This is a genomic window from Gemmatimonadaceae bacterium (assembly GCA_020851035.1).
GTDB lineage: Bacteria > Gemmatimonadota > Gemmatimonadetes > Gemmatimonadales > Gemmatimonadaceae > JACMLX01.
In genome coordinates this window covers 57,672-115,342 of sequence record JADZDM010000002.1, presented here as the reverse complement: position 1 = coordinate 115,342, position 57,671 = coordinate 57,672, and the positions used below count along the sequence as shown (strand labels likewise).

Sequence of the window (57,671 nt, the reverse complement as noted above, 5' to 3'; positions counted from 1 at the left end):
GGGTACCGCTGACGAGTGGAATCCGGTGACAGTGGAATCCGGTGACAGTGCAGTCATTCGCGCGCGGGATTCGAGTGCACTGTCACCGGATTGAGAGATCGAGTGCACTGTCACCGAATTTTCGAGTGCACTGTCACCGAATTTCCCGGAGCCGCGCTGGGAACGCGCGGCAACGGCACACGGGTCACTCCCCCGAACGTTCCTTGAAGCGCATCCAGAGCACGGTCAGCGGCCGGTCGTTCACGCGCAGGTGACTGATCCCCAGCGAGTCGAGGTAGGAGGCGGGCTCGTTGGCGATGAGTTCCATCTTCGCCGCGTAGATCGCCTCGCTGACCGCGTCCACCGCGAGGCGGGCCTGCGCCACGGCCGCCGCGATGCGGGCATCGGCGTGCAGGGTGTCGGCGTGCAGGGTGTCGAGCATGCGCGGCGGCGCGCCGGCCCGGATCGACTGCGACACCACCTCGTTCCGCGGCGTCAGCGCCACCGCCACATACGGCGTCGCGGTCGCCGCCAGCCGCAGCAGCTCCGGGCGCGTGCGCGCGATGGCGTCCATCACCAGTGAGTCGTTGCGCGCGAAGTACACCGAGTCGTCACCGAGGAGCGGGCGGCAGTCGGCACAGCGGCGGCGGGCCCAGGCCTCGTCACGCGACAGCGCATTCGCCTGCATCAGCACATCGAAACGCGGCGCCGCCGGCACCGGCGACACCAGCTGCGGCACCGGCACCGTGCCGGCCACGACCCCGAGCAGCGCCGCGGCGAGCAGGCCGCTGCTGGCGTGGGCACGGCTCCGCCACGTCACCGGGGCCTGCACCATGCCGCGGATCCGCGACTCGAGCATGGCCTCGGCGGGACACAACGACGTCATCGTCGCCACGGAGGTGCCGGTCCGTGACAGCGCCCGCTGCGACCAGCCAGGCGCCCCGATGCCTCGCTCCGCGACATGCAGCAGCAACTCGGCATACCGTCGTGCCAGCTGCGGCCGCCGCAGCACGCGGCGGTCGCAGTCCTGCTCGATCGCACGCTGCAGGCGCCGGAAGGCCCAGCGCAGCGGCACCAGCCACGGGACGACGATCACGAGGGCGAGGCCGATCGCGAGCAGCCGCGGGTCCTGCGCTTCCACATGGGAACGCTCGTGCAGGAGCAGGAGCCGGCGATCGATCGGCGGAAGCGACAGGGCCCACCGCGGAATCACGATCTCGGCGCGGCCGGTGCCGAAGGCGGCCGGCCCCATTTCGTCGTCGGACACCCACACGGCGGACGACGCGAAGCTCTCCCGCTGGTGGAGCTGCCAGCGGCGGCGCGCGCTGGCCAGCCCCCGCGCGCCGTGGGCGGTGATGGCGAGCAGCAGGAAGCTGGTCAGGCCCCACGCCGCCATCAACGCCCCGTCCAGCGGACGCAGCCGCGCGACGACCCTCGCGAAGCCGCTCCCCTGACGGAGCACTGCCGAGCTGCCGGCGCGCGCGTCGGCGGGCCCGTCCGAGCCGGTCGCCACGCTCGCATCGGCCGGCCCCGCACGCAGGCCGCCGGAGCCGCCGGCGTTCGACGGCACGGTCATGACCGGGATCCGCCGCACCACGCCGTCGGGCAGCAGCGGCGCCGCGCACATCGCCAGCATCGCCAGCAGCCAGGTCCAGCGCCGCGGCAGGCCCAGGTGCCGGCACGCCCGGTCAGCCATCCACGCGGCCCCGGCAATCAGCGCCCCGATCACCGTCAGCGAGACCATCGACACGGCGATCATGCGTCACCCCGGTCGTCCGCCGACTCCGTCGCCGACAGCTCCGAGTCCAGCAGCGCCCGCAGCCGCTCCAGCGCCGCTCGGTCCAGCCCCTCGTCGCGCACGAGGTGGGTCAGCAACGCCTCCGGCGACCGGTCGAACAGGCCGTCGAGCAGGCGCCGCACCGCCGTCCGCGACGCCGCGTCGCGCGCCACGAGGGAACGGAACCGATGGGCCCGCCCTTCCGCCTCGTGTCCCACATGCCCCTTCTCCTGCAGGATCCGGAGGATCGTCAGCACGGTGTTGTACGCCAGCTCGATCCCCTCCGCCGCCAGTGCGTCCCGCACCTCCGCCGCCGTGGAGGCCCCCCGCTGCCACAACACCGTCATGATGTCCAGCTCGCGACTCGTGAACGTCGGCACAGGCGCCTCCCGCGGTCAGAAGTGTGGGGTTCGGACACCACAGTGGCGGTTCTCCCGTCTTTTGTCAACTATGACCTTAAGAGATCGTCCGGGCCGTACGCCGGCGCTCCGCACGGCGGGGGTGGCCAGTGCCACGGGACAGGATGTCGTGGCGAATCACCGCCGAAATTCCGGGGATTTCGCACTCTGGGAAACGGATGATCGGCACCGTAACGTGAGCAGAGTAAAGGGTTCTAATCGTTCATCTGACGAGTGCGCTTCGCGGTTCTCCTGACTGTACCCAGCATGACGATGATTCCCCTCGGGAGCCGCGAGTCCGGCCTCGCAGACAACTGTACGGTGTTTCAGGTGCTGGGAGGCGAGATCGCCGCCGTCGATCCGTGGACCCGGGTGGACTTCAGCGTCCTCCCCGACGGCGCCGCATCCGAGGAGCGCGACCTCATCGGGTATCGTGGCCTCACGATGCCGTACCGCGTGGCAGGACTGACACTCGGCGATGCCGATGCAGCGCCCGTCTGTGACGGCTTCGAGATCGCCATCGCCAGCGACCGCCTCACGGCCCGTTTCTGCTGCGCGTCCAGTCGTGTCAGCGATCGCGACGAGACGGACATGACCGCCCTCTCCCGCTGGGCCGCCGGCAGCCTGTCGAAGCACCTGCGTGTCGTGCAGTTCGATGACGGCGACCTCGGGCTGGAGGCAGAACTTCATCTCGCCCCATGCACGCCGGCCGCCGCGCTGCGCGAGTTCGTCACGGCGTTCTCGTGGGATGTCGCCGCGCTCCAGGCGAGCACCACGGGCGGCGAACTGCGCACCACCGAGGAGTGGGTGCGCCGTGCCACACTCTCGATCTCTCGTGCCACGCCGCAGATCCCGCTTCGCGAGCAGCATGGCTCGGCCGACTGGCCGTCCAGCGGGAGTCCGCGCGGCGTGTTCTGCCACCTGCAGCCTGCCGGCGGCCTGGCCGAGAGCGACAACGTGCTGTACGTCGTGCGCGGTGACGCCGCCGTGATGGAGCCGGTGGCGACCATGCCCGGGCATCGCGCGGACTGGGACGTCGCGCGCCTGACCGACGTCTGGCTGTCGCGCGCGGGCACCGAACTCATCGCGCGATCGCTGCTCTGCGAGGGCGTGCGGCGCACCGATGCTGGCGCCTGGGAGCCGATCGCCTGCGGCGCCGTGACCGCCATCGCACCGCACGGCGCACACGGCTTCCTGCTGGGCCTGCACGATGGGCGGGTGGCCCTGCTGAACCAGTCGCAGGCCGTCGCCTCGCAGCACCGCATCGCGCACTGCGCGGGCCGCTTCTCGCACCTCGTGTCGAGTGGCACGCATGTGATGGGCCTGATCGGCGACACCGTCGTCGGGGCGCGGCTGCCGTCGTCGCACGGCGCGCGCATCAGCGCCACTGCACGCTGGAGCACGCCGCTCGGCAGTCGCCTCTCGTTCGAGGGGGTCACCGATCTCGACGTGGATCCGTGGTCGGTGCGACCGGCGCTCGCCGTCCTCGGCGATGCGGGGCTGGTGCTGCTGGACGCGGCGACCGGTGCCGTGCACGCGGAGTTCCAGTCCGTGCAGGGACGGATCGCGCGCTGGATCGGGCCGGGATGGCTGCTCGTCGTCTCGACCCGGGAGCGTCCGCACGGGGCGCACTCGCTGCTGCGCGTGCTGGACGTGAACGCATCACGATGGACCGAACCGCTCGAGATGCACGGCGAGATCGCGGTCCTGGCGGTGCGCGACGACGAGATCCACGTCGGCTGGGCGAACCAGTCGATCGCCGTCTGGAATCGCGCGGCGGTCTGCCGCGGCACGGGAATCACGGACTTCGCCACCCCCTGGCCGCCGCCGGCGCCACCGGCCGTCGGCTGACCACCGGCACAGGTGCGGTCAGGGCGTCGTCGCGCTCCGGCGGTTCTTGCGGGGCAGCGGCGTCGTGACCATCGCCGGATAGGTCGTGGTGTCCACCGCGCCAAGGTGCTTGCCCGGCACGGCGCTGCGCGCACCGGCGGTGGCGGAGTATCCCGCCGGCTTTGCCTTCGGATGACGGAGCCGCTGCACGGTCAGTGAGTCCGCCACGCGGCGCGTCTCAGCGCTGCGTGACGGCGTGTCGCCCTGGGCGCGCGCTGCGGCCTGGGCGCGGGACACGCCAGGCACGAGCACCGCGAGCAGGATGACCAGGATGGGCAGCGGGAACCGCGTGCCGGCCGGGCGGGTTGCGCCGGGGATACGGGGGAAAGGCATCGGGTGCGTCATCGGGTGATCCACCTCGAGGCGCCGGCGACGGAATCGACCATCGCGGCGAGGGAGTCGAGCCAGAGGGGGTGATCCATGCATCCGCCGTCGAAGCGCACGCGATGTGTCGCGTCGGCCTGCCGGACGGTGAGTTGCACGGTGGGAAGGTCGGTGGCGTACGGGCCGCAGCGCGGCGTGCCGCGGGCGATCACGCCCGGTAGCGTCGTGAATCCGCGTTCGCGGAACTGGCGCTGCAGCCCCGCCACGGCGTCGCGCGAGACGTGTGCCGAGTCGGTCCCCATCACGCGCACGAAACGCTCGCCGTTGAAGACCGCGCGGCCATCCTCGAAGAGCTGCAGCACGTAGATGGGGCAGGTGCCGTGGCACGCGCCACGCTCCAGCGCGATCGCCGCGATGGTGTCGGCCGGCATCGCGGCGGGTGCCACGCGTGGCGGGGTGCAGCCGGCGGCGAGCAGCACCGCCGTTGCGAGGCAGGCGAGGTGCGCGCGGATCACGGTGCCGCGCCGGTGGAGAGCTGGCGCGTGGTGCTCGACACGCCGTCGGAGAGCAGCAGGTCCACGTCGGCCAGCGAACCGGCTCCGAAGGAGATGGCGCCACGTGCGCCGATCGCGAGCACCTCGCCGGTGCGCCGGCTGCGCACGATGACCGCGGGATAGCGCGCGACGTTCCAGGTCAGTTCGAAGCGGCCGGCACCGCTGCTGCGTGTGGCGAGTTGCGGATCGGAATCCACGCGCAGGCTCACGCCGGGTGTCGGGCCCGTGGTCCAGCTGCCGGCGCGGAGCAGCACGCCGGCGCGGGCGGAACCACCGTCGTCACGCACCCGGATGCTGGCGACGGTGCCGTTGCGCGCGGCATCCCAGGCCACGCGCTCACTGAACACCTGCATCGACGGGTCGGCGTCGGCCACGGCGCGACCGGTGAACCGGTGCGTGAAGAGCACGCGTCCGTCGCTCGCCAGTCCCTCGGCCACGAACCGGCCGGCGCGGCTGGGCGTGGGCCTGCCCGTGGTGGTGAACACGGGGTCGAGGTCGATCACGCCGCCCTGCAGCGACCCGTTGATCAGCAGCGTCTGCGACGGCACCGCGATCGTGCCGCTGAGCGGCAGCACGCCGCTGCGCAGGTAGGCCAGGATGCCGAGGTAGGTGTAGGCGCTGGCCCAGGTGTCGTCGCAGTAGCCCATGATGTCGTAGCGCGACGACGGGTAGGTCTGGCTGGTGCCGAGGTCGTAGCCGGTGTTGCCGAGGGTGCCGTCGGGCCGCGGATAGTTCTCGTCCACGTCGGCCGGCGTGCCGCAGGCGGACGGCGTGGGCGAGTGGTTCCGCCCGAAGCTGTGCCCGAACTCGTGTGCGAGCGTCTCCTGCGCCTCGCCGATCGGCGTGCTGATGCCCACGCCGGCGAAGCCGGTGAGCGTGGCGATGCCGATCACGCCCGGGGCCGCCCCCTGGTGCATGACAGCGAAGTAGTACGCCGTGCCATTCTCGACGCTGCGCAGGATGTCCATCTGGCGGAGCATCACGATCCACGAGTTGCCGTCCGTGAGCGCCGGGCTGTCGGTGGTGTACTCGGCGTGCACCGCCACGTTCACGGTGGACACCGGGTACATGCGCGGCATCAGCTCCGCGATGGTGGTGGTGCTCGGGCCCACCAGCCCGGAGCCGCGGTGCCGCACCGGGACGAGCTGGATGCTGATCGGCTGCACGCTCACCAGGCGGATCGCCTTGGAGCTGCCCGCGAGCGGCCACGCGTTGTCGCCCTCGTTCGACTCGGCGACGGCGTTCGCGGGATCCACGTCCGCCACCATCGTGGCGCCGTCACGGAGGTACGCGGCCGGCACCGGGATGTCGGCGGCGCAGCAGGCCTCGTCGAGCGCCGTGGCAACCGGCGCGGTGCCGGTCACGGTGCCGAGCAGCGCGGCGCCATCGTAGAAGCGGACTCGTACCGCCGCGGTGCCGAGCCCGGAGCGGCTGCCGCGCACGAACACGCGCGCGATCGTGGCACGCCCCGAGACCAGCGGCACCTTCCCGTCCGGCGTCTGCATGGACTGGGTGACGTACACGAGCGGGATGTCCAGGTTGGCGCTGCCACCGTCGGTGACGGTCACCTCGCTGCGCGCCGACTTCGAAGGATCCGCCGCCGAGGTGGCGGTGATGGTGGCGGTGCCGGCGGTGATCGCGCGGACCGTGCCGGCGGCACTCACCGTGGCGATGCCCGGCGCGCTGCTGGTCCAGAGCACGGCGGTGTTGCTCACACCGGTGACGGTGCTGGTGAGGAGTTGCTCCTGGCCGGGGGTGAGCGCGAGCGTGGCCGGTGTGACCGCCACCGCGGCGGTGCCCGATGCCGCGCCCGCGATTGCCAGCGTGAACGTGCCCACCTCGGACGACGTTGCGGACGTGACCGTGACGACGTAGCTGCCGGCCGGGAGCACCTGCAGGAGCTGGGCGTTGGTCCCCGGGCCGCTGTCGTCGTCCTCCGCCAGGGTCGCGGACACCCCCGCCTGCTGGAGGATCAGGTACGGGTCGAACTGCGTGCTGGTGGCGTCGAGGCGCACCGGTGTCGATGCCGCGAGTGTCAGCAGGTATCGTCGCACGTAACTGCCGTCGGTGAGGCGGCAGCCGGTGGTGCTCAGGGTGTCGGTGACCGTGCTGCCGATTGTGATGGCGCGGGTCGCGTCACACTGGTCCTCCTCGACCGCCAGTGTGTACTCGCCGGTGGCGCGGGGCCGCGCACTGTTGGCATTGATCGTGTACGTGCCGGCCGGCAGCAGCACCGAGATGCGCGCGTCGCGGCCGAGCGCGCCGCCACCGCCGTCGTCGTTGCGGCCAACCATCTCGCCCGAGGCCGTGTTCTCCATCCACATGAAGGCGTCGAACGCCGCGCTGCGCATGGTGACCGTGTAGGTGCGGCCGATGGGGACGGTCAGTGAGTACCGGTCCACGTAGCTCGTGTCGGACAGCACGCAGCTGGCCGCGGTCAGGGTGTCGGTGACCGTGCCCGGCGAGTTGAAGACCCGCGCGTCGATGCAGGCCTGCGAGCCGGGTGTGACACTCAGTTCGTAGGCGCCGAAGCCGTCGTCCTCGAAGGTCGTGGCGGTGATCACGTAGCGGCCCGCCGTGAGCAGCAGCTCGATGCGGGACCCCTCGTACGGTGGCCCGTTGCCGTCGTCGTTCTCGGCGATCACCGTGCCGGTGGCCGCATTCTGCAGCGTGAGGAAGGCGTCGAGCGTGGCGGCGGCCATGTTGATGCGGACGGCACGCGCCTCGGTCAGCGTGAGGATGTACTTGTCGGCGTGGCTGCCGTCGGCGAGCACGCAGTCGGTGCTGCCGATCGCGCCGGTGATCACCTGGCCGACCGTGATCGAGTCCCGCGCGTCGCAGCGGGCCGAGGGGGGCAGCGTGACTGCGACGGTGGCGGTGCCGGTCTTCCCGTCGGCGGTGGCGGCGATGGTGGCCGTGCCCACGGCCACCCCTGTCACGACGCCGTCAGCGCTGACGGTGGCGAGGGCAGGGGTCTGCGACGCCCAGGTGACCGTCCGCCCCGGCACCACGAGGCCTGACCCGTTCAGGGCGAGCGCGGAGAGCTGGGTCGTCGCCCCCACATCCACCGTGGCGGTGGCTGGATTCACGCGCACCGAGGTCACGGTCGCCGTCTGGCCCGGCGTGGGCGTGTCCGGATCACCGCCACACGCGGCGAGCGTGAGCGCCCCCGCGAGCGTGGCGCGCAGGAGACCGCGTTGCAGCGCTCCCGGGCGGCGGCGCGCCGGGCGTGACGACTGGGGGCGAGCAGGGCGGGCTGGCGCGACCGGCATCTCGGGAACGGGCAATGGGGCGTACGGGGGCGCCCGGCCCGGCTGGGGTCGGCGCAGAGGGTCCATCACTATCCTAATGCTCAGACGGGGAACGCGGGCACACCCCCCATCCGGCCCGGGTCAGCCGCTGTTCCGCAGGCCCGCCGCGATCCCGTTCAGCGTGAGCTGGATGATGCGGACCAGCCGCTGGTCGTCGGTGGCCGCCTGCAACCGGCGCACCTGCCGCAGCAGGCTCACCTGCAGCGAGTGCAGGGGGTCGAGATAGGGGAAGCGGTTCTCGATGCTGCGCGCCAGGGACGGGTTGTCGCCCAGCAGCGGGGCGCCGGTGATGCGCTGCACCCAGGCGGTCGCCCGCCCATGCTCGTGCGTGATCCGCGCGAACGTCGCTGCCGCGAAGGCCGCGTCCGGTGCCAGCGTGAGGTAGCGGGCCGCGATGTGGAGGTCACTCTTCGCCAGCACCATGCCCATGTTCGACAGCACCGTGCGGAAGAAGGGCCATTCGCGGTGCATCCGCTGCAGCAGCGCCACCCGCTCGTCGGTCGTCGCCCACCGGTCGAACGCCGTCGCCGCGCCGTACCAGCCGGGGAGCAGGATGCGGCACTGGCTCCAGCTGAACACCCACGGAATGGCGCGCAGGTCCTCGATCCGGTCCGACTGCGTGCGCGAGGCCGGCCGGCTGCCGATGTTGAGCGTGCTGATCTCGCGGATCGGCGTGATGGCCCTGAACAGCGGCACGAAGCCGGGGGTGCCGTACACCAGCTCGCGGTAGGCGTCGAACGAGAGCGCCGAGAGTGCGTCCATCGCGGCGGCGAAGGCGGGGTCGGGCTCATGCGCCGCGGTGCCGGCGGCGGTGGTGATCGCGGTGGCCGACACCATCGCCTCGAGGCTGCGGCGTGCCTGGTCGCGATCGGCGTACCGGGCCGCGATCACCTCGCCCTGTTCCGTGACGCGCAGCGATCCGTTCACCGCGCCCGGTGGCTGGGCCAGCACGGCATCGTAGCTCGGCCCGCCGCCGCGGCCCACCGTCCCGCCGCGCCCGTGAAAGAAACGCAGCCGCACGCCCGCGTCGCGCGCCACCGCCACCAGCTCGGCCTGCGCGCGGTAGATCGCCCAGTTGGCCGTGAGGTAGCCGCCATCCTTGTTGCTGTCCGAGTAGCCGAGCATCACCTCCTGCAGGTTGCCGCGCGCGTGCCGCAGCCAGTGCCGGTACGTCGGGATCGCGAGCAGCGTGCGCAGCGTGTGGGCCGCGCGCTCCAGGTCCTCGATCGTCTCGAAGAGCGGCACGATGTCCATTGCCAGCACCGGGGTCGCCCCCGGCACGAACAGCCCCGCTTCGCGCAGCAGGATCGCCACCTCGAGCAGGTCGCTCACCGACTGGCACTTGGAGATCACGTAGTGCCCGACGATCTGCGGCCCGAAGCGTGCGATCGCCGCGGCGGCCTTCTGCACGATCGCCAGCTCGCTGCGTGCCAGGTCGCTGTAGACGATCGCCGGGCTCACCAGCGGGCGCGGCGTGGCCAGTTCCCCCAGCAGCATGGCGCACTGCGCGTCGGCATCGAGGCCGGCGTAGTCCGCATGCACGCCGGCGGCCGCGAGCAGCTCGCCCACCACCTGCACGTGCACGTCGCTGTTCTGGCGGAGGTCCAGCGTGCAGAGGTGGAAGCCGAACAGCTCGACGGCGGTGCGCACCGGCTCCACGCGCGCCTCGGCCAGCTCGCCGGCGCCGTGGGTGTGCAGCGACGCCTCGATCACGGCCAGGTCGGCCGCCAGCTCCTGCGGGTCGTCGTACGGCGTGAGCAGGTGCTGCGGCTGGATGCCCGGCACCATGCCGAGGGTGGCCTGCGCGGTGGCAGCGAGACGGCCGTGCATGCCGCGCAGGGCGCGTCGGTACGGCTCGTCGGCGCGGAACACCGAGTCGTCACGCGAGGCATCGGCCAGCGCCAGCAGTGCCGGCGTGGGCGTGATGAGGCGCGACGACATGGACAGCTCGAGCGAGAGCTGGAAGATGGCCGCCAGGTGCCGGGTGAGTGCGGTGGCTGCCTGTCGCTCCACCGCCATGTTCAGCACGTCCGCCGTGACGAAGGGGTTGCCGTCGCGGTCGCCGCCGATCCACGAGCCCATGCGGACCACGGGGCCAAGGCGCGGTGCGGTGCCGGGCGCGAGGGCGTCGATGCGGCGCTGCACCGAGCGTTGCAGTGCCGGCAGCTCGTCGAACAGCGTCAGGTCGTAGTAGCGCAGCGCCTCGGCGATCTCGTCGCGGGTGCGCAGCTTCGCCAGCCGCAGCAGCGACGTCTGCCAGAGCGTGAGCACCTGCAGGCGCAGGCGCGCCTCCCACTGCGTCGCCTCCTCCGGCGTCATCCGCAGCCGGTCGCGCTCGATCAGCAGGTCGGCGATGCGGCGCTGCGTGTCGAGGATCGTCTTGCGGCGGACCTCGGTGGGATGTGCCGTGAGCACCGGGCTCACCTGCACCTCGGCGAAGGTGGCGACGATCGCGTCGGCGCGGAGTCCGGCGTCGCGGAGGGTGGCGACGGTGTGGTCGAGGGTGCCCGGGCGCGGCGGCGAGCCCGAGGCACGGTGGAAGCGGCGCCGGCGGCTGTGGTGGACGTCCTCCGCGATGTTGGCGAGGAGCGAGAACCAGGTGAACGCGCGGATGAGGATGATCGCATCCTCCTGGCTCACGTCCGCCACCAGGGCGTCGATCGCACGCGAGGCGGTGTCTGCCGTGCGGCGTTCGTGGATGGCGAGGCGACGCAGCGTCTCGACCCGATCGAACATCGCCGGCCCCCCCTGTTCCGCGATCAGGTCACCGAGGATCCGTCCGAGCAGCCGGATGTCATGGTCGAGGGCGTCGTCCGGGTGTTCGGTCACAGGTGCGCGGTTGGGCTGAGTGGGGCAGGGGGCACGACCGTCGAATCCTAGTGGCGTATAGTCGAAGTTCGGATAGCACAAAGCCGGATGGGGCGCCTGGATGGCCAGGCGAACACCGCAGCAATACCAGCGGTATTGCGAGGATTTTCAACGCCGCCAGCCGGGATGCCCCGACCGGCGACTGCGTCCGGAACTTCGATTGCACGCCACTAGTGGACCGGAAATGGAGTCGGGTGGCACGACGGGCGACGGCACACCGAACGTCGTTTCCCGTCCACTGGTCAGCCCCTGCGAATCAGCCTCGGTGCGGCCCCGTCATCCCGGCACCGTCGCCGGCGCGCCGGCGGCGGCGACGCCGAGCCGCTGGCGGATCATGGCGGCCACCTGCCGGCCGGTGAACGGCTTCGCGATGAAGCCGGCGCGCAGTCGCTCCAGGTCGCGGGCCGTGCCGGCATCGGGCGAGAACCCGGACATGACCAGGGCGGGCAGCTCCGGCCACCGCTCCCGGACCCGCTCCAACAACTGGCCACCGGTCATCAGCGGCATCATGAAGTCGGTGAGGAGCAGCCGGATCTCCGTGCCCCGCTCGTCCAGCATCAGGAGCGCCTCCGGACCGGACGCCACCGCCAGGACCTCGAAGCCCTCGTGCGTCAGCACCCGGCGCAGCGTCTCGCGCGGCCCGCCATCGTCGTCGACGAGCAGGATGATGGGGTGCACGCCCCGCACGGATGGTGTCGTGAGCGGCGTGTCGGTCGTGACGCCGTCGGCGTGCACCAGCGGCAGCAGGATCGTGAACACGGCGCCCGCGCCTGGCGTGCTCTCGCAGCGCACGCCACCCCCGGCGCGCTGCGCGATCGCGAGCACCGTCGCGAGGCCCAGCCCCGTGCCCTGGCCCGACGGCTTGGTGGTGAAGAACGGCTCGAACATGCGCCGCCGCGTCTCCTCGTCGAAGCCGGTGCCGGTGTCGCGCACGGTGAGTGCCACGTGTGCGCCCGTGAGCGCCGAGGTGGCACCGCTGCGCAGCTCGCCGTCGAGCTGCTCCACGCTGGTCGAGAGCGTGACCACGCCGCCGTCGGGCATCGCGTCGCGGGCGTTGGCGAGCAGGTTGAGCAGCGCCAGCTCGAGCTGGTTCGGGTCGGCGAACACCTGCGCCCGCGAGGCGTTGAGCGTGAGCACGAGCCGGCTGGGCGCCAGCACCTTCCCGAGCAGGGATGCCGTGCCGCGCAACCGGTCGTCCACCAGGAACTGCTCGCTATGCTCCACCTGCTGCCGGGTGAAGGTGAGGAGCTGCCGCGTGAGGCGCCGCGCGCGGTCGGTGGCGCTGCCGATGTTGTCGAGGTCCGAGCGGCGGTCCGGGTCCAGGTGCAGGTCGCCGAGCATCTCGGCGCTGCCGCCGATGATGGTCAGCAGGTTGTTGAAGTCGTGGGCCACGCTGGCAGCGAGCCGGCCCACCATCTCCAGCTTCTGCACCTGTCGCAGCTTCTCCTCGATGGTGCGCTGGTGCGAGATCTGGCGCAGGAGCTCCCGCTCGTGCGAGACGTCATCGAACGCCCAGAGGCGCCCGCTGCCGTTCTGGTCGGTGATCGGCACCGATGAGACGCGGAGCGTCGTGCCACCGGCGCCGTCCAGCTCCCAGGTCCAGTCGGCGACGCGCTCGGCGTCGTTGCGCGAGAGGCGGATGACCTCGTGCCGCACGAACTCCGGGTGCCGGGCGCGCATCGCCACGCGATCGAGGGCGGCATCGAGTTCCTCGCGCGACGCCACTCCCGACGGGATGCGCAACCACCGCGCGGCCGCCGCGTTCACCATCGCCTCGTTGCGCTCGCCGTCGACGAAGATGATGCCCTGCGGCACCTGCGCCATGATGGCGTCGAGCAGCGACTGCGGCACGGCCATCGTGCGGCGTGCCAGCTGCGTGCCGCCGACCAGCAGGTGGCGCAGGCAGAGCGGGTCCCGGCGGATGACCGGTGGCACGTCGGCGGCGTCGTACCAGGCGAGGACCAGCGAGGCCGCCGGCGTGCCGCGGTGCGCGAGCGGTCCGTGTACGACGCAGCAGGCAGCCGGGGGCCGCGGCAGGGCGAGCAGGAGGACACTCGGCAGCAGTCGCCGCGGGCGCAGGTCGTCGAACACGTACGGCACCTCGAGGGCCCGCCACGACTGCGGGGCACGCAGCACGTGCGTCGCGACGATGGCGGGATCGCAGTCGGTGAACTCGACGATGTCATCATCGACCCAGGTCAACAGTGCGATGGCATCGGCGGAGGCCAGCTGTCGGACGGCGCTCAGCATGTGGCGGCGGTGCGGTGGTGGCGCCGGGTCATGGCCAGCGGTCCAGCACGTGCTCCAGCGCCCGGATCACGTCCCGCGGCGCCGTGAGATGCGGCAGGTGGCCGCGCGAGGGGAGCGGCACGAGCGTGGCACTCGGCAGCCGCTGCACGAGGTACTCGCCTGCGGCCATGGGGAACGCCGTGTCGCACACGGTGTGCAGCACGGTGACCGGCTGTGTCACGCGGGGGAGAATCGGCCGGTTGTCGCCGAGGAAGACCGTCTTCAGCGTCCGGATCGCGATGTCGGGCCGCATGGCGCTGAGCAGCGTGGCGAACTCGCTGCGTTCCGCTTCGCTCGCGTCGGGCCCGATCGCGACGGTGGCGAAGCGCTGCGCCCAGTTGGCGAAGTCGCTCTGGGCGTCGGCCAGCAGCGACTCGACGTCCTCGCGCGGCATGCCGGCGTGGTACCCCACGTCCTCGAGGAAGCAGGGGCTGGAGCAGATCGTGACCACCTGTGCGATGCGCTCGGGCGCGGCGATGGCCGCCATCAGCCCGATGATGCCGGAGATCGAGTGCCCCACGAACAGGGCATCGGTCACCTCGAGTTCATCGAGCAGGCCGACGACATCGTCCACGTAGTCGTGCAGCGACGTGTACGCCTCGGCGCGATAGCCACCCGACGGCGCCGCCGGCGAGCAGACGTTGTCGAACCGCACCAGCCGCGCCCGCGAGTGGAGGGCTGCCGCGACGTGACGCCAGGTGGCCTGCGAGGTGCCGAGTCCGTTCCCGAACACGATCACGCGCTCCCCATATCCGGTGACCGTGGCACCGAGCCGACGTTGTATCGTGGGGACGTTCACGGGCCTGTAGGTGGAGCGGAAGGCTGGGCGATGGCAGTGGAGGGGGGCGCACGGACACGCGCTGTGCCTTCGCTATATAACGCGCGGCGCCGGTGGTGGCCGCATGGGTACGGCATGATTCGTGACATATCAAGTGCAATCAGACCCGGCGATGAACCCCCGCGGGTGCATCATTTGACGGTTCAAATCAGCACCACGTTGCACCGGCACGCCGCGCGTTCGCGTGGCGCGTGCTCCCTCGCCCACATTGCGCCATGCCCGAGACCTCGCAACGCATCATCGTCGTCCTGAACCCCGGCTCGGGTGGGGGGACCGCCAGTTCGGCGCAGGCCGAGCTGCAGCCGATCCTCGCGGGTGGCGGCTTCTCCCCTGAGTTCGTCCTGCTCGACGGGGCGCGCGACCTGCGGGAGCAGCTCGACCCCGTGCTGCGCACACCGGCGGCGGCGATCCTCGTCGGCGGCGGTGACGGCACCATCAGCAGCGTCGCCGACGTGATCCACGGACGCGGGCTCCGGCTCGGCGTGCTCCCGCTGGGCACGCTGAACCATTTCGCGCGAGACCTCGGCATCCCCCAGGACCTGGCCTCGGCCGCCGCCCTCGTCGTGGCGGGCCACACGATGCCGGTGGACGCGGCGAGCGTGAACGATCGTGTCTTCCTCAACAACTCCAGCGTCGGCCTCTACGCGCGCATCGTCGCGCTGCGGGAGCGTTACGGCGCACGCGGCCCGAGGAAGTGGCTGGTGGCGACGTGGGCCACCTTCAACGTCATGCGGCGCAGCCACACGCTGCTGGCACGGATGGAGGTCGATGGGCGCGCGGTGCTCCGCGAGACCTCGCTCATCTTCATCGGCAACAACGAGTATCGTATGGCCGGGCTCGATGCCGGCACACGCGCGTCACTCGCGACGGGCACGCTCGCGCTGTACGTGGTGAAGGCGGCGGGGGAGTGGAACCTGCTGAAGCTCGTGTGGCACATCGTGTCGGGCAGCGCCCGACAGTCCGACGACCTCGAGATGCTGACGGCGACCAGCACGCGCATCGATGCGCCGGCCGGCCATCACCGCCACCACGTGTCGGTGGCCATCGACGGCGAGCTCGTGCCGATGTCGTTGCCGCTCGAGTATCGCATCCTGCCGGCGGCGTTCGAGGTCTTCGTGCCGCGCTGACGACGCGCGCAGCGTGCACGAGTGTTATACTGCCGGGTGCGGCACCGTGTGCGGAGACAGCTCGAGCAAGGCGCTCCGCCGCCCGCGACATTTCGGTCAATCCAATGCCTGCTGCAGTGAGCCGCCAGGTCGCAGCAACCCTCGCGAGGCGCGTGGGTCGCGACGCGTGTGCCGCGGACATTGCCGACGTGGTGGTGGCACTCTGGCGGGAGATCGAGACCCTGCTGGCGCCGCTGGTGGGGAGGAAGGGCGTCGCCGCGCTGCATTTCCGCAGCCTCTTCCTCGTGGCACCGGCGCACCCGCAGCTCGCGCGGCCGGCGTCGGACGTCCTCGACTCCATCGACTTCGACTGGCTCCATCGCAGCACGGCCGCCACCCCGGCCGCTGACGCGCTCGCAGGCGCCGGCGCGCAGTTCACGGCGTTCGACGCCCTGCTCTCCAGCATGATCGGCCCGGCGCTGAGCGCGCGACTCCTCCACTCGGTGTGGGAGCATCCCTCCAGCGGCGACGCCGCGCAGGACAAGACGACATGAAGCCGAGTGTGACGATCAACCGACTCAGCACCGGTGTGCCCGGGCTCGACGCCGTGCTTGGCGGTGGACTGCCGGAGTTCTCCTTCAACCTGATCGCCGGTCCGCCGGGGTGTGGCAAGACCACGCTGGCACACCAGATCATGTTCGCCCTCGCCACCCCGGAACGCCCCGCGCTCTACTTCACCGTGCTGGGCGAGCCACCGCTGAAGATGATGCGCTACCAGCAGCAGTTCGGGTTCTTCGACGACGAGGCCATCGGCAAGGCGATCCGGTTCATCAACCTGTCGGACGATGCCAGCCAGGGGGACCTGGACCTGGTCCTGCGGCGCATCGTCGCGGAAGTCCAGGCCTGCGGTCCGGGCCTCGTCTTCGTCGACTCGTTCCGGTCGGTGGTGCTCGCCGGCAGCGTCGGCGGCAACCCCGTCTCCGACCTGCAGCAGTTCGTGCAGCAACTCGGCGTGCAGATGACGAGCTGGCAGGCCACCACCTTCCTCATCGGTGAGTACTTCGTCGAGTCCGACGCCAACCCGGTCTTCACCGTGGCGGATGGCCTGATCTGGCTGCGCCAGAGCGTCCAGCGCAATTCCATGGTGCGCAAGCTGCAGATCATGAAGATGCGCGGCCAGCCCACCCAGCCCGGCCTGCACACCTTCCGCATCGGGTCCGAGGGCATCACGGTGTTCGCGCCGATGAACGCGGCCGCCGGTGAGGCGGCGCAGGGCATGTCCGCGTCGGCGCCGGCGCGCCTCTCGCTCGGCGTGCCGGGCCTCGACGAGATGTTCGGCGGTGGACTTCCCAGGGGCTACTCGCTGCTGGTGGCCGGCCCATCGGGGTCGGGGAAGACCATCGCGGCGGCCGCCTTCCTCGCCGCCGGCGCGGCGCGTGGCGAGCACGGTGTGATCGCCTCCTTCGAGCAGCATCCGAGCCCCAGCCGGAACCGCATCCTCTCCGGCCTGATCGAGGCGGGCCAGGTGACGCTGCTCGACTCCCGCGCGCCCGACCTCTCGCTGGACGAGCTCCTCCGCGCACTCACGGACGTGATCCGGCGCACCGGCGCGACACGGGTGGTGATCGACTCCCTCTCGGGACTGGAGCTCGGCCTGGCCCCCACCTTCCGCGACGACTTCCGCGAATCGCTGGCGAGCCTGGTCATGGCACTCTCGGCGGAGGGCGTGTCGGTGCTCATGACATCGGAACTCGAGGATCGCTACACCGACCTGCGTTTCAGCCCCTATGGCACCGCGTTCATGACCGATGCGATCGTCGTGCACCGGTACATCGAGGTCGGGAGCCGGCTGCGCCGCGTGATGGCGGTGGTGAAGGTGCGCGGAAGCGCACACTCCGACGAGTTGCGCGAGTACACGATCAGTGACGCCGGCCTCGTGATCGGCCAGCGCCTCATCGAGCAGGAGGGATTGCTGGGCGGGCGGCCCACGCGGGCGCGGAAGGTCGCGGCGCCGGACGGACCGGTGCCATGACGGCAGCGTCGAACGCCGGGGGGGACGCCAGCGACGGCCACCCCACCGACGCACACATGGCGCGGCGCTTCCTCGCGCTGCGTGACATGAACGAGCGGCTCGTCCTCGCCGTGATCGAGGCGCAGGGCATTGCCGACGCGTCCTCGCGCGCCAGTGACGAGGCGGCACGCGCGGCGGAGCTCGATGCTCTCACGGGGTTGCCCGCCCGGACGCTGATGCTCGACCGCTTCGCGCAGGCCGCCGCGGCGGCGCACCGGCACGGCACCCATCTCGCGGTGCTGTTCATCGACCTCGACAACTTCAAGCAGGTGAACGACACGCTCGGCCACGCGGCGGGGGATGACGTGCTGCGCACGGCCGCCACCGCGCTGGTGGGGGCCGTGCGCACCGGCGACACGGTGAGCCGGCATGGCGGCGACGAGTTCGTGCTCCTGCTCCCGGACCTGGCCTCACCCGGTGACGTCCTGCCGATCGCCGAGAAGGTGATGGCGGCGCTGGGCGTGCCGTCGCCGCACGGTGACTGCGTCGTCCGCCTCACCTGCAGCATCGGCATCAGCCTCTTTCCCGATGACGGCGAGGATCCGCGTGAGCTGATCGCGATGGCGGATGCCGCGATGTACCGCGCCAAGCGGCTGCACCCCGGCGGGTTCGCATTCCACCAGGCGGCCGGCGAGGCCCCAGCGCCCCTGCCGGTGCGCATGCCGGTGCTGCGGGTCGATGCCGCCACCGCCGAGCACGAGTGGCGCACGGCACAGCTCCGCGAGGCGAACGAACAGCTCGTGCTGGCGGCGCTCAGCGCGCAGGCGATGCAGGCCCACGCCGAGGCGACCCGCCTGCGGCAGTCGGAGTTCATGGCCATGCTCGCCCACGAGCTCCGCAATCCGCTGGCGCCGATGCGCACCGTCTCGATGCTGCTCGGCGCCTCCCGCAGCGAGGACGTGAACCTCCCGCGCCTCCAGGCCATCATCGAGCGGCAGGTGACTCACATGTCGCGCATGGTGGACGACCTGCTCGACCTCACCCGCATCTCCACCGGCAAGCTGCGGCTCAACGTCGAACGGCTCGACCTGTCCGACGTGCTCACCGACGCGATGGCCGCCTGCCGGCCGGCGATGGACCTCCGCCTGCAGCAGTTCACCGCACTCCTGCCGGCCGAGCCGCTGTGGCTGAGCGCCGATCGCACGCGGCTCACGCAGGTGGTCACCAACCTGCTCGACAACGCCTCCAAGTACACCCCGCACGGTGGGGCCATCGCGCTGTCGTGCACCGTCACACCGGCCAGCGTCGTCGTGCTGGTCACCGACACCGGGTCCGGCATCGAGCCCGACGTGCTGCCGCGCATCTTCGACCTCTTCTCGCAGGATCCGCACGCGGCCGCCGCGGGCAGTGGCCTGGGCATCGGCCTGACCGTGGTCCGCGAACTCGTCACGGCGCACGGCGGCACCGTCACGGCGCGCAACCGCGTGCCGGCCCCGGGAAGCGAGTTCGAGGTGACGCTGCCGCGGATCGTGCCAGCCGCCGGCGGGCCGACGCCCTAGCGCAGCAGGGCCGTGGCGCTGTCCACCAGCACCCCGGGCCAGAGCCCGAGCAGCACCAGCCAGGTGACCAGCAGCGCGAGCACGATCCGCTCGGCCCCGTCGAGATCCGGCGCCAGCAGCCGCACCGGCGTGCCGAGGAACGAGAGCGAGAAGGTGCGCAGCGTGGCCACCGCCAGCAGCGCGCTGGCGATGATCATGATGATCGCGCTCGGTGCATTCACGCCCCAGAGCGCATGCAGCAGCAGGTCGTCGGCGATGAAGCCGGACGTGCCCGGCATCCCGACGGCCGCACCGCCGAAGAGCGCGACCCCCGCCGCCAGGCGCGGGAAGGCGCGCGCCCGGCCGCCCGGTGCCAGGTCATCCAGCGGTCCCACGCGCGCCTGCAGTGAGGCCAGCATGATCCCCAGCCCGCTGATCGCGAGGCCGAGGGTGATGGAGACGAGCAGCGCGGCGGCGTGATTGCCGCGGCCCGCCGCGCCCACCGCCGCGAACAACATCCCGCCGTGCATCAGCACCGAGGCGCGCAGCAGGCCGCGCAGCGACGTCTGGGCCAGCGCCACCAGCCCGAAACAGAGCGCCGACGCGGTGCCGATGGCCACCAGCCACGGCGCCGTGGCCCAGGCGATGGGTTCGTGATCCACGAACCGCAGGTGCACGAAGACGGACGTCGGCAGGGTGGCGAGCTGCTGGAGCTGCAGCGTGAGGCTCCGGTGCGTGAGGCTGCCCACGCCGCCGTGCAGCGGGAACACCCCCACCCGCAGGCCGAACGACAGCATCGAGGCCGCGAACGCGAGCCCGCCGTGGCCCGAGGCCATCGCCACCGCACCGAGGATCAGCGACACGCCGCTCAGGCCGAAGGTCAGCGCGGCCCCCATCGAGCGGCGGCGCGCCTCGAAGGCGATCACCAGCGCCGTCGCTGCCGTCGCACCGAAGCTGAGCGCGCCGTTGCTGGTGGCCAGAGACGCGATCATCAGCAGCGCGAGCGCGATCTCGCCCGGCCAGCCGCTGCGCTTCCGCAAGGCGACGTGCGGCGCGAACAGGAGGGTCATGGCGCACGCGATGATCAGCACGGGCGCGGCCACGGTGCCCGGCGCCAGCAACGCCGGTGCGTCGATGGCCGCGGTCACCCTGGCCTCGGCCCGTGGTCGGTGATGCCGCTCACCCGGTCATCCAGGCGCGCCAATGCGCGCGACAGGCGGAGCACGGGCCGGATGGCCGCGTCGATCCGCTCGTCCAGGCGCAGCCGGTGCACCGCCGCGCTGTAGGTGCGCGCCGCGAAACGGGGCGCGACACCGGCCAGCGGCATCCGGCCATGCTCGAAGTGCCCATGCTGATGCACGTCGTGCAGCATGTTCGGCGCGCGCAGGTACTGGTAGGCGCGCAGCAGCGCATGGCAGACGAGGTGCACCACCGCGAGCGTCGTCAGGCCGAGGCAGATCTCGGCCAGGATGAGCCCGATCTGCGAGAGCGTCGCGTGGGCCAGGGCACCCTTCGCGTCGGTGTGCACGCGCGCCACCGCGGCGGCGTAGAGCGCCGTCGCGACTCCGACCACCACGCCGGCGCCCGCCGCCACCGGCGCGACGTCGATCACCGCGCTCACCCGCAGCATCAGGTACAGGCCGGCGTGGATCGAGATCGCGCCGTAGAACAGCGCACTCGACGGCGTCGGGCCCTCCATCGCGCGCGGCAGCCAGCCCGAGAACGGCAGCTGGGCGGACTTCCCCATCGCCGCCACGAGGAAGAGCAGCGCCAGCGTCTCCGCCTCGGGGAAGGGCAGCGCGCCGGCGCCGCCCAGCGCGGACAGGCGCGTGGACCCCAGCACCTCGTGCGCACTCACGATCGCGATCAGCAGGCCGACATCGCAGAGGCGATACGTCGCGAAGGCGCGGAGCGAGGAGCGCACGGGCTCCTCGCGTTCATGGAAGAAGCCGATGAACAGCGCCGAGGCGATGCCGATCAGTTCCCACCCCGCGAACAGCACGTCGAGTGCACCGGCGAACGCCACCAGCTGTGCCCCGCCGGCGAACATGCCGAGCAGCACGTAGAAGCGCGCGAACCCGGCCTCACGGTGCAGGTACGTCTGGGAGAAGCGCGCGACCAGCGCCGTCAGCGTGGCAGCCAGCAGCGAGAACGCCAGCGCCAGGCCATCCACCAGCGCCACGATCGGCACTGAGTAGCTGCCCACCGCCAGCCAGTCGCCGTAGTCGATGTTGCCCCCCGGTACGGCCCCTGGAAAGGCGACGTGCAGGATCGCGGCACATGCCGCCGCCAGCGCGGACAGGACCAACCCGGCCGTGACGAGCCGCGACACCACCGCCTCCGGCAGCCAGCGGGGCCCCGCCAGGAGCAGCAGCCCGACCACCAGCGCCATCGCGAGCGGGGCGGCCACGGCGACGGTGACGGCGTGCCGGAGCGCCTCCGCGGCGGCGAGTGCGGCCGTCATCGCGCGCCACCACGACGGAGTGCATCGTTCACGATCGCCGGCGGGAGCATGTCGCGATGTTGCATGTGCCAGTCACGTGACCGGGCCACACGCGGCACCGCGTCGGTGCCGGGCGTGTACGGCACGAAACGACCGTCCTCGAAGATCGCGAGGGCACCGCCCTGCGGATCGCACGAGACGAGTTGCACCCACTCGTTCACCACCAGCTCGGCCACCTCCGGCACCCGCGAGGCCACGGTCAGCAGCGCCTCGGGGGTGGCGTCCACGATCAGCAGCAGGCGCACGGGCTCGTGGATCTCCACCATCTGGCGCGGCAGGCCGGTGCGAAGGTCACCCTGGTGGCCTGACATCACGCCCACGAGGCCGGTCACGTTGTGCGGCAGCTTGGTGCCGCAGCCGTACCGTTCGTTGTCCACCGACGAGAAGTAGTACTCGAGGTTGATGCCGGCACCCACCGGCCCGACGGCCGCCAGGATGCGCGTCAGGATCGCCGCATCCTCGTCCGCGAGCGGATCGTAGCTCACCAGGAACGCGCGGCGGTCGAGGTGCAGCCCGCGCGAGATCGTCCGCCGGCCGACGATGGCGATGGAGTTCGTGCAGTGTCCGTATTCGGGCCGCGGCTGCGCCAGGTGCGACGCCCGTCCCTCGACGTGACGCAGCGCGGCATCGGGCGTGATGCCGAGCGGGGCGTTCTCGAATCGCCGGCACCGCTCGGCCGCGCTCTCGCGCCGCGCGGCGTCGAGGGCGTCGTGGGCACGCTGGAATGCGGCGGCGTGGCCCACCGGCATGTACTCCAGGTCGTACAGCGTCACGTCGTCGCTCGCGGTGTCGTGCAGGCCACCGATGAACCAGGTGGTGTCGGGGATGGCCAGCCCCTGCGCCGCGAGGGACCGGCGCACCCCCGCCTGGTTCGCCATCTCCGCGAACAGGCGCGCATTGCCGCCGCCGCGACGGCCACCGCAGGCACCGCAGTCGTGCGCCGACTCGTGTGGATTGTTCAGGCTCGTCGAGCCGTGGCCAAGCACCACCACCACCGGTGCGAACCGCTCGGTCATGCCCAGCGCGCGCAGCACGCTGCCGACACGATCCACCGCCTCGTCCAGCGAGAAGCCCACCAGCTTGCCACGTTCCGACCGGCCCGGCACGTCACCGCTCTCGTCGCGCAGCGCGCTCAGGCGTGTGCTGGGACGCGGCGCGAACCGCTCCCGCGCGCTGTCGGCCATGGCCAGCGTCGTCCGTGGAGCCACCACCCGTGACAGCGCCAGCGCTGCCGCGATGGGCCCCAGCAGAAGCGAGAGCCCCGCGCCCCCGCTCAGCGTGCGCGATTGCCGGTGCACCATGCGCGATGCCGCACGCCAGCGGTCGCGCAGGCCGGAGCGCCGCAGGTGCCAGTGCTGCTCGGTGTCCACCGCCGACTCGTGCACCTCATGCGCCGGCGTGATCACCACCGGGCAGTGTGCGGCTGGCTCGTCGTCGTACAGGCCGCGGTAGTCGATCGCCACCCCGAAGAACCCCGCCACGCCGAACGTCTCGAAGTCGGGGCTCTGCTCCTCGATCGCGCGGCGAAGCGACTCCTCGCGCTCGTCGATGCAGAACACGAACTGCGCCGCCGGGTGTGCCGGCTCGCCGAGTGTCACGTGCGGACGGAGTGCGTGGAGCCCGTCCAGGACCTGGCGCCGGTAGCGCCGTTCGTACGCCTCCTGCAGGAGCCGGCGACGCTGCAGACGGGGGAGGGCATCGACCTCCGCGCGGAACGCCATGATCTCGTCGTCACGGAGCGCCTGGATCTCCGTCGCGCCGGCGCCCGCGGATGCGGCGATGCCGGCCAGGATCCACGCATCGTGGTGCGCGGCGCGTGCCGGTTGCGTGGGGGCGTGCCCGCGCAGTTCGCGCCACGCCAGCGGCAGTCCCGCCGCCGCGCAGGACGCCGCGATCGCACGCCGCTCGTGCAGCAGCCGCACGGCAAGCATGTCGGCCAGGTGCACCGGCGCCGGGATCTCGCTCTCCTCCGGATGGCGCTCGAGTCGCGCGAACATGCCGGCCCACCCCGGCAGCGCGAGCGCGGTGGCCAGCAGGAAACCCTCGGCGTCGGCCTCGTCCACACCAAGCGCCTCGAGTGACGCGGCGATCACCGACTCCGCGTCGCGCCTTGCCGCCAGCACGTCGAGCATGTCGGCGCGCACGCCGGGACAGCCCGCGGGTTCGCGCGCCCCCTCGGCGAACAGCCCGCACGCGGCGCGCAGGAATCCCGCCTCACGGTTCGGCATCTCGGCCATCGCCTGCCCGTGGTCGAGGAAGACGGCGCATGTGCGCGCGAGTTCCGCATGGACCGCTGCGTCGGGGTCGACGGCGCCGCGGGCCACCAGCACGTCGCGATGGCGGCGTGCCGGCATCGGCACCGGCTCCGACCCGTCCGGCACGCGCGCCAGCCGCACCAGCGCGGGCGCGACGAGCGACGCCCCGTGCAGGGTCCCGGGCCCACGGGCATGCAGGAACGCGAGGCCGGCATCGTCGTCCTCGTCCACCACGTCACGCAGCAGTGCCATGCTGAACTGCTCGCGCGTCAGGCCGAAGGTCACGCGCTCGTGACAGCGGCTGCCCAGTGCCCGCGCCAGGGTCGCCGCCACATCCACGTCCGCGATGCGGCCCCGGGCCCACGCCGCGCGGAACTCGTGTTGGTCCAGGTACGGCCGCGCACCGAGCAGCGCCGCACCTTCCTGCACGCCCTGGTGGAACGGCAGGTGCTGGAAGGCGTGCAGCGTGTTGTGGTGCACGAACACGCCGATCGGTCCCTGGTCGGGGAGCACGTCGTGCGCGCGCCGGATCGCCCGCTGCAGCCCCGTCTCGCCCGCGGGCGGTGCCGCATGCTGGTGCACTAGTGCCCGCCGCCCGGCGTGGCCCCCGCGAGGTCGATCCCCACCAGCTCCACGCGGATGTTGCGGTCGTGGGCGCGCTCCACGAACTCCGCCAGCACCTCCTTCACGTCGTGGTCGACGAACTCGCCGGTGCCGTCGATCACCACGCGCTCGCCATCCTTCACCGTCTCCAGCATGCCCACCAGCACCGGCTTCGAGATGAACGTCCCGTCGCGGCGGAAGCGCACCCGGTTGGTGCCGTCGGCATCCGGTGCCGCCACGATCGCCCCCCGCGAGTTCTGGCGCAGCACGAAGAAGATCCCGAACACGATGCCGGCGATCACCCCCTTCAGCAGGTCGGTGGCGAGGATCGCCACGATCGTGAGCACGTACGGCGCGAACTGGTTCATGCCCAGCCGGTACTGCGAGCGGAACAGCGCCGGTGCGCAGAGCTTGAGCCCCACGTGGATCAGGATCGCCGCCAGCGCCGCCAGCGGGATGCGGTTCAGCAGCGGGCCGGCGAACAGCAGCGCCACCAGCAGCAGCACGCCGTGCGTCAGGGCCGAGAGCCGCTCGCGGCCCCCGGCGGCCACGTTCGCGCCACCGCGCACGATGACCGCCGTCACCGGCAGGCCCCCGAGGAACCCGGAGACGGCGTTCGTCACGCCCTGCGCCAGCAGCTCGCGATCGGGGGCGCTGCGACGCTTCAGCGGGTCGAGCCGGTCGATCGCCTGCAGCGAGAGCAGCGTCTCGATGCTGCCGACGATCGCGATCGTGACACCCGCCACCCAGGTGGCCGGCTTCAGCAGCGCGCCGATCTCCGGACGTGGCAGCGCGGCGAACAGCTCGCCCGGGTTGCCGAGCGGGATCTGCACGAGATGCGTCGGCAGCAGCGCCAGTGACGGCACGCCGGCGAACAGGAGCGCCAGCACCGTCGCCACCACCACCACCACCAGCGGTGCCGAGAGCCAGGACACCTTCGCCAGCGGTGTCTTCGGCCAGCCGAACAGGATCGCCAGCGAGATGGCCGCCAGCACCAGGGCGCCCGGCGTGAACTGCGCACCGATCGACGCGAATCCCCCGCCCGCGCCGAAGGCGACGGGCAGCTGCTTGAGGATGATCGTGATGCCGATCGCGGCCAGCATGCCCTTGATCACCGCCGAGGGGACGAGCGAGGCGAACCGCCCGGTGCGGAGCACCCCGAGCACGACCTGCAGCACACCCGCCGCGATGACGGCGGCGAGGAAGGGCCCGAGGCCGCCAAGGTGCTGCACCTCCACCAGCACGATCGACGTCAGCCCGGCCGCCGGGCCGGTCACCGATTGTGGTGCGCGGCTGATCCACGGGGCGATCAGGCCACCGGCGATGCCCGCGACCAGCCCCGAGATCGGCGGCACGCCGCAGGCCACCGCGATGCCGAGGCAGAGCGGCACGGCCACCAGGAAGACCACCGTGCCGGCAATGAGGTCCTGGCGGGGATAGCGGAACATTCCGTGCTGCATCGTCGTCGCGTGGTGGTGTCGGTGAGCGTGCGTGGTGCGCTGCGTCGGGACCGCAGCGCACCGCCTGGAAGAGGGCGGTCAGCGCGTCGGGAGCGGTGTCACGCGCAGCGACTCGAGGTGCACGTCGAGGGCGTGGTTGATGCGCAGGCCGACGATGCCGTCGGTCGGTACCTCCGCGCGCGGGACGTCGAGGATCGTGGTCGCGCCGATCAGCAGCGTGACGCGCTCACCCCGGGCCTCGACGACCAGCGGGTATCGCACGCTCGCACCCGGCACGCCCGTCGCGCGCCACTGCGGCACGGCGGCGCTCGCGGTCCAGTCACGCACGGTGCGCACGGCCGCCCCGTCGCGCACCTTGAGCAGCGCCCGCCCATCGCGGCGCACCAGCACGTAAGCGTAGCGTTGCGCAGGGCCGGTCAGGTCGCGGCCGCCGAAGAACACCCCGAACCCCTCGGCCCTTCCGCCGGGCTCGAACAGCAGCATGCTGGCCTCGATCCGCCAGTCGCCTGCCGCGCGGAGCGCGCTGTCGTACAGGATGGCGGCCGGGCCGGTGGTGACCCGCACGCCGCCACGCGCCGCGCGCACGGCAACCTGGCTCGCCGTCGGCACGGCATCGGTCCGCACCACCCAGTTGGCTGGCGGCGCCGTGGCCTGGGCCACTGCCGCTGTCCAGCCCGGCAGGGCGATCAACGTGGTGATGATGAGACCGCTGTAACGGGTGACGGGCATTCCGGAGGCCATCCGCACAACCTCGGCAGACACGGCCCCATGTGCAACGCACAGCCCGGCAGAATGTGGCGAGCGTGCGTGATGTTACAGGTGAGCCGTATTCCGGGACGCCTTTGTCAGCCGGACTTGGCGGCTCATGGGTCGACCGGCATGCGCAGGGCGGCAAAGGTCGTGCCCTTCACGTGCCGGATCGGGAGCTCCTTCGACAGGGCGTTCAGCGCGCGGAACACCCCGGGCGCGTGGTGCGGACCGGCATAGTCGTGCCAGAGGATCAGTCCGCCCGGCTTCACGATCCGCAGGGCCTTCGCCGTGTCGGAGCGCACGTACGACTCGGCATGGGCGCCGTCCACGAACACCAGGTCGGCCCACCCCGCATACGCACCCTCGTCGAACGCCTTGCTGTCGCCGAAGCGCTGCTCGATGCGCGCGGACTGGGGCGTCCCGGAATACACGAACTCGGTGAAGTTCGATTCGTCGAGGGCGAACCGTTCGTCGCGCTTGTCGTCACCGGCGGCGGCCACGTAGCGATCGCGCTGGTCCGGGGCCAGGGTGAGCGTCACGATCCGCGCGCCGTCCGGTGCATTGCGGCTCCACAGGTAGGCGGTCTTGCCGGTGCAGGTGCCGAACTCGAAGAAGGTGTGCGCCTGCTTCGCGAGCACGGCGAGGATCCAGGCCTCGCCATCCGACGTCCCACCCGGCACCGGGATCGGCCCGTGCCCGATGAAGTGCACCTCGGTGTCGAGCGTCGGGCCGAACCGGCCGGGTGCGAACACCGGGTCGAGCTCCGGCAGGGGGATCGAAGGCAGCGGCAGGAAGGTGCCGGTCTGCTTCATCAGGGCGCGCATCCGCTCGCGCTTCAGGCGCTCGATCACGAACGCCACGGTCGCGATCACCGCGACGATCCAGCCGACAGGAGCCACGGGAGGCGGTGCGGGGGTGGGTGCGGACAGGACGGCTGGTCCCGCGATCTAACCCACCGACCACGCGCCGGCCAGCCCCGCGCGTCAGGCCGTCTCGTGCAGGACGCGGTGCAGTGTGGTGAGCAGCGCCTCGGCGGTGTAGGGCTTGTGGACGAACTGCATCGAACTCTGGCCCGAGAGGTGTGCGAGCTTGTCGCTGGTGAGCATGCCGCTGGAGCCGATGATCCGCGCGGCCGGGTCGAGCGCGCGCAGCGCGATCACCATCGCCGGCCCGTCCATCACCGGCATCGCCATGTCGGTGAGCACCGCCGCGACACGCCCGTCGTGCTGGACGTAGCGCGCCACCGCCTCGGCGCCGTTCACGGCCACGATCACCTCGTAGCCGAAGCGCTCCAGCGTCTTCCGCACGATCTCGCGGATCGGCTCCTCGTCGTCCACCACCAGGATCAACTCGCCGGCCCCACGCGGCAATTGCTGCGCCGCACCCGGGACGCCCTCGTCGGGCAGCATGTCGATGCGGGCCGGCAGGTGCACCACGAACCGGGCACCGTGCCCCGGCTCCGAGTACACCGTCACGAACCCGCCGTGCGTGCGCACGATGGTGTGCACGGTGGAGAGGCCCAGCCCCGTGCCCTTGCCCTGTTCCTTGGTGGTGAAGAACGGCTCGAACAGGCGCTCCATCACCTCCGGGGGAATGCCACGCCCGGTGTCGGCCACGGTGATGCTCAGGTAGCGGCCTGGCCGGCTCTCCGTGTGCATCCCCGCATAGGTGTCGTCCAGCACCACGTTCGCGATCGACAGCTCCAGCGTGCCACCGTGCGGCATGGCATCGCGGGCATTGACGACCATGTTCATCAGCACCTGGTGGATCTGCGTCGCATCGGCATCGATCAGCCACGGCCCGAGCACCGTGCGCAGGCGCACCGCGATGTCCTTCGGGAACGTCTCGCGCGCGATCTTCACCACGTCACGGGCCAGCAGCCCCACGTCGATCGGCTGGCGCACCCCCTCGGTGCCGCGCGCGAACGACAGCACCTGGCGCACCATGTCGGCGCCGCGCTGCGACGCCGACTCGATCGTCGCGAGGGTCTCCAGCCGCTCCGGATCCGTCTCGCCCGACTTCAGCAGCTCGATCGACATCATGATCGGCGCCAGGACGTTGTTCAGGTCGTGTGCGATGCCGCCGGCCAGCGTGCCGATGCTCTCCAGCCGCTGGGCGCGCAGGAACTGCGCCTCGAGCCGCTTCCGTTCCGTCACGTCCAGCGTGATGGCGAACACCGCCCGCGGCGCACCCGACTCCGACCGCACGACGGTCCAGCGCACGTCCACGGCGCGCTCCCGCCCGTCGCGCGTGTGCTTGACCAGCTCGCCCTCCCACTGCCCGTGGGCGAGCAGCGACTCGCGCGCCGCGCGGTACGACTCCATCTCGACGTCGAACAGCCGGGTGGCCACCTGGCCGATGGCCTCCTCCGCCGTCCACCCGAAGAGGCGCTCGGCCCCCTTGTTCCAGTACACGATGCGATCGTCCATGTCCTTCACGAGGATCGCGTCGTGCGCCGCATCCAGCAGCGCGGCCTGCTCGTTGAGGCGCATCTCCACGTCGCGCCGCGACGAGAGGTCGCGCATGCCGCCGATCATGCGGACCGGCCGGCCTCCCTCGTCGCGCAGGATGTGCCCGCGATCCAGCACGTAGGCGTATGTGCCGTCGGATCGGCAGTAGCGGTACTCCCGCGCCCAGTCGGTGCGGCCCTCGCTCAGCGCGGCCGTGATGCTGGCGTAGATGTCGTCGCGGTCGTCGGGATGGATGCGGTCGAGCCATCCCTCGAGCGAGGGCCGCGTGGCACCGTGATGGTAGCCGAACATCGCCTCGTAGCCGTCGTTCCACCACAGCGTCGAGGCGACCATGTCCCAGTCCCAGACCGACTCGTTGGTCGCCTTCGCCACCAGCCGGAACCGCTCCTCGCTGATCTGGATGGCATCCAGCATGCGATGCTGCTCGGTCACGTCCTGCGCCGTGCCGCTCACCGTCACCGGCACACCAGCCGCATCGGCCTGGATGCGGAACCGGTCGTTCACCACCTTCTCGCTGCCGTCGGGCAGCACGATCCGGTGGCGCGATTCCATCACCTCGCCCGGCTGCGCGAGACCGGCCGCGAAGCTGGCCTGCGCCGGCGCGCGGTCGTCCGGATGGAACCACCCGAGCACGCGGGCGATCGTCATCGGGGTCCCGTCGTTCGGCTGGCCGTAGATCCGGTACAGCTCCTCGGACCAGCGGCCGGTCGCGGTGGCAAGGTCGAACTCCCAGCTGCCGATCTTGCCGACGGCCTGCGCCGCCACCAGGCGCGCACGCTCGGCCTCGAGCTCCGAGGCCAGCGCCTGCAGGCGTGCTGCGCCGTCGCGCAGCGCGGACTCGGCCAGCTCCCGTTCCGTCACGTCGATCGCCAGCACCACGAACGCCTGCCGGTCAGCATACTCGAGCGTGTGCGTCGAGATGTCGACCATCACCACGCTGCCGTCCTTCCGGACGTGGCGGTGGAGCCCCGGGTGCCGCGGACCCATCGGCACCACCGACAGCTCCTGGCGCAGCGCGTCGTGGGCATCGGCCGGCCGCAGGTCGAAGAGCGTCATGCCAAGGAACTCCTCGCGCGAGTACCCATACCGCGCGACGGCTGCATCGTTCACGGCCACGAACCGGAGCGTCGAGGCGTCGCAGACGTACATCGCCTGCGGATGCCGCTTGAAGAGCTCGCGATACCGCCCCTCGTTGCTGCGGAGCGCCTCCTCGGCGTGCGAGATGCTGCTCACGTCCACGTGCATCACCACCGCCGACGCGCCGGAGTCCGCCGGCGCGGGGGTGACGAGCACGCGGAACCACTGCCGCCGGTGCGGCGCATGGCACTCGTAGTCGAGCTCGAACTCGGTGGCCTTCCCGGCGAGCACCGCCTCGATGCCGTCCGCCACGAGGTGCGCGTGGGCGTCCCGGTCGCCGGAGGCCGCGCGGCAGACGGCGACGTAGTTGTGGCCGACGCCGAATCCCTCTCCCCGGAACCCGTTGCGCGCGGCATACCGGTTCCACGCCGCGTTGGTGGCGATGATGCCGCCCTCCGCATCGAGGATGGCGATGTGCGCGGGCAGGGCATCGAGCAATGACCGGGCCCCCGCGTCGATCACGCCGCGCGGTGTCTGCCTTGTGGCCTGCCCGGTGCTGCTGAACATGTCGTGCCATCCCGTGGAGAAGGGCGGGCCGGCGCGCGTGCGCGCGTGCGGGCCCGCTGCGATCCGGCTGCCGGACGCAGGTTGTATGCATCATCGCCTGCGCGCGCACAAGGGCGGCGCTGGCGATGCGCGTCGTGAGAAAGGGTCAATGCGCAACCGGCGATGACGCGTGGCAGGTCCCGTTGCTGGCGGAGTGTCGGGTGCCCGCGTCGGAGCCCCGCGTGACGGCGTGACATATCAACCGGCTCGATTCATGCAATGGCGATGTGCTGGTGCGTGTCATCACCGATGCACGAGCGCCCGGATGCGCCATTGCGCGATCCGACGGCCCGGACCAACGCTGCGTCCGCCGCCGCTGTACGGAGGTGCAGGGAGGCCGTCCGTCCCTGCGGCGCCTCCGTCCGGCCACACACTCCCGCCGATCCCGTGCGTGCAAGTGCGCGCACGCATCCGTCGCACCCCTGCACCAAGCCCACGCCATGAAGAAGACCAGCCTCGCGATCGGAGTCACCCTGGCCTGCGCGGTCTCCGCTGGCGTGTTCTGGTACACGCGGAGTGCCGAGGCCCGGAACACGCCCGTGTTCCGGTTCGCCACCGTCGAGCAGGCGACCCTCGAGTCCACGGTGTCGGCCACCGGGGCGTTGAGCGCTGTCCGGACGGTGCAGGTGGGCACGCAGGTGTCCGGCCAGGTGGCCGCGCTCTACGTGGACTTCAATGACAAGGTGCGCAAGGGCCAGCTCCTCGCCCGCATCGACCCCACGCTGCAGCAGCAGGCCGTGGCGGAGTCGCAGGCCGCGCTCGAGCGCACCGAGGCACAGCTCGCGCAGGCGAAGGCGGAGTACGACCGGAACAAGCAGCTCTTCGAGTCGCAGGTCGTGACGGCCACCGAGTTCGCGACGATCCAGGTCACCTACCGGTTGGCCCAGTCGAACGTGACGTCCGCCCGCATCGCGCTGCAGCGCACCCGCCAGAACCTCGCCTACACCTCCATCGCCTCGCCGATCGATGGGGTGATCGTCTCACGCGCTGTCGAGCTGGGCCAGACGGTGGCCGCCAGCCTGTCCACGCCGGAGATCTTCCGCATCGCGGAGAACCTCGCCGAGATGCAGATCCTCGCCCTCGTCGACGAGAGTGACATCGGCAGGATCGAGGTCGGCCAGACCGCGACCTTCACCGTGGCCGCCTTCTCCACGCGCACCTTCAATGCGGTGGTGAAGCAGAAGCGCCTGCTCTCGGCCGTCACCGACAACGTGGTCAACTACACCGTCGTGCTTGGCGTCGCCAACACGGACGGCAAGCTGCTCCCGGGCATGACGGCGACGGTCAAGTTCCTCACGCAGCGCGCCGAGAACGTGTTGGCGGTGCCCAACTCGGCGCTCCGCTTCAAGCCCACCGCCGAGATGCTCGGGGCCGACAGCGGCATCCTCACGGCCCGCCGCGACAGCCTCGCCAGGCGTACGGCGGCGGCACCGCCGGCGGTGGTCGCCGGCGGCAGCGGGCCGGGCGGCCCGCCGCCCGGATTCCCGGGTGCGGCGGCGACCCCGCGCGTCCGCCGGGCCGCGCCCGATTCGGTCGGCACGCTCTGGATCACGGATTCCACCGGCCGACTCCGCCCGTTCCGCGTCCGCACCGGCGTCACCGACGGCCAGCGGACGCAGGTCGCCGGACGCGCGATCGCGGCCGGCATGCAGGTGGCGATCGGCATCGCGACGCCGGGCTCCGCGGCGGCCGGCGGCGCCACCGCGAACCCGTTCCAGCCGACGCAGCAACGCACCGGCGGTCCCCGCCCGCCGGGGACGTTCTGATGGGCGTCCCGCACCGCGGCGCCGCGCCGCACCCGGTCATCCGGCTCACCAACGTCGTGAAGCGCTACACGATGGGCACCAACCAGGTGCTCGCCATGCGGGGCGTGAACCTCGAGGTGCAGCCGGGCGAGATGGTCGCCATCATCGGCGCGTCGGGGTCCGGCAAGTCCACGATGATGAACATCATCGGTTGCCTCGACACGCCCACCGAGGGCACCTACGCGCTCGACGGCGTGGCCGTGAACGGCATGAGCCGCAACGACCTCGCCGACCTCCGCAACCAGAAGCTCGGCTTCGTCTTCCAGGGGTTCAACCTGCTGCCGCGCACCTCGGCACTCGACAACGTGGAACTGCCCATGCTCTACGACCGCGCCGCCCGCTGGACCGACACCCGTGCCACCGCCGCTGCCGCCCTCACGCGCGTGGGGCTCGGCACGCGCATGGACCACGAGCCCAGTGAGCTCTCGGGTGGCCAGCAGCAGCGCGTCGCCATCGCGCGCGCCATCGTCACGCAGCCCACCCTGCTGCTGGCCGACGAGCCGACGGGGAACCTCGACAGCCACACCACGGTGGACGTGATGTCGCTGTTCCAGGAGCTCAACGAGCAGGGCATCACCATCATCCTTGTCACCCACGAGCATGACGTGGCGCAGTACGCGAAGCGGATCGTCGAGATGCGTGACGGCCAGGTCATCCGGGACACCCCGGTGGTGGGTCGCCACACGGCGAAGGACGACCTGGCCAGGATGGTGCAGGCCGGCGCGATGGCGGAGGTGTCATGAAGAAGCGCACGCTGTTCAAGGTGGCCACGCAGAGCATCATCAAGAACAAGCTCCGCACCATGCTCACGATGCTGGGCATCGTGATCGGCGTCGGTGCCGTGATCGTGATGGTCGCGATCGGCAACGGCGCCCAGTCGCAGATCGAGAAGCAGATCGGCAACCTCGGCACCAACATGATCGTGATCACGGCCGGCACCACCGCGCAGGGCGGGGCGAGCCAGGGGGCCGGCACGTTCAACCGGCTCACGATTGCGGACGCCGACCGGATCAAGGCGAACGCCACCCTGCTCACCGCCGTCTCGCCGGTGATCGTCACCCGCACGCAGGTCATCGGCGGGGCGGGGAACTGGCGCACCGGGGTCAACGGGGTCTCGGTCGACTACCTCACCATCCGCAACTGGGGCGTCTCGAGCGGGGCGCTGTTCACCGACGACGACGTGCGCACCAAGCGGAAGGTGGTGGTGCTCGGCAACACCGTGGCCACCAACCTCTTTCCCGACGGCAATGCCGTCGGCGCGCAGGTGCAGCTCGGGCGCTCGCCGTTCCAGGTCGTGGGCGTGCTGGCGCCGAAGGGCCAGACCGCCACCGGCAACGACCAGGACGACGTCGTGCTGGTGCCGTACACCACCGCGCAGGACCGCCTCAGCGGCTTCAGCTTCCTCGCCCAGATCCTCGGGAGCACCGAGTCCACCGCCACCATCCCGGCTGCGATCGAGGAGGTGAAGGCGCTGATGCGCGAGGCGCACCAGTTGAACGGTGGCGCGCAGCCGGATGACTTCACCGTGCGCGACCAGACCGCCATCGCGGCGGCCGCCACCAGCACCACCAGCGTGATGACCGGCCTGCTGGCCGCCATCGCGTCGATCTCGCTGGTCGTCGGCGGCATCGGGATCATGAACATCATGCTCGTCAGCGTCACCGAGCGCACGCGCGAGATCGGCATCCGCATGGCGATCGGCGCACGTGGCTCCGACGTCCTCACGCAGTTCCTGGTCGAGAGCATCGTGATGAGCGTGCTCGGTGGCGTGATCGGGCTCGCCGCCGGTCTCGGCGGCGCCGCGCTGCTCGGCCGCATCACGGGCTGGGCCACGGCCACCCCGTGGTCGGCGGTCTTCATCGCCGTCGGCTTCTCGGCCGCCGTCGGCGTGTTCTTCGGCTACTACCCGGCCCGCAAGGCGGCCTCGATGAATCCCATCCAGGCACTCCGCTACGAATGACACCGGCCCCGCCGCGCGATCCCGCGTGGCGCCCGCCGTGCCGCCTCCTGCCGTCCTGCAATCCTCGTGGAGCCTGACATGAACGACCATCGCCCGTCGACCCGGGTGCGGACCCTCACCACGCTGCTCTGTGCCGCCGCCTGTGCGGCGCCGCTGGTGGCGCAGGGGCGTGACAGCCTGCCGCAGCGCATCACCTTCGCCGACGCGGTGCGCATCGCGCTGCAGCAGAACATCACCCTCCGGCAGGCGGAGAATACCAGGTCCCTGAGCGCCGTGTCGGTCACGCAACAGCGCAACGCCCTGCTGCCCAACCTGGCGCTCACCGCCAACACCTCCGAGAACGTCGGCCAGAGCTTCAGCCAGACGGAGGGTCGGCTCATCAACCAGCAGTCGCAGGCGCTGCAGACCGGTGTCTCGTCGAGTGTCACGCTCTTCAACGGCTTCCAGAACCTCTCGCAGCTCAAGCAGGCCCGCTTCGGGGAGAGCGCCAGCGCGAGTGACCTGGCCCGCGCACGGCAGACCGTGGTGTTCACCGTCGCGTCGAACTTCCTGTCGCTCGTCACGCTGCAGGAGCAGCAGGCCGTCCAGGACTCGAACTTCGTGGCACAGCAGGCGCAGCTCGTCCAGGTGCAGGCCCTGGTGAGTGCCGGCCGTCGCTCGGTGGCGGACCTGTACCAGCAGCAGGCGGCGGTGGCCCTCGCCCGCTCGCAGGTGGTGACGGCGGTCCGCGCCGTGGAGCTGGCGAAGGTGGACCTGATCCAGACCCTGCAGCTCGATCCCCGTGGCAGCTTCACCTTCGCGACGCCGGCGGTGGATTCGGGCGCGGTGTCGCCGGCACTCACACTCGGCGGGTTGCTCACCAGCGCGTTCGCGGAACGGTCGGACCTGGCGGCCGCGAAGCTCCGCGTGGACGCGGCCACCGAGGCCCTCTCGGTGTCGAAGAGCACGCGCTGGCCGCAGGTGGGGCTCAACCTTGGCTACAACACCGCGTACAGCAGCCTCACGGCCGCCTCGTTCGCGACCCAGCTCGACCAGCGCAAGGGCGGCTCGATCGGCCTGTCGGTGTCGGTCCCGCTCTTCGACCGCGGCGCCGCGAAGGTGGCGACCCAGCAGGCGGAGATCCAGCTCGCCAACGCGCGGCTGACCACCGACCTGCGACGCCAGACCGTGGCCCTCGAGGTGCGGCGCGCCTTCCTCGACTACCAGTCGGCCCTCGAGCAGATCAACGCCACCCGCGCCCAGAAGGAGGCGTCGGACCTCGCGCTGAACGCGGTGCAGGAACGGTACCGCGTGGGCGCCGCCACCCTCGCCGAGCTCTCGCTCGCCCGCGCCGCCCAGGTCTCCGCCGCCAGCGCACTCGTCAACGCGCGCTACACGCTCGTCTTCCAGCAGTCACTGATGTCCTACTACACCGGCACCCTCGACCCCGCATCCGTGTCGTTCGGCCGCTCCTGAAGTGTCCGGCTGTGGACGTGCAACAGCAGGCGCAAGGGCGCTAGGGACGCAAGGGCGCAACACTGCGTTCTTGCTGTGAGACACCGCTATCACTCCGCCAGGTTGTTGACGACTCGCTTCACGCCCTGGAGCAGGACTGGCATGCCGAAGTTGATGACGAAGCCGAGACTGAGGTTGGTTGCGCGTAGGTAGGTCAGCGTCTGGGCCATGAAGGCCTCGTGATACTGTGGAACGGCCTTGATCTCGAGAATGATCCGCGTCTCGACGAGGAAGTCGACGCGGATACGATTGCGGAGAAGGATGCCACGGTAGCGTACCGGGAACGCCACCTGCCGCTGCACGTGCAGGCTGCGTGTGGCCAGCTCGATCGCGAGGGCCTCCTCGTAGACGGATTCGAGCAAGCCTGGCCCGCCCATTTCCCTGTGCACGCGTTGCGCACCGGCGACGATGATCCGTCCGATCTCATTCTCAGTCATCAGGGCATCGGCTGTGGTTGAAGTCGCGACACGCAGTCTTGCGTCCTTGCGTTCATGGCGCCCTTGCGTCCGCTGTCCGGCTGTACAGTTCTGCATCCTGCCGTCTGCACTGCTGAAGCATCACGCCAGTGGCGTGGGCGCGCGCCCCTGGATCGCGCGTTGCGGACCGAAATCGCGCCGGATCTCCCTTGCGCGAGACGGGTCGGAAGGGCGAGGATGAGTGCCATGGACAAGTCACAGCTCCCCAGCCGTCACGCCACCGTCGGGCCCGAGCGGGCGCCGCACCGGGCCTTCTACTATGCGATGGGGCTGAGCGAGGAGGAGATCGCGCAGCCGATCGTCGGTGTCGTGTCGAGCTGGAACGAGGCCGCCCCATGCAACATCGCGCTCAAGCGGCAGGCCGAGGCCGCGAAGCGGGGCGTGCAGGCCGCCGGCGGCACGCCGCGTGAGTTCACCACCATCACCGTCACCGACGGCATCGCCATGGGCCATGCCGGCATGAAGTCGTCGCTCGTCTCGCGCGAGACCATCGCCGACTCGGTGGAGCTCACCGTCCGCGGGCACTGCTACGATGGCCTCGTCGGCATCGCCGGCTGTGACAAGACGCTGCCCGGCCTGATGATGGCCATGCTGCGCCTGGACGTGCCGTCGGTGTTCCTCTACGGCGGGTCGATCCTGCCCGGCCGGTTCCACGACCGCGACGTCACCGTGCTCGACGTGTTCGAGGGGGTGGGGAAGCACGCGGCGGGCACCATGTCGCTCCAGGACCTGACCGCGCTCGAGAAGGTGGCCTGCCCGGGCGCCGGGTCGTGTGGCGGGCAGTACACGGCCAACAGCATGGCCTACGTCTCGGAGGCGATCGGCCTCGCGCTGCCGGGGTCGGCGTCGCCACCGGCGGCCTGGGAGTCGCGCGACAGCTACGCCGAGCAGTGTGGCGCGGCCGTGATGCGGCTGATGCAGCACGGACCGCGGCCGCGGCAGATCGTCACCCGCAAGGCCCTCGAGAACGCCGCCGCAGTGGTCGCGGCCACCGGCGGTTCCACCAACGCCACGCTGCACCTGCCCGCCCTCGCACACGAGGCGGGGATCGCGTTCGACCTGTTCGACGTGGCCGCCGTCTTCGCACGCACGCCGCTCATCGCGGACCTCAAGCCGGGCGGGAAGTACCTCGCGAAGGATGTCCACGACATCGGTGGTGCCTCGGTGGTGCTGAAGGCACTGCTGGATGGTGGCTTTCTCCACGGTGACTGCATCACCGTGACGGGGAAGACCATCGCCGAGGATCTCGCCGGTGTCGTGGTGCCGTCCAACCAGGATGTCGTGCGCACGGTGGCGAACGCCATCTCGCCCACCGGTGGCCTGGTCGGCATGCGCGGCAACCTCGCCCCGGATGGCGCCGTGGTGAAGGTGGCGGGCCTGCACACGCGGCACTTCAGCGGACCGGCGCGGGTGTTCGAGTCCGAGGAGGAGGCGATGGCGGCGGTGATGGCGCGAAACTACCGCACCGGCGACGTGCTCGTGATCCGCTACGAGGGCCCGGCGGGCGGCCCCGGCATGCGCGAGATGCTCTCGACGACGTCGGCCATCTACGGGCAGGGGATGGGTGACCAGGTGGCGCTGATCACCGATGGCCGCTTCAGTGGTGCCACCCGCGGGCTTTGCATCGGCCACGTGAACCCGGAGGCGGCCATCGGAGGCCCGATCGGGTTGCTGCAGGACGGCGACATCATCGACATCGATGCCGAGGCCGGTATGCTGGAGGTGCGTCTGGATCAGTCCGAGCTCGACCGCAGGCGCGCGCTGTGGACGCCGCGGCAGCACGACTTCCAGTCGGGGGCGATCTGGCGCTACGCACAGACCGTCAGCCAGGCCCGCTACGGCGCGGTGGTGCACCCGGGGGGGCTTGCGGAAACGCATCGGTATGCCGATGCTTGAGAAACCAGCCACGTCGGTCACACGACGCGCGCTTTCGCCTGCGCCTGTCGCAGGCTGACCGTCCGATGGGTCGTTTCACTCTGCACCACCCCATGTCCGTTTCGCCGACGCAGTCCCGACTTCTTGGCCTTACCAGCATCGTTGCGACGCTTCCTGTCGCAGCGATTCTCGTCGTACGCGTGATTCTTACGCGTCGGGAGCTGGGCCACACGGTCGCGATGTAGCTGCGAACCGACGCCCCTCCCGAGACCACTCGGAGGGGCGACCTTGGGCAGGATCACACAAGGCTCCTTCCGCGCGCGGAGGGGGCCTTCTCGTTTTCCGAGCCCCGCAATGTCACGATCCACCGGCAGCACCGCTGTCCGCAGCACCGCAGGCCGATCCATCGCACCACCCGCCATCCCCGCGCCCGGCCACGCCCCGGCCAGCCGCACGGGGGCGCAGGTCATGTGCGAGGCGCTCATCCGCGAGAACGTGTCGGTCATGTTCGGCATTCCGGGCGGCTGCATCATGCCGTTCTACCACGCGATGTGGGAATACCGGGCGCGCCTGCGCCACGTGCTCTGCCGGCACGAACAGGGCGCAGGTCACGCCGCGGAGGGCTTCGCGCGCGCCACGGGGCAGGTGGGGGTGTGCATCGGCACCAGCGGACCGGGGGCAACGAACCTCGTCACGCCGATCGCCGATGCCTGGATGGACGGTACGCCGCTGGTGGCCATCACGGGACAGGTGCCCAGCGCCCTGCTCGGCACCGATGCCTTCCAGGAGACCGACATCACCGGCATCACCGTCCCGATCACGAAGCACAACTTCCTCGTCACCAACGCCACCGAGCTGCCGCGCGTCTTCCGCGAAGCGTTCCACATCGCCCGCAGCGGGCGGCCGGGCCCGGTGCTGATCGACATCACGAAGGACGCGCAGCTCGCGCGCTTCGTGCCGGACTGGGACGAGCCGATGGACCTGCCCGGCTACCGCCCGATGTCGCAGCGCGACGACGTGGACCAGGCGGCGATCCGCGCCGCAGCCCAGCTCCTCCAGGATGCACGCCGCCCGGTCATCCTCGCCGGCAACGGCGTGATTCAGTCCGGCGCCACCCGTGAGCTGCGCGCCCTCGCCGAGCAGGCCGGCATCCCGGTCATCTCCACCCTGCACGGTCTCGGCGCCATGCCCCACGACCACCCGCTGTCGCTCGGCATGCCGGGCATGCACGGCTGGGTGCACGTGAACCGCGCGATCCAGGCCTGCGACGTGCTGCTCAACGTGGGCAGCCGGTTCGACGACCGCGTCACGGGCAAGGCCAGCACCTTCGCGCCGCACGCGCAGATCATCCACATCGACATCGACGGCGCCGAGATCGGCAAGCTCGTGCGCACCGACGTGAAGATCGTGGCCGATGCCAAGCCGGCGTTGCGCTCGATCGCGGTCGCACTGCCGGTCGGCAGCACCGTCGCACGCCAGGCCTGGATCCACGAGATCCTCGCCATGCGTGACGAGCACCAGCCGCGCCAGGGCTACACCCGCCGCGAGCGCACCGCGCCGCTGATGCCGCACGACGTGTTCGACGCCATGAACGCGGCGTTTCGTGACCGCAGCGACTGGCGCGTGGTGACCGATGTGGGCCAGCACCAGATGTGGGCGGCGCAGCTGCTGGACTGGAGCCGGCCGCGCACGCACATCACCAGCGGAGGCGCCGGCACGATGGGGTTCGCCCTGCCGGCCGCGATGGGCGCCGCGATCGCGGATCCCAGCCGCACCATCTGGGTGGTGGTGGGCGACGGCGGCTTCCAGATGACCAGCTGCGAGCTGGCCACCATCGCCCAGGAAGGGCTGACGAACGTGAAGGTCGCCATCGTCAACAACGGCTACCTCGGCATGGTGCGGCAGTGGCAGCAGCTCTTCGAGGGCAAGCGCTACAGCGGCACGCCGCTCACGGGCCCCGACTTCGCGAAGCTGGCCGAGGCGCACGGCCTGCGCGGCTTCACCGTGGACGATGCCGCGGATGCACCGGCCGCGATCGAGGCGGCCTGGAAGTACCGGGGCTGCGCAGTCATCGACTTCCGCGTCGAACGCGAAGCCAACGTCTTCCCGATCGTGCCCGCCGGGCAGGCGATCGGCGACATGCTCATGGCCCCACCGGCCACTCCCGCAGTTCCTGCAGTCCCCTCACCATTTGCCCAGGCATGACCCCCGATGGCTCAGCACACCCTCATCGCCCTCCTGCAGGACCGCGCCGGCGTCCTGCATCGCACCGTGACCCTGCTGCGACGCCGCGGATTCAACATCGCCTCGCTGGCCGTGGGTCGCAGCGAGGTGCCGGGCATCAGCCGCATGACGCTGGTCGTCGATGCCACTGACGCCAGCCAGGTGGTCATGCAGCTCGACCGGCTCGTGGAGGTCATCGGCGTCACCGACGTCACCAACGAGCGTGCCGTGCAGCGTGAGACGGCGCTGGCCAAGATCGTGTCGTCGCCGAAGCGGTTGGCCGAGCTGGTCGAGATCGTGGCGACGCACGGTGCCCGCGTGCTCGACCTGAGCGAGGAGGAGCTGATCGTGCAGATCACCGACACGCCGGAGCGCGTGGAGGAGTTCATCACGCTCATCCGTCCCGAGGGACTGGCGGAGCTGATGCGCACGGGGCGACTGGCCATGATGCGCGGCCGGACGCCGAAGAAGCTGGAGGCCCCCGCGCACTACCGCGCGCAGGCCGATGGAGCCCCAACCGACGAGGAAGCGGCGGCATGACCCGTGTTTTCTACGACAACGATGCCGATGCCACGCGCCTCGCGGGCCGGCCGATCGCGATCATCGGCTATGGCAGCCAGGGGCACGCACATGCGCTGAACCTGCGCGACAGCGGCTGCGACGTGCGCGTGGGCCTGCGTGCCGACTCGAAGAGCCGGGCCGCCGCGGAGGCCGCCGGCCTGCGCGTCTGCACGGTGGCCGAAGCCGCCGCCGAGGCCGCGATCATCATGGTCCTCGCGCCCGACACCGAGCAGCGGGCGATCTACCAGCGTGACATCCTGCCGACGCTCACGCCCGGCAAGACGCTGCTCTTCGCCCACGGCTTCAACGTGCACTTCGACCTGATCGACCCGCCGGACGGGGTGGACGTGGCCCTGATCGCGCCGAAGTCCCCCGGCCACCGCGTGCGTGAGCTCTACGCCGAGGGGGGCGGCACGCCGGGCCTGATCGCCGTGCACCGCGACGCCAGCGGCAACGCCCAGGCCGACGCGATGGCCTATGCGCGTGCGATCGGCTGCACGCGCGCCGGCGTGATCGAGACGACCTTCGCCGAGGAGACGGAGACGGACCTGTTCGGCGAGCAGGCGGTGCTCTGCGGCGGCGTCTCGGCACTGGTGAAGGCGGGCTTCGAGACGCTCACCGAGGCCGGCTACCAGCCGGAGATGGCGTACTTCGAGTGCCTGCACGAGCTGAAGCTGATCGTGGACCTCATGTACCAGGGTGGCCTGAACTACATGCGCTACTCGGTCTCGGACACCGCGGAATACGGCGACTACACCGCCGGCCCGCGCATCGTGACGGCCGAGACGAAGGAGTCGATGCGGCGCATCCTCGCCGAGATCCGCGACGGCACCTTCGCGCGCCAGTGGGTGGCCGAGAACGAGGCCGGCCGTCCGAACTTCAACGCCGCGCGCCGTGCCGACACGGAGCACCCGATCGAACAGGTGGGGGTCCGGCTGCGGGAGCTGATGCCGTTCCTGCACGCGAAGATCGTCCGTCCCGACACCGGCGCGGTGGAACGGAAACCGGCCGCCCCGGCGCCCGCAGGCGCCGTATGAGCGACGACATCGTACGCATCTTCGACACCACCCTGCGCGACGGCGAGCAGGCACCCGGCTGCTCGATGACGGTGGAGGAGAAGCTGCAGGTGGCGCGGCAGCTCTACCGGCTCGGGGTGGACATCATCGAGGCCGGCTTTCCCGCCGCCTCGCCGGGCGACTGGGACGCGGTCCGCGCCATCGCCGAGGAGGCCCAGGGCTGGCCGGTGCCGCCCGTGATCTGCGGCCTCGCGCGCGCCACGCGCAAGGACATCGAGGCCGCCGCGAGTGCGCTCGGGGTCGCACCGCGGCGCCGCATCCACACCTTCCTCGCCACCTCCGACGTGCACCTGCAGTACAAGCTGCAGATGTCGCGTGACCAGGTGCTGCGCCGGGTGCAGGAGATGGTGGCATACGCCGCCTCCTTCGCCGACGACGTGGAGTTCTCGCCCGAGGATGCGTCCCGCAGCGACGTCGTGTTCCTGCACGAGGTGCTGCAGGTCGCGATCGAGGCCGGCGCCACCACGCTCAACATCCCGGACACGGTGGGCTACGCCACGCCGGACGAGTACTTCGCCCTGATCAGCGGCATCCGCACCGGGGTGGTGGGCACGCGCCCGGTGGTGATCTCCACCCACTGCCACGACGACCTCGGGCTCGCGGTCGCGAACTCGCTGGCGGGGGTGCAGGCGGGGGCACGCCAGGTGGAGTGCACGATCAACGGCATCGGCGAGCGCGCCGGCAACGCGGCGCTGGAGGAGATCGCGATGGCGCTGCGCACCCGCCGTGCGCGTTATTGCGCCGACACGCGGCTCCGCACCGAGGAGATCGGGCGCGCCTCGCGGCTCGTGTCACGCTGCACCGGTGTGCGCGTGCCACCGAACAAGGCGATCGTGGGCGCGAATGCCTTTGCCCACGAGGCGGGCATCCACCAGGACGGCATGCTGAAGCATCGCGACACCTACGAGATCATGCACGCCGAGCACGTGGGGCTGGAGGGCGGCCGGCTGGTGCTCGGCAAGCACTCCGGCCGCGCCGCGCTGCGCGCCCACCTCGCCTCGCTCGGCCATGTGCTGGAGGACGCCGAGTGTGATGCCGTGTTCGCGCGCTTCAAGGAGGTCGCGGACCGCAAGAAGGTGGTGGACGATCGGGAACTCGAGGTGATCGTGGCCGGCGAGACGCATCGTGGCGCGTCGACGTACCGCCTGGAGCTGGTGCAGGTGTCGTGCGGCACGCACGCCATCCCGACCGCAACCGTGAAGCTCCGTGGCCCCGATGGCGCGGAACTGGTGGCGGCGGCGCAGGGTGACGGGCCGGTGGACGCCGTCTGCCGCGCCATCAACGAGTGCGTCGGCGACGTGGGCGAGCTGATCGAGTTCGCGGTGGATGCGGCGGCGGAGGGGATCAATGCCGTGGGTGGAGTCTCGGTGCGGCTCCGCGAGCGGGGCAGGGCCGCCGACCCGGACGCCGGGGACGTCGTGGCGGCCGGGAGCGCGCCGGCCGAGGCCTCGCAGGCCGATGCGCATCGCGTGACGGCGAGCGGGTTCGGCGTGCACACGGACATCATCGTCGCCACCGCCGAGGCCTATGTGGCGGCGGTGAATGGGCTCATCCGCACGCGTGCGCGCCAGCTGGCCGAGGTGGGGGCATGAGCGGTCCGCGCACGCTGTTCGCGAAAGTATGGGATGCCCACGTGGTGCGTGAGGGCACGGACGTCGCGCCGGCGGTCCTGTACGTGGACCTGCACCTGGTGCACGAGGTGACCTCGCCGCAGGCGTTCACCGTGCTGCGCGAGCGGGGGCTGGCCGTGCGCCGCCCCGACCGCACCGTGGCGACGATGGACCACTCGACGCCGACCGTCTCCACCGGCGGACGCCTGACGGTGCTGGATCCGGCGGCCGGGAAGCAGCTCGACGCGCTGGCGGCGAGTTGTGCCGAGCACGGGATCCCGCTCTACGGCCTCGACGACGACCGTCGCGGCATCGTGCACGTGATCGGCCCCGAGATGGGCCGTACGCAGCCGGGCATGACCATCGTTTGCGGTGACAGCCACACCAGCACCCACGGCGCGTTCGGGGCGCTGGCGTTCGGCATCGGCACCAGCGAGGTGGGGCACGTGCTCGCCACGCAGTGCCTGCTGCAGTCGCGGCCGAAGACGATGGAGGTGCGCGTCGATGGCCGGCTCCGGCCGGGGGTGACGGCGAAGGACGTGATCCTGGCGATCATCGCGAAGATCGGGGTCGGCGGCGGCACGGGGCATGTGATCGAGTATCGGGGCGAGGCGATTCGCGCGCTCGACATGGAGGGCCGCATGACCGTCTGCAACATGAGCATCGAGGCGGGTGCACGCGCCGGCATGATCGCGCCCGACGAGACGACGTTCCGCTGGCTCAAGGGTCGCGAGGGGGTGCCACAGGGGTTCGACTGGGAGGTGAAGGTCGATGAATGGCGTGGCCTGCAGACCGATTTCGGCGCGCAATTCGACCGGTGCGTCGCGCTCGATGCCTCGGAGATCGCGCCGATGATCACGTGGGGCACCAACCCGGGCATGGCGATTCCCGTCGATGGTCACCTGCCGCTGTCGGGTGCCGCCGGTGATGCGGCCAACAATCGGGCCTTCGCGTACATGGGCCTGGAGCCGGGGCAGTCACTGATCGGCCAGCCGGTGGACGTGGTGTTCGTCGGGAGCTGTACCAACGGGCGCATCGATGACCTCCGGGCTGCCGCCGACGTGATGCGCGGTCAGCGCGTGGCGGCGAACACGCGCATGCTGGTGGTGCCCGGCTCGCAGCGGGTGAAGCGCCAGGCCGAGAAGGAGGGACTGGCCGACATCTTTCGGGAGGCCGGCGCCGAGTGGCGCGAGAGCGGCTGCTCGATGTGCATCGCGATGAACGGCGACACCGTGGACGGCGGGCAGTACGCCGTGAGCACCAGCAACCGCAACTTCGAGGGAAGGCAGGGGAAGGGGGCGCGCACCCTCCTCGCCTCACCCCTCACCGCGGCGGCGTCGGCCATCGCCGGTGTCGTCACCGATCCCCGGAGCGTGCTGTGAGCCAGGCCTGGACGCCACTGCGGTCGCACGCCGTGCCGCTGCAGCGCGACGACATCGACACCGACCAGATCATTCCGGCTCGGTTCCTCACCACCACCACGCGCTCCGGGCTGGGCACGAACCTGTTCTCCGACTGGCGCTACGACGCCGATCGTGCGCCGGTGCCCGGGTTCGTGCTCAACACGCCGGCGTCCGCCGGGGCGCAGGTGCTGGTGGCCGGACGCAACTTCGGCTGCGGCTCGAGTCGCGAGCACGCACCGTGGGCGCTGAGCGACTGGGGCTTCCGGGCGGTGATCGCGTCGTCGTTCGCGGACATCTTCCGGTCGAACGCACACAAGAACGGGCTGCTCACCATCGCGCTCGACACGCCAGTGCTGCGGACGCTGCACGAGGCGCTGGCGCGCGACCGGTCGGCCGAGATCACGGTGGACCTCCCGAACCAGCTGGTGCACCTGCCGGGTGGGGTGTCGGCGGCGTTCACCATCGATCCGTTCTCCAAGCGCTGCCTCATCGACGGGCTCGACGAACTCGGCGCACTGCTGGCGGACCTGCCGGCGATCGAGGCGTGGGAGGCGACATGCGCGCGCTGATCACGGTGCTCCCCGGCGACGGGGTCGGCACCGAGGTCACCGCCGAGGCGGTCCGGGTGCTGCAGGCCGTGGCGGAGCGCGGCGGCCACCAGTTCGAGTTCCGCGAGGCGCTGATCGGCGGCATCGCGATCGACGAGACCGGTGAGCCGCTGCCGGTCGCGACACGCGAGGCGGTGTCCGCGGCCGATGCGGTGTTCCTCGGCGCCGTCGGTGGACCGAAGTGGAGCGACCCTGCCGCGACGGTGCGGCCGGAGCAGGGACTGCTTGGCCTGCGCGCGCTGCTCGGGGTGTACGCCAACATCCGTCCCATGACGGTGCACCCGGCGCTGGCCTCCGCGGCGCCGCTGAAGGCGGAGCTGCTGACGGACGTCGACATCGTGTTCGTGCGTGAACTGACCGGTGGGCTGTACTTCGGCGCGAAGACGCACGACCGGGACGGGGAAGGACACTCCACCCGTGCGTCGGACCTGTGCGTCTACACCGCCGAGGAGGTGTCCCGCGTGGTGCGGATGGCGGCGGGAATCGCCAGGCAGCGCCGTGGTCGCCTGCTCTCGGTGGACAAGGCGAACGTGCTGGCCACCTCGCGCCTCTGGCGGGAGATCACCACGAGAGTCATGCGCGACGAGTTCCCGGACGTGACGCTGGAACACGCGCTGGTGGACTCGTTCGCGATGCACCTGATCACCCATCCGGCCCGCTTCGACGTGGTGGTGACCGAGAACCTCTTCGGTGACATCCTGACCGATGAGGCGGCGGTGCTGGCCGGCTCGATCGGCGTCCTGCCATCGGCATCACTTGGCGATGAATCGGGCACTGGCCTCCGGCGCGGTCTGTACGAACCGATTCACGGCTCCGCGCCGGACATCGCAGGCAAGGGCATCGCCAATCCCGCCGGCGCGATCCTCAGCGCCGCGCTGCTCCTGCGTCACTCGCTCGGGCTGCACGATGAGGCTGCTGCGGTCGAAGCGGCCGTGGCAGAGACCATCGCCGCCGGTCCGCGCACGGCCGATTGTGTTGCTCCTGGTCAGGCGCCCTGTTCGACGTCTGCCTTTGGTCGTGCTGTCCTCGAGCGTCTGTCGTTCGTTGGAGTTCGCTGAACGGCGTGACGCCAAGGCGCAAAGGGCGCGAAGGCCGCAATGAACGACGGCCCTGCGCAGTCGGCGATGCTCGGCCTGCACGAGAGCCGAACGAATTGAGGGGAACTGCAACCGCCAGTGCAGTTCCCCCTCGATACGATCCTTGTCGCGCGAGCCGATCGTCGCCGGGCGGTGCAACCACTTCGCGTCCTTCGCGCGCTCTGCGCCTTTGCGCTGAAGCGGTTCGCAGTTCGGCAGGACTCAGCGAGCCCCCGGACCGAGGTACCGGTCGAAGTGATCGACGAGCTTCTGCAGCAGGAACCGCGCGTAGTACGGCCGCTGGGTCCAGCCATGCGTGGCGGCGGGGGCGAAGGCGAAGTCGACGTCCTTCCCCAGCCGCATGAACTCCTCGGCCAGCGCCACCGAGGTCGCGAAGGGAACGACGTCGTCCTGCATGCCGTGGATGATCAGCAGGTGATCGCGCAGGTTGCCGGCGTACTGCAGCGCGCCCCGGGTGAAGGTCCGCGGATGCGATTGCGGTCGGCGGGCGATGGCGACGTCGTCGCTGCCGAAGAGGTGCGGATCGGTGGCCGGGGCGCCGGCCACGCCGGCCTGGAAGAGGCCCGGCTTCCGCAGCAACGAGTACACGGTGAGGGTGCCGCCGTAGCTGCTGCCCCAGATGCCGAGGCGTGACGGATCGACGAAGGGGAGGGACTTCATGTACTCCACGGCGCTCTCCAGGTCCTCCAGGTCCTGCCCGCCCCAGTCCATCAGGAACTTCTCGCGGAAGTCGCGGCCATACCCCGTGCTGCCCCGCACGTCCACCTGCACGACGATGTAGCCCTTCTCGATCGCGAGGTACTGCTGCAGGGTGCCATAGGTGCCCGCCCACCGGTTGCGCACGGTGTTGGAGTACACCGGGCCGAAGAGCACCGGGTATTTCCGCGTGGAGTCGAGGTTCGGCGGCAGGATGATGCGCGCGTGCAGCGGTGGCGTGTCGGTGCGGCTGCGGAAGGTCACGTAGCGCGCCGGCTGCCAGCGCACCTGCGCGAACCCGGGCGCCTGGGATCGGGTGACGCGTGTCTCCGTGGCGCCGGGCTTCACGTCCAGCAGGTAGAGCTCCGACGGCGTGGTGTCGTTCGACGTCAGCAGCGCGACCGTGCGGCCGTCGGGTGAGACGAACGGCAGGTGCACGCCGGCCATCGTGGTCACGCGCTCCCGCCGCCCGCCGCCTTCCGGCATCCGCCAGAGATGGCGCTCCGAGGGCAGCGGCTCCGTGCTCAGCCAGAACATCGAGCGCGTGGCGCGGTTCGCGATGGCGGCGCCGGCCACGTCGTACGGGCCTGTGGTGAGCGCACGCGGCATCGTGTCGCCCGGCACGAGGCGGTAGATGCGGTAGCGGTCGTCGAGGTCACCGGTCATCAGCACCGTGCGGCCGTCGCCGCTCCACGCCGATGCCACGTCGTTGTAGATGCGTGTGTCCCGGTGGTCGTGCCAGATGCGCCGCGGCGTCGTGGAGCCCGCCGGCACCACGTACAGCGCCCGGTCGACCGCATCGTCGCTCTCGCGGTCGATGAGCAGGGCACCGGTGGGTGACCAGGCGACGTTGACGATGCGCGTGGCGCTGGAGTCGGGCAGCTCGATGAACCGCAGGGTGGCCGAGGACACGTCGAGCAGCCCGACCTTGCGCACCTCGTTCGCGTCACCGGGCGCGCTCCGCCGCACCTGGTTCACCAGCGGGGCCTTGCCCAGGTAGTACGGAATGCCGAGCACCGGCACGCCGCGACGGTCCACGTAGTGCACGGCGATCGTGCGGGAGTCGGGAGACCAGGCGAAGGACGGGGCATCGCCGCCCCACGTCGCGCTGCCGATCTCGACGTCGGCGCGGAAGTACGTGCCCAGCGGCACCGTGCCGAGGGGGCGTACGGCCAGCGAGGTGAGGCGCGTGGCGCGCGCCGTCGCAAAGGACATCACGAACACGTCGCCGTCGGACAGCCACGCCACCTGGCGTCCATCGGGGGCGATCCGCACGTCGGACTTGTCGCCACCGCCTGCGGTGAGCCGGCTGACGGTGCCGCCGTCCGGCGCAGCCCGGTACAGGTCACCTCCCCGGACGAACACGATCGCGGAACCGTCGGGCATCCACGCGAAGTCGGTGACCGGGCCGTCGAGCGAGTCGGGGAGCAGGCGTCGCGGCGATCCGCCACCGCGCGCGACGATCCAGAGCGTGCGCTGCGGCTGGCCCTGGTCGTTCCAGAGGAAGGCGAGCTGTGCGGACGTGGGGGACCACACCGGCGCCGCCGGGGTCGTGCCGATGAGCGATCGACCGGTGGTGATGCGCTCGATCGTGAGCGGCGGGGATGCCGGCTGGGCGGCAGCGGCGGGGGCGAACACGGTTGCCGCCAGTGCCGCGAGGGTACCGGCGAGGCGTCGGAGGGGCATCGGCATGGTGGGAATCAACCGCGTCTCGGGGGCTGGCGCAGCCACGTCAGGCCGCGGGTTCGCCCTCGTCGAAGAAGTGCGCCTGTCCGTGCGTGGTATTGCCGATCGCGGCGCGCAGGGCCGTGGCCAGCTCCACCGGGACTCGCAGGTGGAGCGTCACCTCCTCGGCGAACACCTCACCCGTGACCTCCGCCTCGAAGGCCGGCATGAGGTGCTGGACTGCCGAGAAGTGGGCATACGAGACCGTGAGCGAGACGGGGGCGTACGCCACCTTTTCGCGGGTGGTGAGTGCGGCGAGCGCCGACTGGACGGCGCCCGAGTAGGCCCGGGCGAGGCCGCCGGTGCCAAGCTTGGTGCCACCGTAGTAGCGCGTGACCACGGCGGCCACCTCCCCGATGCCGGAATGCAGCAGCACGGTCAGCATCGGGCGCCCAGCGGTGCCATGCGGCTCGCCGTCGTCGCTCATCCCGATCCGGCCCGTGCTCCCGGGTGCGCCGGCGACGAACGCCCAGCAGTGGTGGGTGGCGTCCGGGAACTCGGCCGAGACGTCACGAACCAGGGCGTGTGCCGCCTCGGGCGAGTCGGCGGCAGCGAGCGTGCAGATGAAGCGGCTGCGGTCGACCACGTCCTCGGTGCGGACGCGCTGGGCGGGAATCGGGTAGCGCTGCGGGTCAGCCATGGGTGGCGGCAATATGCCACCCCCGGTGCGTGCGGCGAATACGGGTACCTCCGCTGGCGCGTCGTGAGACGGCCAGCACGCGACACCCGGCGCGCCGGCTAGCCGCGCATCACCGGGACCAGGCGCCGCGGGCGCACGCCATGCGCCGGCCGGCCACTCCCCACCGTCACGCGCGACGTCGGCGCGGTGCGCTCGCTCGATGAGCCGGCACCCTGCTGCTCCACCACGAAGCTCGCCACCAGCGCGTGCATCGCGCGGCTCTGCTCCGTGAGCCCGGTCGATGCCGACTTGCTCTCGTCAGCGCTCGCGGCCACCGCCTGCGTGCGCCGCGCCATCTCCTCCAGCGCGCCGTCGATCAGCTGCACCCCGCGGGCCTGCTCGTCGCTGGCGGCGGAGATCTCGCTCACCACCTGCCCGACGCGGCTCACGCGTGACTCGATTTCGCCGAGCTGTGCGAGCACGCGCTCGTTCAGGGTCACACCGAGCTCGGTGCTGCGCACACTCTCCTCGATCAGGTCGGCGGTCGTGCGTGCCGCCTCGGCGGACCGCAGCGCGAGGTTGCGCACCTCGTCGGCCACCACGGCGAAGCCGCGGCCGCTGTCGCCGGCGCGTGCCGCCTCCACGGCGGCATTGAGCGCGAGCAGGTTGGTCTGGAAGGCGATGTCGTCGATCGTGCGGACGATGCGTGCGGTGGACTCGGCGCTGACCTTCATGCGCTGCATCGCCTCGGCCAGGCGGCGGGCCTCGCCGGCGCCGGCACTGGTGCTCTGGTGGGCGCCCTCGGCCAGCTGCCGCCCTTCCGCCGCACTTTCGGCGTTGCGCTTGGTCATCGCCGAGAGCTCGCGGGCGCTGGCGGAGACCTCCTCGAGCGCCGCGGCCTGGTCAGAGGCCGACTGTGCCAGTTCCTGCGCGCCGCCGTCGATCTGTGCCGCGCTCGCCGCCACGCCGCCGGCCGTCTGCGTCACGCCGGCCATGGCGTCCGAGAGGCTCTCCATCGCGGTGTTGAAGGCCTGCTGGATCACGGCATGGTCGCCGCGGTAGTTGCCGGACACGCGCGCCGTGAGGTCACGCCGGGCCAGCAGCTCCAGCGCGGCGGAGGTCTCGGTGATGGGCGCCACGACGGCGTCGAGCGTGCTGTTGATGCCGCGGACGAGCGCCTGGTAGCTGCCGTGGAACTTCTCGACGTCACCGCGCTCGGACAGCCGGCCATCGCGGGCTGCGGCCGTCAGGTGCTCCGTCTCACCGACCAGCTGCTGCACGTTGCCGCGCGCCGAGTCGTAGGCCGCGACCATCGCCTGCGTCAGGCCGATGATGTCGTTGACGGTGGCGGTCATGGCCCCCACCTGGTCGTCCGCCAGCACGGCCAGCGGCTTCGTGCTGGGCGTGACACGCTGCGTGAGGTCACCCTTCGCCATGCACTCGAGGCCATGCCGCAGCTGCGTGATGCAGTTGTTGCGCAGCTGCTGCGCCCGCTCGACGAGCTGGTGCAGGTCCCGGCTGATGCGCCGCTCGATCAGGATCGAGGCGAACAGCGACAGCATGACGGTGATCAGCATTGCGACGAGCACGATGTTGCGTGCCGAGTGCATTTGCGCGAATGCGGCCGTCGACTCGCCCTGGATGCCGTTGCCGAGCCGTTCGAGCTCAGTGGCCAGCTTCCCGAATCCAGCGTCGAAGTCCTGGAGCGCCGTCGCGCGCGTGGCCGTCGAGGCGTCTGCGGCGCGAGTCGCTGCGGCAACGTACGCCGCCACGACCGGGATGGCTGCCTCGACGCGCTGTCTCGTCTCCGCGTTGGTCGCGAGCGCGCGGATCTCGTTCAGGCGCGCGGTGATGCGCGTCTCGTGCTCACCCAGGAGCCGCTGTGCGCTGCGCAGCCGGACGGAATCCTGCTCCGCGGCGGCGAGTTGCGCGAGGTAGACGTCAGCGCGGATCGCATCGTGCATCATGTCGGCGTCCATCTGCGCGCGTTGCGCCGTGTTGGCCACCGCCAGCGTGCCGTTCCCGCTGGTGCTCTGCGAAAGGATCCAGATCGCTGCCGCTCCCACGAGGACGGTGCCGGTGGCACCGAGGAAGGCGATGAGGAGAAGCTTGGCGCGGAGGGTCATCTTCGACATCATGCGGAAGTCTCTGGCAGGAGGCGGTAAGTCACAGTGGACGCGGCGGTGCCGGTGGCGCGGATCGCGGTCATTCAGGTGAGGTTCGACGGTGGGTCGGACAATCTTTAGGGTGGTCCAACCTCTGGGACGCGTGCGGGTCGGCTTCACCAGCGGCGTGACACGCCGACGCCAAGGAAGACGTCTGCACCGCCGACCATCCGCAGACCGGTCCGGCCCGGGCATCGAGCTGCAGGTTTTCGGTCAGGCCAAGCGTCAGGCAGCCGTTCAGGTACTGCAGGCGCGGCCGGGCCACGCCTTGTGGCTTGACGAGCGGGTCGAGCCCCGGTCGGGGCACCGGGGCACCGGGGCACGGGCGACCAGCACGGTGAGGATGGGGAGGCTCAGTGCGGGGCGGTGACGTGCACGCGAATGACTCGCAGTGGGCATCGGAGGGCTTCCTTCTCGGGGCCTGGCACGGGCACCCGCGGCCGAAATCCTCAGCCGCCGGCGGGGTATGCCATGAGAATCGACCAATGATCCAGTTCGCTTGAATGCAAACATCTGAGTGATGAATGCGCCCCGCGCAGGCACTCGCCGGAAGCCGGAAGTGCGGCGCGGCGCGCGACGGCGGGGCGCCGTGGCGATCTGCGACACCCCCTCCGCGTCACCCACCTCGCGGGCGAGTGCGAGGATCATCCACACCGGCACACCGGTTTCCATCACCACGAACCCGGCATGCACAGCCACCAGCCAGAGCTGCGTGCGGCGGCCGGCGGGAAAGGCATGCACCGGCGCCCCCACATTCCGGATGAACATGAACAACACGCGGTGCACGGCGACCACCACCGCCGCCACGATCGGCGCGCGCCAGTCACGATCGGTGACGAGGACCGTCAGTCAGGTGAAGATGTGGAAGTGCAGCTCGATCATCCCGTAAGACTGGTGAATGAGGAGTGCCGAAAAGGTCATGAACGCGGTGGCGACCACGAAGCGTGTGATCATCGCCCCCGGCATCACTCGTGTGAGCCGGCATGTGCCGATGCCGACGGGCCGCCGATGGCGACCGACGCAGCCCACGTGTCGTGCCACGACGCGAGGGCCAGAGCCACCGGGAAGCGTGCGAGGAGCAGCCAGCCCAGCGTACCGTCCCGTTGCGGACTTCCATGCTCGAGCATCGTTGTCTGTGTGACCGCCCCGTTCCGGTTCAAGTGCTGCGGGTGGTGAGCGCACCGTCATGTGACAATCGCGTCGCGGACGGCGCCAGGCGCCCATGTCTCGGCCGCTCTGGCGGCGCGCTGCAGCATGCGCGCGACATGTGTCCGCGCCTTCACGAAGTGCCAGTGTCTACCAGCCTTTCCCTCAGCGCCGGCCGGGCTGCCGGCTGGCGCGGGTGTTGATGATCAGCACCCCGCCGCTGGCATCGGGGCCGAAGATCGCACCCGCCTCCTGCGGTGGCACGAACATCAGCGATTCCACCGCGCCCGGCTCGACCAGCGGCAGCTCACCCGAGGTGCGCGTGCCGTCGAGGATGAACACCCGCACCCGCTGGCCGCGGTAGCGCAGCACCGACGTCATGTCGCCGGTGGCGATGCTCAGTCCCGGGATGCGCAGCGACGTGATGAGGTCGTCCACGCTCCGCGCCGAGGGATTCCGCTCCAGCAGGTCCATGCCGCCGAGGTAGAAGCGGCTCATCAGGTCGAGGTTGAAGCCGAACGCCGTGATCCGCTGCTCCATCACGGTGATCGGGTCGAGCACGGTCACCATCTGCAGGCGGAGCACGACGTCGACGCTGTCGGCCTCGCCGACGATCGGGAACGAGAGCGTGCCCCCGGGCTCGAAGCCGATGCGCCGCGCCACCACGCGGTACCAGGTCTGCTGCACGTCGCGCCAGCCGCCGGTGCCGTTCGTGTCGGTGCCGCCCCCCACGACCTGCGAGAAGCGCGGATCGATCGCCACCAGCGCCACCTCGGCCCGCGCGATCGGCGCCTCGTTCCGTGCGTCGAGCACCGTCACGCGTACCTGGCGCACCGGCGTGGTGCTCACGCCCCGCGTGATGCGGCCAGACGTGCTGTCGAGGAAGGGGCCGGTCAGCACCGACTGGGCGCTGAAGTCCTCGCCCCGCACCCGCGCCGAAAGCGACTGGCGGAACACGTGCTCGTAGTTGAGCGTCATGCCGCTGTCGAGCACGAACACCGGCGAGGCGTTCCGCCCCACCGTGCGCGCCGAGAGCTGGAGCCAGTACGTCCCTGCCGCCGGCGCCTTCACGACGAACTCCCCTCGCCGGTTGGTCCGGGTGGCCGCCGTCTCGCGACCGAGCGAGTCCATCAGCGTGACATTCGCTCCCCAGACCGCATCGCCGCGCGAATCCAGCTTGGCCAGTCCGCGAATCTCCTGGGCCTGCAGCGAGGCACGCCCCGGTGCAGGCTCCAGCGCACACGCCGCGAGCACGGCCCACGGCAGCATGAGCGAGCTCAGGCGGAAACGCGGCGTGCCGGGACGGCGCAAGAGCATCAGGACGGAGGGTGGAGATGCAAATCGAAACTGCCCATCGGGCGGACCGGTGGCAACGGGAATTCATTCCGCACCGTCCCTGAGAGCTTGCACTGGCCCGTCTGCGTTATCCTGCACGGGCTCGCCGCCGTCTTCGCAACGTCCCAGCCATTGATGCGTTCAACTCCCATCGCCGACGGCTACCACACCTGGCGCACCCGGTCCGTGGCCGTCGGCCCGAGGACCTGGTCGCTGGCCACGAAGCCAGGACTCCTCGGACATGGTTCCGACGACCCGGCTGCCCGTCTCCTGGCGGAGCGCGTCAGGGTGCCGGTGGGTTCGGTGGTGGTGCAGATGCAGTGCGGAAGCGGACTCTTCGGTATTTCGGCTGCCCTTGGCCACGGGGCGTCGGAGGTCTGGCTCACCGACCGGAACGCCATCTCGGTCGAGGCCGCCATACGGAGTGTCGAACTCAACGGCGCAGCGACGGTACAGGTGCGCGCGGGGCAGGGCGGCGCCCCGCTCCCGGCCGGACTGGTCGCAGACGTCGTGGCGATCCGGATCCCCACCGAGAAGGCGGCGTTGCTCGAGCTGCTGCGCGACGCCTTCTTCCTCCTGCGTCCCGGTGGCAGCTGCACCCTGTCCGGTGCCACCAACGAAGGGATCAAGTCGGCGGCCACGCTGCTGGAGAAGGTGTTCGGCAACTGCACCGTGCTCGCCACCGACAGCGGCAATCGTGTGGTGTCGGCAGTGAAGCGCGCGGCCGCACCCGCGGATCCGCTCGTGCTCGCGGGCGACTGGCTCGATCGCGACCGGTTCCGGGAGCTCACCATCACCCTCCGCGGCATCCCGATGTCCGTCGCGTCGCGACCCGGCGTGTTCTCGTGGGAACACCTCGACGAGGCCACCTCGATCCTGGCCGACGCGATGTCGGTGCGTCCCGGCGACGACGTGCTCGATCTCGGCTGCGGCATCGGGGTGCTGGGCCTGCTCGCCGCGCACCTGTCACAGACGGGTCGCGTGACCCTCGTGGATGCCGACCTCGAAGCCGTGCGCTGCGTGCGGCATACGATCGCGGCGCAGGGCGTCACGCGGTGCGAAGCGCTCGGGAGTGACGTGGCGGGCGCCGTGCTCGACCGCCGCTTCGACCTCGTGGTCACCAACCCGCCCTTTCACGTCGGCAAGGCCACGGACCTCGACGTGCCGGCGCAGTTCATCCGTGACGCGTGGGCGGTGCTGAAGCCGGGGGGGCGGTTGGAACTCGTCGCCAACCGCACGCTGCCCTACGAGCGCCTCGTGCTGGAGCGCTTCGGGAACCTGCGCACCGTGCACGATGGGCCGCGGTTCAAGGTGCTGGCGGCCACGCGGTAGTCAGGCGGGTGTGCCCGTGAGCAACGCGCGCTCGTCGGTGGTGACGAGCCGCCACTGGCCGACCGGCAACGCCCCGAGCCGCAGCCCACCGATCGCGGTGCGGTGCAGCGTGATGACGTGGTTGCCCGTGGCCGCGAACATGCGGCGAACCTGGTGATACCGTCCCTCCGTCAGCGTGACCTCCACCTCGCGCGGCCCGAGCCGCGTCAGCACCGCCGGACGCAACGGCTGCTCCTCACCCTTGAGCCGCAGCGTTCCGCTCGCGAACCGCGCCGGCACATCCTCGCCCACGTCCTCCGCCAGCGCGGCGCGGTAGGTGCGCGGCACGTGCCGCTTCGGCGACGCCAGGCGATGGTTCAGCGCACCATCGTCCGTCAGCAGCAGCAGCCCGCTCGTCTCACGGTCGAGTCGGCCGACGGGCGCGAGCACGGGAGTGCGCTCCCGGAATCGGGGTGGCAGGAGGTCGTACACCAGCGGCGGCAGGTCACTGGACGAGCAGGTGTACCCCACCGGCTTGTGCAGCAGGACCAGCGACCCCGGTGGCGGGTCGAGTGGCACGCCATCCACCAGCACGCCGGCATGGCTCCACGCACTGTCGTCGCGGAGCACGGCCCCGGTCAGGTCGGTCGCCCGACGCGCCGCCACCAGCGATGTCACCTCGCGACGGGAGCCGTAGCCCAGGCGCGACAGGTACTTGATCAGCGACATGCCGCGACTGATCGTAGGGGCCGAGCGGTCTCCCAAGCCCCCGTGACAGGAGTGTCAATGGTCTCGAGCAAGGAAACGACGCCGGCTGCATACCTCGCGAGCCTGCCGCCCGAGCGCGCCAAGGTCATCGCCAAGGTCCGTGCGATGATCCGGAAGCACCTGCCGAAGGGATACGTGGAGACCATGAACTGGGGGATGCTGTCCTATGAAGTGCCGCTCAGCACCTATCCGGTGACGTACAACAAGCAGCCGCTGACATACGTGGCGCTGGCCGCGCAGAAGAACAACTACGCGATCTACCTCATGAACGTCTACGGCAACCCGGCACTGCTCGGCCAGCTGCAGGACTGGTATGCCGCGCGGGGCAAGCGCCTCGACATGGGGAAGAGCTGCCTGCGCTTCAAGCGCCTCGAGGACATCCCGCTCGACGTGGTCGGGCAGATCGTGGCGGCGACGCCGGTTCCGGAGCTGATCCGGCTCATGGAGAAGGCGCACCCGGTGAAGTGACGGGTCACGGCAGGCCGAACGGGATCCGCTTCAGCGCGACACGGCCGTCGGCGATCACGATCACCGCATCCTGCAGCGCGCGGATGTCGTCGAGCGGATTGCGCTCGAACACCGCCAGGTCGGCCTCCATCCCCACCCGCAGCGTCCCGACGCGCGTGTCGATGCCCAGGCACCGGGCGGCAACGGCGGTGGCGGCGCGGATCGCCTCCATCGGCGTCATGCCCAATGATGCGAAGTGTGCGACCTCGAGCGACACGCGCGAGGTGCTCTGCGGGCCGTACTCGGTGTCGACGCCGGTGATCACGGGCACCCCCATCGCATGTGCCATCCGGATGGCCTCGGCCGCGCGCGGGATCATGTGCGTGCCGCGCAGGGCGAGTGGCGCGCTGTCGTAGTCGCCACCGGGCTCCGACAGGTCCACGAGGGTCGTGTAGGTGGGCGTGAAGCAGGTGCCGCGCGCCTTCATCAGGCGGAGCGTCGAGTCGCTCAGGTAGGTGCCGTGCTCGATCGTGCGTGCGCCGGCGAGGACCGCGGCCCGTGCCCCCTCGTCGCCGTGCGCATGGACCAGGACACCGACGCCGCGCGCACGTGCCGCATCGACGATGGCGGTGAGCTGCGCGACGGTGTAGACCTGCTTCCGCG

43 protein-coding genes (2 of these 43 cut by a window edge) are annotated in these 57,671 nt (G+C 71.0%); 20 read left to right on the top strand and 23 right to left on the bottom strand.

From position 1 onward, the window contains the following. A protein-coding gene (locus IT355_01385) for an ABC transporter ATP-binding protein (GenBank protein ID MCC7051887.1) crosses the window boundary here: on the top strand, positions 1 to 12 show its 3' portion. It extends 1,881 nt beyond the left edge of the window; 12 of the gene's 1,893 nt are visible here — the last part of the coding sequence; the start codon falls outside the window, past its left edge; its stop codon occupies positions 10 to 12. A gap of 172 nt (positions 13 to 184) precedes the next feature. On the opposite strand, the gene IT355_01380 is transcribed toward IT355_01385, so the two are convergent. Together IT355_01380 and IT355_01375 are read right to left on the bottom strand one after the other, a co-directional pair. Continuing rightward, entirely contained in the window at positions 185 to 1,738 is a 1,554-nt protein-coding gene (locus IT355_01380; GenBank protein ID MCC7051886.1) for a hypothetical protein, read from the bottom strand. After that, positions 1,735 to 2,136 carry a BlaI/MecI/CopY family transcriptional regulator gene (locus IT355_01375; GenBank protein MCC7051885.1) on the bottom strand — a complete coding sequence of 134 codons (402 nt, stop codon included), beginning with the start codon at positions 2,134 to 2,136 and terminating at the stop codon, positions 1,735 to 1,737. Before IT355_01375 ends, IT355_01380 begins: the two co-directional genes overlap by 4 nt. Before the next feature lie 285 nt (positions 2,137 to 2,421). Here IT355_01375 and IT355_01370 point away from each other — a divergent pair, with 285 nt between their 5' ends. After that, entirely contained in the window at positions 2,422 to 4,005 is a 1,584-nt protein-coding gene (locus IT355_01370; GenBank protein MCC7051884.1) for a hypothetical protein, read from the top strand. Between the two features lie 18 nt (positions 4,006 to 4,023). Here the strand turns inward: IT355_01370 and IT355_01365 are convergent, their stop codons facing one another. The 6 genes from IT355_01365 to IT355_01340 form a co-directional block, all read right to left on the bottom strand. Beyond that, positions 4,024 to 4,377, bottom strand: coding sequence for a hypothetical protein (locus IT355_01365; GenBank protein ID MCC7051883.1), 354 nt, complete (start codon positions 4,375 to 4,377; stop codon positions 4,024 to 4,026). Between the two features lie 8 nt (positions 4,378 to 4,385). Next, positions 4,386 to 4,883: a hypothetical protein gene (locus tag IT355_01360; protein MCC7051882.1), complete on the bottom strand. Its 498-nt coding sequence runs from the start codon at positions 4,881 to 4,883 to the stop codon at positions 4,386 to 4,388. Continuing rightward, positions 4,880 to 8,194, bottom strand: coding sequence for an Ig-like domain-containing protein (locus IT355_01355; GenBank protein ID MCC7051881.1), 3,315 nt, complete (start codon positions 8,192 to 8,194; stop codon positions 4,880 to 4,882). Before IT355_01355 ends, IT355_01360 begins: the two co-directional genes overlap by 4 nt. A 120-nt stretch (positions 8,195 to 8,314) precedes the next feature. Then, complete coding sequence (ppc, locus tag IT355_01350; GenBank protein MCC7051880.1) at positions 8,315 to 11,062, bottom strand: phosphoenolpyruvate carboxylase; 2,748 nt, start codon at positions 11,060 to 11,062, stop codon at positions 8,315 to 8,317. Positions 11,063 to 11,377: 315 nt separating this feature from the next. Next, positions 11,378 to 13,351 (bottom strand): response regulator, encoded by a 1,974-nt coding sequence (locus IT355_01345; protein ID MCC7051879.1) that lies wholly within the window; start codon positions 13,349 to 13,351, stop codon positions 11,378 to 11,380. 28 nt (positions 13,352 to 13,379) lie between these two features. Next, positions 13,380 to 14,189, bottom strand: coding sequence for an alpha/beta hydrolase (locus IT355_01340; GenBank protein ID MCC7051878.1), 810 nt, complete (start codon positions 14,187 to 14,189; stop codon positions 13,380 to 13,382). Between the two features lie 254 nt (positions 14,190 to 14,443). Here IT355_01340 and IT355_01335 point away from each other — a divergent pair, with 254 nt between their 5' ends. The 4 genes from IT355_01335 to IT355_01320 all read left to right on the top strand — a co-directional run bounded on the left by IT355_01335 (position 14,444) and on the right by IT355_01320 (position 18,904). Continuing rightward, positions 14,444 to 15,355 carry an NAD(+)/NADH kinase gene (locus IT355_01335; GenBank protein MCC7051877.1) on the top strand — a complete coding sequence of 304 codons (912 nt, stop codon included), beginning with the start codon at positions 14,444 to 14,446 and terminating at the stop codon, positions 15,353 to 15,355. A gap of 104 nt (positions 15,356 to 15,459) precedes the next feature. Beyond that, positions 15,460 to 15,888: a hypothetical protein gene (locus IT355_01330; protein MCC7051876.1), complete on the top strand. Its 429-nt coding sequence runs from the start codon at positions 15,460 to 15,462 to the stop codon at positions 15,886 to 15,888. Continuing rightward, complete coding sequence (locus IT355_01325; protein ID MCC7051875.1) at positions 15,885 to 17,366, top strand: AAA family ATPase; 1,482 nt, start codon at positions 15,885 to 15,887, stop codon at positions 17,364 to 17,366. The genes IT355_01330 and IT355_01325 overlap by 4 nt, the downstream gene beginning before the upstream one ends. Beyond that, positions 17,363 to 18,904 carry a diguanylate cyclase gene (locus IT355_01320; protein MCC7051874.1) on the top strand — a complete coding sequence of 514 codons (1,542 nt, stop codon included), beginning with the start codon at positions 17,363 to 17,365 and terminating at the stop codon, positions 18,902 to 18,904. The genes IT355_01325 and IT355_01320 overlap by 4 nt, the downstream gene beginning before the upstream one ends. On the opposite strand, the gene IT355_01315 is transcribed toward IT355_01320, so the two are convergent. From IT355_01315 to IT355_01285, 7 genes are all read right to left on the bottom strand, one after another. Further along, positions 18,901 to 20,031 carry a hypothetical protein gene (locus tag IT355_01315; protein MCC7051873.1) on the bottom strand — a complete coding sequence of 377 codons (1,131 nt, stop codon included), beginning with the start codon at positions 20,029 to 20,031 and terminating at the stop codon, positions 18,901 to 18,903. The two genes, IT355_01320 and IT355_01315, sit on opposite strands and share 4 nt — an antisense overlap. After that, positions 20,028 to 21,347, bottom strand: coding sequence for a hypothetical protein (locus IT355_01310; GenBank protein MCC7051872.1), 1,320 nt, complete (start codon positions 21,345 to 21,347; stop codon positions 20,028 to 20,030). The genes IT355_01315 and IT355_01310 overlap by 4 nt, the downstream gene beginning before the upstream one ends. Further along, positions 21,344 to 24,223, bottom strand: coding sequence for a DUF2309 domain-containing protein (locus IT355_01305; GenBank protein ID MCC7051871.1), 2,880 nt, complete (start codon positions 24,221 to 24,223; stop codon positions 21,344 to 21,346). The genes IT355_01310 and IT355_01305 overlap by 4 nt, the downstream gene beginning before the upstream one ends. Beyond that, on the bottom strand, positions 24,223 to 25,704 hold the full coding sequence (locus tag IT355_01300; protein MCC7051870.1) for a SulP family inorganic anion transporter: 1,482 nt from the start codon (positions 25,702 to 25,704) through the stop codon (positions 24,223 to 24,225). The genes IT355_01305 and IT355_01300 overlap by 1 nt, the downstream gene beginning before the upstream one ends. A gap of 78 nt (positions 25,705 to 25,782) precedes the next feature. Beyond that, entirely contained in the window at positions 25,783 to 26,433 is a 651-nt protein-coding gene (locus IT355_01295) for a hypothetical protein (GenBank protein ID MCC7051869.1), read from the bottom strand. A gap of 134 nt (positions 26,434 to 26,567) precedes the next feature. Continuing rightward, entirely contained in the window at positions 26,568 to 27,353 is a 786-nt protein-coding gene (locus IT355_01290; protein MCC7051868.1) for a class I SAM-dependent methyltransferase, read from the bottom strand. 84 nt (positions 27,354 to 27,437) lie between these two features. Next, positions 27,438 to 30,569: a PAS domain S-box protein gene (locus IT355_01285; protein MCC7051867.1), complete on the bottom strand. Its 3,132-nt coding sequence runs from the start codon at positions 30,567 to 30,569 to the stop codon at positions 27,438 to 27,440. Positions 30,570 to 31,048: 479 nt separating this feature from the next. Between IT355_01285 and IT355_01280 the strand changes: the two genes are divergently transcribed. The 4 genes from IT355_01280 (at position 31,049) to IT355_01265 (ending at position 35,828) form a co-directional block, all read left to right on the top strand. Beyond that, on the top strand, positions 31,049 to 32,374 hold the full coding sequence (locus tag IT355_01280) for an efflux RND transporter periplasmic adaptor subunit (protein MCC7051866.1): 1,326 nt from the start codon (positions 31,049 to 31,051) through the stop codon (positions 32,372 to 32,374). Continuing rightward, positions 32,374 to 33,156 (top strand): ABC transporter ATP-binding protein, encoded by a 783-nt coding sequence (locus IT355_01275; protein MCC7051865.1) that lies wholly within the window; start codon positions 32,374 to 32,376, stop codon positions 33,154 to 33,156. The genes IT355_01280 and IT355_01275 overlap by 1 nt, the downstream gene beginning before the upstream one ends. Continuing rightward, positions 33,153 to 34,373: an ABC transporter permease gene (locus IT355_01270; GenBank protein MCC7051864.1), complete on the top strand. Its 1,221-nt coding sequence runs from the start codon at positions 33,153 to 33,155 to the stop codon at positions 34,371 to 34,373. The genes IT355_01275 and IT355_01270 overlap by 4 nt, the downstream gene beginning before the upstream one ends. A gap of 78 nt (positions 34,374 to 34,451) precedes the next feature. Then, positions 34,452 to 35,828: a TolC family protein gene (locus IT355_01265; protein MCC7051863.1), complete on the top strand. Its 1,377-nt coding sequence runs from the start codon at positions 34,452 to 34,454 to the stop codon at positions 35,826 to 35,828. 89 nt (positions 35,829 to 35,917) lie between these two features. Here IT355_01265 and IT355_01260 read toward each other — a convergent pair whose 3' ends face one another. Then, positions 35,918 to 36,304 (bottom strand): GxxExxY protein, encoded by a 387-nt coding sequence (locus IT355_01260; protein MCC7051862.1) that lies wholly within the window; start codon positions 36,302 to 36,304, stop codon positions 35,918 to 35,920. Between the two features lie 225 nt (positions 36,305 to 36,529). On the opposite strand from IT355_01260, the gene ilvD reads away from it, so the two are divergent. From ilvD to leuB, 8 genes are all read left to right on the top strand, one after another. Then, positions 36,530 to 38,239, top strand: coding sequence for a dihydroxy-acid dehydratase (ilvD, locus tag IT355_01255; protein MCC7051861.1), 1,710 nt, complete (start codon positions 36,530 to 36,532; stop codon positions 38,237 to 38,239). A 333-nt stretch (positions 38,240 to 38,572) separates the two neighbouring features. Next, positions 38,573 to 40,423, top strand: coding sequence for a biosynthetic-type acetolactate synthase large subunit (gene ilvB / locus IT355_01250; GenBank protein MCC7051860.1), 1,851 nt, complete (start codon positions 38,573 to 38,575; stop codon positions 40,421 to 40,423). Positions 40,424 to 40,429: 6 nt separating this feature from the next. Beyond that, the gene (ilvN, locus tag IT355_01245) at positions 40,430 to 40,981 is read left to right on the top strand and encodes an acetolactate synthase small subunit (protein ID MCC7051859.1); all 552 of its coding nucleotides are present in this window, start codon (positions 40,430 to 40,432) and stop codon (positions 40,979 to 40,981) included. Beyond that, positions 40,978 to 42,039 (top strand): ketol-acid reductoisomerase, encoded by a 1,062-nt coding sequence (gene ilvC, locus IT355_01240; GenBank protein ID MCC7051858.1) that lies wholly within the window; start codon positions 40,978 to 40,980, stop codon positions 42,037 to 42,039. Before ilvN ends, ilvC begins: the two co-directional genes overlap by 4 nt. After that, entirely contained in the window at positions 42,036 to 43,670 is a 1,635-nt protein-coding gene (locus IT355_01235) for a 2-isopropylmalate synthase (protein ID MCC7051857.1), read from the top strand. The genes ilvC and IT355_01235 overlap by 4 nt, the downstream gene beginning before the upstream one ends. Further along, positions 43,667 to 45,070 carry a 3-isopropylmalate dehydratase large subunit gene (leuC, locus tag IT355_01230; protein ID MCC7051856.1) on the top strand — a complete coding sequence of 468 codons (1,404 nt, stop codon included), beginning with the start codon at positions 43,667 to 43,669 and terminating at the stop codon, positions 45,068 to 45,070. Before IT355_01235 ends, leuC begins: the two co-directional genes overlap by 4 nt. Further along, positions 45,067 to 45,660, top strand: coding sequence for a 3-isopropylmalate dehydratase small subunit (gene leuD / locus IT355_01225; protein ID MCC7051855.1), 594 nt, complete (start codon positions 45,067 to 45,069; stop codon positions 45,658 to 45,660). The genes leuC and leuD overlap by 4 nt, the downstream gene beginning before the upstream one ends. Then, positions 45,648 to 46,757, top strand: a complete 1,110-nt coding sequence (gene leuB / locus IT355_01220) for a 3-isopropylmalate dehydrogenase (protein MCC7051854.1) — start codon at positions 45,648 to 45,650, stop codon at positions 46,755 to 46,757. Before leuD ends, leuB begins: the two co-directional genes overlap by 13 nt. Before the next feature lie 240 nt (positions 46,758 to 46,997). On the opposite strand, the gene IT355_01215 is transcribed toward leuB, so the two are convergent. The 5 genes from IT355_01215 to IT355_01195 all read right to left on the bottom strand — a co-directional run bounded on the left by IT355_01215 (position 46,998) and on the right by IT355_01195 (position 54,464). Continuing rightward, the gene (locus IT355_01215) at positions 46,998 to 49,184 is read right to left on the bottom strand and encodes a prolyl oligopeptidase family serine peptidase (GenBank protein MCC7051853.1); all 2,187 of its coding nucleotides are present in this window, start codon (positions 49,182 to 49,184) and stop codon (positions 46,998 to 47,000) included. A 40-nt stretch (positions 49,185 to 49,224) separates the two neighbouring features. After that, positions 49,225 to 49,857: a YigZ family protein gene (locus IT355_01210; GenBank protein ID MCC7051852.1), complete on the bottom strand. Its 633-nt coding sequence runs from the start codon at positions 49,855 to 49,857 to the stop codon at positions 49,225 to 49,227. 98 nt (positions 49,858 to 49,955) lie between these two features. Next, positions 49,956 to 51,962 carry a hypothetical protein gene (locus tag IT355_01205; GenBank protein MCC7051851.1) on the bottom strand — a complete coding sequence of 669 codons (2,007 nt, stop codon included), beginning with the start codon at positions 51,960 to 51,962 and terminating at the stop codon, positions 49,956 to 49,958. Between the two features lie 1,004 nt (positions 51,963 to 52,966). Further along, entirely contained in the window at positions 52,967 to 53,128 is a 162-nt protein-coding gene (locus tag IT355_01200; GenBank protein MCC7051850.1) for a hypothetical protein, read from the bottom strand. 184 nt (positions 53,129 to 53,312) lie between these two features. After that, on the bottom strand, positions 53,313 to 54,464 hold the full coding sequence (locus tag IT355_01195; GenBank protein ID MCC7051849.1) for a TonB-dependent receptor: 1,152 nt from the start codon (positions 54,462 to 54,464) through the stop codon (positions 53,313 to 53,315). Positions 54,465 to 54,617: 153 nt separating this feature from the next. Here IT355_01195 and IT355_01190 point away from each other — a divergent pair, with 153 nt between their 5' ends. After that, positions 54,618 to 55,814 (top strand): methyltransferase, encoded by a 1,197-nt coding sequence (locus tag IT355_01190; protein ID MCC7051848.1) that lies wholly within the window; start codon positions 54,618 to 54,620, stop codon positions 55,812 to 55,814. Here the strand turns inward: IT355_01190 and IT355_01185 are convergent, their stop codons facing one another. Further along, complete coding sequence (locus tag IT355_01185; GenBank protein ID MCC7051847.1) at positions 55,815 to 56,522, bottom strand: pseudouridine synthase; 708 nt, start codon at positions 56,520 to 56,522, stop codon at positions 55,815 to 55,817. 57 nt (positions 56,523 to 56,579) lie between these two features. On the opposite strand from IT355_01185, the gene IT355_01180 reads away from it, so the two are divergent. After that, the gene (locus IT355_01180) at positions 56,580 to 57,029 is read left to right on the top strand and encodes a DUF1801 domain-containing protein (protein ID MCC7051846.1); all 450 of its coding nucleotides are present in this window, start codon (positions 56,580 to 56,582) and stop codon (positions 57,027 to 57,029) included. Between the two features lie 4 nt (positions 57,030 to 57,033). Here IT355_01180 and IT355_01175 read toward each other — a convergent pair whose 3' ends face one another. Continuing rightward, positions 57,034 to 57,671 carry the 3' portion of an amidohydrolase family protein gene (locus IT355_01175; GenBank protein ID MCC7051845.1) on the bottom strand. Its footprint extends 619 nt past the window's final position, so 638 of the gene's 1,257 nt are visible here — the last part of the coding sequence; the start codon falls outside the window, past its right edge; the stop codon is at positions 57,034 to 57,036.

Excerpts from the sequence above, each read along its gene's own strand:
- IT355_01260 (MCC7051862.1), bottom strand. The coding sequence starts at position 36,304 with ATGACTGAGAATGAGATCGGACGGATCATCGTCGCCGGTGCGCAACGC.
- IT355_01300 (MCC7051870.1), bottom strand. The coding sequence starts at position 25,704 with ATGCAGCACGGAATGTTCCGCTATCCCCGCCAGGACCTCATTGCCGGC.
- ilvN (MCC7051859.1), top strand. The coding sequence starts at position 40,430 with ATGGCTCAGCACACCCTCATCGCCCTCCTGCAGGACCGCGCCGGCGTC.
- IT355_01320 (MCC7051874.1), top strand. The coding sequence starts at position 17,363 with ATGACGGCAGCGTCGAACGCCGGGGGGGACGCCAGCGACGGCCACCCC.
- IT355_01370 (MCC7051884.1), top strand. The coding sequence starts at position 2,422 with ATGACGATGATTCCCCTCGGGAGCCGCGAGTCCGGCCTCGCAGACAAC.
- IT355_01330 (MCC7051876.1), top strand. The coding sequence starts at position 15,460 with ATGCCTGCTGCAGTGAGCCGCCAGGTCGCAGCAACCCTCGCGAGGCGC.
- IT355_01185 (MCC7051847.1), bottom strand. The coding sequence starts at position 56,522 with ATGTCGCTGATCAAGTACCTGTCGCGCCTGGGCTACGGCTCCCGTCGC.
- IT355_01285 (MCC7051867.1), bottom strand. The coding sequence starts at position 30,569 with ATGTTCAGCAGCACCGGGCAGGCCACAAGGCAGACACCGCGCGGCGTG.
- IT355_01210 (MCC7051852.1), bottom strand. The coding sequence starts at position 49,857 with ATGGCTGACCCGCAGCGCTACCCGATTCCCGCCCAGCGCGTCCGCACC.
- leuB (MCC7051854.1), top strand. The coding sequence starts at position 45,648 with ATGCGCGCGCTGATCACGGTGCTCCCCGGCGACGGGGTCGGCACCGAG.
- IT355_01365 (MCC7051883.1), bottom strand. The coding sequence starts at position 4,377 with ATGCCTTTCCCCCGTATCCCCGGCGCAACCCGCCCGGCCGGCACGCGG.
- IT355_01215 (MCC7051853.1), bottom strand. The coding sequence starts at position 49,184 with ATGCCGATGCCCCTCCGACGCCTCGCCGGTACCCTCGCGGCACTGGCG.
- IT355_01200 (MCC7051850.1), bottom strand. The coding sequence starts at position 53,128 with ATGCTCGAGCATGGAAGTCCGCAACGGGACGGTACGCTGGGCTGGCTG.
- IT355_01235 (MCC7051857.1), top strand. The coding sequence starts at position 42,036 with ATGAGCGACGACATCGTACGCATCTTCGACACCACCCTGCGCGACGGC.
- IT355_01325 (MCC7051875.1), top strand. The coding sequence starts at position 15,885 with ATGAAGCCGAGTGTGACGATCAACCGACTCAGCACCGGTGTGCCCGGG.
- IT355_01275 (MCC7051865.1), top strand. The coding sequence starts at position 32,374 with ATGGGCGTCCCGCACCGCGGCGCCGCGCCGCACCCGGTCATCCGGCTC.
- IT355_01180 (MCC7051846.1), top strand. The coding sequence starts at position 56,580 with ATGGTCTCGAGCAAGGAAACGACGCCGGCTGCATACCTCGCGAGCCTG.
- IT355_01205 (MCC7051851.1), bottom strand. The coding sequence starts at position 51,962 with ATGACCCTCCGCGCCAAGCTTCTCCTCATCGCCTTCCTCGGTGCCACC.
- IT355_01335 (MCC7051877.1), top strand. The coding sequence starts at position 14,444 with ATGCCCGAGACCTCGCAACGCATCATCGTCGTCCTGAACCCCGGCTCG.
- IT355_01195 (MCC7051849.1), bottom strand. The coding sequence starts at position 54,464 with ATGCTCTTGCGCCGTCCCGGCACGCCGCGTTTCCGCCTGAGCTCGCTC.
- IT355_01310 (MCC7051872.1), bottom strand. The coding sequence starts at position 21,347 with ATGACGGCCGCACTCGCCGCCGCGGAGGCGCTCCGGCACGCCGTCACC.
- IT355_01190 (MCC7051848.1), top strand. The coding sequence starts at position 54,618 with ATGCGTTCAACTCCCATCGCCGACGGCTACCACACCTGGCGCACCCGG.
- ilvC (MCC7051858.1), top strand. The coding sequence starts at position 40,978 with ATGACCCGTGTTTTCTACGACAACGATGCCGATGCCACGCGCCTCGCG.
- leuC (MCC7051856.1), top strand. The coding sequence starts at position 43,667 with ATGAGCGGTCCGCGCACGCTGTTCGCGAAAGTATGGGATGCCCACGTG.
- ilvB (MCC7051860.1), top strand. The coding sequence starts at position 38,573 with ATGTCACGATCCACCGGCAGCACCGCTGTCCGCAGCACCGCAGGCCGA.
- IT355_01355 (MCC7051881.1), bottom strand. The coding sequence starts at position 8,194 with ATGCCGGTCGCGCCAGCCCGCCCTGCTCGCCCCCAGTCGTCACGCCCG.
- IT355_01295 (MCC7051869.1), bottom strand. The coding sequence starts at position 26,433 with ATGCCCGTCACCCGTTACAGCGGTCTCATCATCACCACGTTGATCGCC.
- IT355_01270 (MCC7051864.1), top strand. The coding sequence starts at position 33,153 with ATGAAGAAGCGCACGCTGTTCAAGGTGGCCACGCAGAGCATCATCAAG.
- IT355_01345 (MCC7051879.1), bottom strand. The coding sequence starts at position 13,351 with ATGCTGAGCGCCGTCCGACAGCTGGCCTCCGCCGATGCCATCGCACTG.
- IT355_01280 (MCC7051866.1), top strand. The coding sequence starts at position 31,049 with ATGAAGAAGACCAGCCTCGCGATCGGAGTCACCCTGGCCTGCGCGGTC.
- ilvD (MCC7051861.1), top strand. The coding sequence starts at position 36,530 with ATGGACAAGTCACAGCTCCCCAGCCGTCACGCCACCGTCGGGCCCGAG.
- IT355_01380 (MCC7051886.1), bottom strand. The coding sequence starts at position 1,738 with ATGATCGCCGTGTCGATGGTCTCGCTGACGGTGATCGGGGCGCTGATT.
- IT355_01265 (MCC7051863.1), top strand. The coding sequence starts at position 34,452 with ATGAACGACCATCGCCCGTCGACCCGGGTGCGGACCCTCACCACGCTG.